General features: G+C 32.3%; 57 protein-coding genes, 2 tRNA genes and 1 pseudogene (1 of these 60 only partly in view). 18 read left to right on the forward strand and 42 right to left on the reverse strand.

What is annotated here, in order from left to right:
* Positions 1 to 53: 53 nt before the first annotated feature.
* The 18 genes and pseudogenes from rpsQ to ACY3IT_RS07040 all read right to left on the reverse strand — a co-directional run.
* Positions 54 to 302 (reverse strand): annotated as a pseudogene (rpsQ, locus tag ACY3IT_RS06955) (30S ribosomal protein S17); the annotation flags it as partial.
* An 18-nt stretch (positions 303 to 320) separates the two neighbouring features.
* On the reverse strand, positions 321 to 524 hold the full coding sequence (gene rpmC, locus ACY3IT_RS06960; RefSeq protein WP_463082234.1) for a 50S ribosomal protein L29: 204 nt from the start codon (positions 522 to 524) through the stop codon (positions 321 to 323).
* A gap of 3 nt (positions 525 to 527) precedes the next feature.
* Entirely contained in the window at positions 528 to 947 is a 420-nt protein-coding gene (rplP, locus tag ACY3IT_RS06965) for a 50S ribosomal protein L16 (RefSeq protein WP_463082235.1), read from the reverse strand.
* Positions 934 to 1,671, reverse strand: coding sequence for a 30S ribosomal protein S3 (gene rpsC, locus ACY3IT_RS06970; RefSeq protein ID WP_463082236.1), 738 nt, complete (start codon positions 1,669 to 1,671; stop codon positions 934 to 936). Before rpsC ends, rplP begins: the two co-directional genes overlap by 14 nt.
* Before the next feature lies 1 nt (position 1,672).
* Positions 1,673 to 2,017: a 50S ribosomal protein L22 gene (gene rplV / locus ACY3IT_RS06975; protein ID WP_463082237.1), complete on the reverse strand. Its 345-nt coding sequence runs from the start codon at positions 2,015 to 2,017 to the stop codon at positions 1,673 to 1,675.
* A gap of 15 nt (positions 2,018 to 2,032) precedes the next feature.
* On the reverse strand, positions 2,033 to 2,317 hold the full coding sequence (gene rpsS / locus ACY3IT_RS06980; protein ID WP_012547998.1) for a 30S ribosomal protein S19: 285 nt from the start codon (positions 2,315 to 2,317) through the stop codon (positions 2,033 to 2,035).
* Positions 2,318 to 2,330: 13 nt separating this feature from the next.
* Positions 2,331 to 3,176, reverse strand: coding sequence for a 50S ribosomal protein L2 (gene rplB, locus ACY3IT_RS06985; protein ID WP_463082238.1), 846 nt, complete (start codon positions 3,174 to 3,176; stop codon positions 2,331 to 2,333).
* Between the two features lie 13 nt (positions 3,177 to 3,189).
* Positions 3,190 to 3,477: a 50S ribosomal protein L23 gene (rplW, locus tag ACY3IT_RS06990; protein ID WP_463082239.1), complete on the reverse strand. Its 288-nt coding sequence runs from the start codon at positions 3,475 to 3,477 to the stop codon at positions 3,190 to 3,192.
* Positions 3,474 to 4,103 (reverse strand): 50S ribosomal protein L4, encoded by a 630-nt coding sequence (rplD, locus tag ACY3IT_RS06995; protein ID WP_463082240.1) that lies wholly within the window; start codon positions 4,101 to 4,103, stop codon positions 3,474 to 3,476. Before rplD ends, rplW begins: the two co-directional genes overlap by 4 nt.
* Before the next feature lie 18 nt (positions 4,104 to 4,121).
* The gene (rplC, locus tag ACY3IT_RS07000; protein ID WP_463082241.1) at positions 4,122 to 4,766 is read right to left on the reverse strand and encodes a 50S ribosomal protein L3; all 645 of its coding nucleotides are present in this window, start codon (positions 4,764 to 4,766) and stop codon (positions 4,122 to 4,124) included.
* 15 nt (positions 4,767 to 4,781) lie between these two features.
* Positions 4,782 to 5,102, reverse strand: coding sequence for a 30S ribosomal protein S10 (gene rpsJ, locus ACY3IT_RS07005; RefSeq protein WP_148805460.1), 321 nt, complete (start codon positions 5,100 to 5,102; stop codon positions 4,782 to 4,784).
* An 18-nt stretch (positions 5,103 to 5,120) separates the two neighbouring features.
* Positions 5,121 to 6,338, reverse strand: a complete 1,218-nt coding sequence (gene tuf, locus ACY3IT_RS07010; RefSeq protein ID WP_463081859.1) for an elongation factor Tu — start codon at positions 6,336 to 6,338, stop codon at positions 5,121 to 5,123.
* Between the two features lie 20 nt (positions 6,339 to 6,358).
* Positions 6,359 to 8,434, reverse strand: coding sequence for an elongation factor G (gene fusA, locus ACY3IT_RS07015; protein ID WP_463082242.1), 2,076 nt, complete (start codon positions 8,432 to 8,434; stop codon positions 6,359 to 6,361).
* A gap of 21 nt (positions 8,435 to 8,455) precedes the next feature.
* Positions 8,456 to 8,926 carry a 30S ribosomal protein S7 gene (gene rpsG / locus ACY3IT_RS07020; protein ID WP_463082243.1) on the reverse strand — a complete coding sequence of 157 codons (471 nt, stop codon included), beginning with the start codon at positions 8,924 to 8,926 and terminating at the stop codon, positions 8,456 to 8,458.
* Positions 8,926 to 9,312: a 30S ribosomal protein S12 gene (rpsL, locus tag ACY3IT_RS07025; protein ID WP_148805443.1), complete on the reverse strand. Its 387-nt coding sequence runs from the start codon at positions 9,310 to 9,312 to the stop codon at positions 8,926 to 8,928. Before rpsL ends, rpsG begins: the two co-directional genes overlap by 1 nt.
* A 104-nt stretch (positions 9,313 to 9,416) precedes the next feature.
* The gene (gene rpoC / locus ACY3IT_RS07030) at positions 9,417 to 13,697 is read right to left on the reverse strand and encodes a DNA-directed RNA polymerase subunit beta' (protein WP_463082244.1); all 4,281 of its coding nucleotides are present in this window, start codon (positions 13,695 to 13,697) and stop codon (positions 9,417 to 9,419) included.
* 19 nt (positions 13,698 to 13,716) lie between these two features.
* Positions 13,717 to 16,929: a DNA-directed RNA polymerase subunit beta gene (gene rpoB / locus ACY3IT_RS07035; protein WP_463082245.1), complete on the reverse strand. Its 3,213-nt coding sequence runs from the start codon at positions 16,927 to 16,929 to the stop codon at positions 13,717 to 13,719.
* Between the two features lie 165 nt (positions 16,930 to 17,094).
* Positions 17,095 to 17,376, reverse strand: coding sequence for a TMEM165/GDT1 family protein (locus ACY3IT_RS07040; RefSeq protein ID WP_463082246.1), 282 nt, complete (start codon positions 17,374 to 17,376; stop codon positions 17,095 to 17,097).
* Between the two features lie 96 nt (positions 17,377 to 17,472).
* Here ACY3IT_RS07040 and ACY3IT_RS07045 point away from each other — a divergent pair, with 96 nt between their 5' ends.
* The 17 genes from ACY3IT_RS07045 (at position 17,473) to ACY3IT_RS07125 (ending at position 36,058) form a co-directional block, all read left to right on the forward strand.
* The gene (locus ACY3IT_RS07045; RefSeq protein WP_463082247.1) at positions 17,473 to 18,636 is read left to right on the forward strand and encodes an MFS transporter; all 1,164 of its coding nucleotides are present in this window, start codon (positions 17,473 to 17,475) and stop codon (positions 18,634 to 18,636) included.
* Positions 18,637 to 18,663: 27 nt separating this feature from the next.
* The gene (locus ACY3IT_RS07050) at positions 18,664 to 20,844 is read left to right on the forward strand and encodes a RelA/SpoT family protein (protein WP_463082248.1); all 2,181 of its coding nucleotides are present in this window, start codon (positions 18,664 to 18,666) and stop codon (positions 20,842 to 20,844) included.
* Positions 20,845 to 21,315 (forward strand): D-aminoacyl-tRNA deacylase, encoded by a 471-nt coding sequence (gene dtd, locus ACY3IT_RS07055; RefSeq protein ID WP_463082249.1) that lies wholly within the window; start codon positions 20,845 to 20,847, stop codon positions 21,313 to 21,315.
* Positions 21,312 to 22,565, forward strand: coding sequence for a histidine--tRNA ligase (hisS, locus tag ACY3IT_RS07060; RefSeq protein ID WP_463082250.1), 1,254 nt, complete (start codon positions 21,312 to 21,314; stop codon positions 22,563 to 22,565). The genes dtd and hisS overlap by 4 nt, the downstream gene beginning before the upstream one ends.
* Before the next feature lie 39 nt (positions 22,566 to 22,604).
* On the forward strand, positions 22,605 to 24,374 hold the full coding sequence (aspS, locus tag ACY3IT_RS07065; RefSeq protein WP_463082251.1) for an aspartate--tRNA ligase: 1,770 nt from the start codon (positions 22,605 to 22,607) through the stop codon (positions 24,372 to 24,374).
* On the forward strand, positions 24,375 to 25,607 hold the full coding sequence (locus ACY3IT_RS07070) for an NAD(P)-dependent malic enzyme (RefSeq protein ID WP_463082252.1): 1,233 nt from the start codon (positions 24,375 to 24,377) through the stop codon (positions 25,605 to 25,607).
* On the forward strand, positions 25,600 to 26,904 hold the full coding sequence (locus ACY3IT_RS07075; RefSeq protein ID WP_463082253.1) for an adenylosuccinate synthase: 1,305 nt from the start codon (positions 25,600 to 25,602) through the stop codon (positions 26,902 to 26,904). Before ACY3IT_RS07070 ends, ACY3IT_RS07075 begins: the two co-directional genes overlap by 8 nt.
* The gene (gene tsaE / locus ACY3IT_RS07080; protein ID WP_463082254.1) at positions 26,905 to 27,369 is read left to right on the forward strand and encodes a tRNA (adenosine(37)-N6)-threonylcarbamoyltransferase complex ATPase subunit type 1 TsaE; all 465 of its coding nucleotides are present in this window, start codon (positions 26,905 to 26,907) and stop codon (positions 27,367 to 27,369) included.
* Positions 27,357 to 28,055 (forward strand): tRNA (adenosine(37)-N6)-threonylcarbamoyltransferase complex dimerization subunit type 1 TsaB, encoded by a 699-nt coding sequence (gene tsaB / locus ACY3IT_RS07085; RefSeq protein WP_463082255.1) that lies wholly within the window; start codon positions 27,357 to 27,359, stop codon positions 28,053 to 28,055. Before tsaE ends, tsaB begins: the two co-directional genes overlap by 13 nt.
* Entirely contained in the window at positions 28,030 to 28,503 is a 474-nt protein-coding gene (rimI, locus tag ACY3IT_RS07090) for a ribosomal protein S18-alanine N-acetyltransferase (RefSeq protein WP_463082256.1), read from the forward strand. Before tsaB ends, rimI begins: the two co-directional genes overlap by 26 nt.
* A gap of 10 nt (positions 28,504 to 28,513) precedes the next feature.
* Entirely contained in the window at positions 28,514 to 29,518 is a 1,005-nt protein-coding gene (gene tsaD / locus ACY3IT_RS07095; protein WP_463082257.1) for a tRNA (adenosine(37)-N6)-threonylcarbamoyltransferase complex transferase subunit TsaD, read from the forward strand.
* The gene (locus tag ACY3IT_RS07100) at positions 29,518 to 30,537 is read left to right on the forward strand and encodes a lysylphosphatidylglycerol synthase transmembrane domain-containing protein (RefSeq protein WP_463082258.1); all 1,020 of its coding nucleotides are present in this window, start codon (positions 29,518 to 29,520) and stop codon (positions 30,535 to 30,537) included. Before tsaD ends, ACY3IT_RS07100 begins: the two co-directional genes overlap by 1 nt.
* Before the next feature lie 36 nt (positions 30,538 to 30,573).
* Complete coding sequence (locus ACY3IT_RS07105; protein ID WP_463082259.1) at positions 30,574 to 31,614, forward strand: glycosyltransferase family 4 protein; 1,041 nt, start codon at positions 30,574 to 30,576, stop codon at positions 31,612 to 31,614.
* On the forward strand, positions 31,611 to 32,795 hold the full coding sequence (locus ACY3IT_RS07110; protein WP_463082260.1) for a glycosyltransferase family 4 protein: 1,185 nt from the start codon (positions 31,611 to 31,613) through the stop codon (positions 32,793 to 32,795). The genes ACY3IT_RS07105 and ACY3IT_RS07110 overlap by 4 nt, the downstream gene beginning before the upstream one ends.
* Before the next feature lie 137 nt (positions 32,796 to 32,932).
* Complete coding sequence (groES, locus tag ACY3IT_RS07115) at positions 32,933 to 33,223, forward strand: co-chaperone GroES (RefSeq protein WP_148805409.1); 291 nt, start codon at positions 32,933 to 32,935, stop codon at positions 33,221 to 33,223.
* Positions 33,224 to 33,250: 27 nt separating this feature from the next.
* A complete protein-coding gene (gene groL / locus ACY3IT_RS07120; RefSeq protein WP_463082261.1) occupies positions 33,251 to 34,867 on the forward strand; it encodes a chaperonin GroEL in 1,617 nt (538 codons plus the stop codon).
* A 45-nt stretch (positions 34,868 to 34,912) separates the two neighbouring features.
* Positions 34,913 to 36,058, forward strand: a complete 1,146-nt coding sequence (locus tag ACY3IT_RS07125; protein ID WP_463082262.1) for a glycosyltransferase family 4 protein — start codon at positions 34,913 to 34,915, stop codon at positions 36,056 to 36,058.
* 2 nt (positions 36,059 to 36,060) lie between these two features.
* Here the strand turns inward: ACY3IT_RS07125 and ACY3IT_RS07130 are convergent, their stop codons facing one another.
* From ACY3IT_RS07130 to ACY3IT_RS07170, 9 genes are all read right to left on the reverse strand, one after another.
* Positions 36,061 to 37,089 carry a response regulator gene (locus tag ACY3IT_RS07130; protein ID WP_463082263.1) on the reverse strand — a complete coding sequence of 343 codons (1,029 nt, stop codon included), beginning with the start codon at positions 37,087 to 37,089 and terminating at the stop codon, positions 36,061 to 36,063.
* Positions 37,086 to 39,419: an ATP-binding protein gene (locus tag ACY3IT_RS07135; protein WP_463082264.1), complete on the reverse strand. Its 2,334-nt coding sequence runs from the start codon at positions 39,417 to 39,419 to the stop codon at positions 37,086 to 37,088. The genes ACY3IT_RS07130 and ACY3IT_RS07135 overlap by 4 nt, the downstream gene beginning before the upstream one ends.
* Before the next feature lie 115 nt (positions 39,420 to 39,534).
* A tRNA-Glu gene (locus tag ACY3IT_RS07140) sits at positions 39,535 to 39,610 on the reverse strand.
* A 13-nt stretch (positions 39,611 to 39,623) separates the two neighbouring features.
* Positions 39,624 to 39,698: transfer RNA gene (locus tag ACY3IT_RS07145), tRNA-Gln, on the reverse strand.
* Between the two features lie 360 nt (positions 39,699 to 40,058).
* The gene (locus ACY3IT_RS07150; RefSeq protein ID WP_463082265.1) at positions 40,059 to 40,355 is read right to left on the reverse strand and encodes a hypothetical protein; all 297 of its coding nucleotides are present in this window, start codon (positions 40,353 to 40,355) and stop codon (positions 40,059 to 40,061) included.
* Complete coding sequence (locus tag ACY3IT_RS07155) at positions 40,356 to 40,631, reverse strand: hypothetical protein (RefSeq protein ID WP_463082266.1); 276 nt, start codon at positions 40,629 to 40,631, stop codon at positions 40,356 to 40,358.
* Between the two features lie 162 nt (positions 40,632 to 40,793).
* Entirely contained in the window at positions 40,794 to 40,952 is a 159-nt protein-coding gene (locus ACY3IT_RS07160) for a hypothetical protein (RefSeq protein ID WP_463082267.1), read from the reverse strand.
* Positions 40,953 to 41,729: 777 nt separating this feature from the next.
* Positions 41,730 to 42,443 carry a hypothetical protein gene (locus ACY3IT_RS07165; protein WP_463082268.1) on the reverse strand — a complete coding sequence of 238 codons (714 nt, stop codon included), beginning with the start codon at positions 42,441 to 42,443 and terminating at the stop codon, positions 41,730 to 41,732.
* A 24-nt stretch (positions 42,444 to 42,467) separates the two neighbouring features.
* Positions 42,468 to 43,250: a S4 domain-containing protein gene (locus ACY3IT_RS07170; protein WP_463082269.1), complete on the reverse strand. Its 783-nt coding sequence runs from the start codon at positions 43,248 to 43,250 to the stop codon at positions 42,468 to 42,470.
* Between the two features lie 90 nt (positions 43,251 to 43,340).
* Between ACY3IT_RS07170 and ACY3IT_RS07175 the strand changes: the two genes are divergently transcribed.
* Complete coding sequence (locus ACY3IT_RS07175; protein WP_463082270.1) at positions 43,341 to 44,276, forward strand: D-alanine--D-alanine ligase family protein; 936 nt, start codon at positions 43,341 to 43,343, stop codon at positions 44,274 to 44,276.
* On the opposite strand, the gene lgt is transcribed toward ACY3IT_RS07175, so the two are convergent.
* The 15 genes from lgt to ACY3IT_RS07250 all read right to left on the reverse strand — a co-directional run.
* Positions 44,277 to 45,110 (reverse strand): prolipoprotein diacylglyceryl transferase, encoded by an 834-nt coding sequence (gene lgt / locus ACY3IT_RS07180; protein WP_463082271.1) that lies wholly within the window; start codon positions 45,108 to 45,110, stop codon positions 44,277 to 44,279.
* Positions 45,111 to 45,132: 22 nt separating this feature from the next.
* A complete protein-coding gene (locus ACY3IT_RS07185; protein ID WP_463082272.1) occupies positions 45,133 to 45,525 on the reverse strand; it encodes a signal peptidase II in 393 nt (130 codons plus the stop codon).
* A complete protein-coding gene (locus ACY3IT_RS07190; protein ID WP_463082273.1) occupies positions 45,522 to 45,971 on the reverse strand; it encodes an N-acetyltransferase in 450 nt (149 codons plus the stop codon). The genes ACY3IT_RS07185 and ACY3IT_RS07190 overlap by 4 nt, the downstream gene beginning before the upstream one ends.
* A complete protein-coding gene (gene ftsY / locus ACY3IT_RS07195) occupies positions 45,968 to 46,861 on the reverse strand; it encodes a signal recognition particle-docking protein FtsY (protein ID WP_463082274.1) in 894 nt (297 codons plus the stop codon). The genes ACY3IT_RS07190 and ftsY overlap by 4 nt, the downstream gene beginning before the upstream one ends.
* The gene (locus ACY3IT_RS07200; protein ID WP_463082275.1) at positions 46,858 to 50,118 is read right to left on the reverse strand and encodes an AAA family ATPase; all 3,261 of its coding nucleotides are present in this window, start codon (positions 50,116 to 50,118) and stop codon (positions 46,858 to 46,860) included. Before ACY3IT_RS07200 ends, ftsY begins: the two co-directional genes overlap by 4 nt.
* Positions 50,105 to 50,812, reverse strand: a complete 708-nt coding sequence (gene rnc, locus ACY3IT_RS07205) for a ribonuclease III (protein WP_463082276.1) — start codon at positions 50,810 to 50,812, stop codon at positions 50,105 to 50,107. Before rnc ends, ACY3IT_RS07200 begins: the two co-directional genes overlap by 14 nt.
* Positions 50,809 to 52,050: a beta-ketoacyl-ACP synthase II gene (gene fabF / locus ACY3IT_RS07210; RefSeq protein WP_463082277.1), complete on the reverse strand. Its 1,242-nt coding sequence runs from the start codon at positions 52,048 to 52,050 to the stop codon at positions 50,809 to 50,811. The genes rnc and fabF overlap by 4 nt, the downstream gene beginning before the upstream one ends.
* Before the next feature lie 62 nt (positions 52,051 to 52,112).
* Positions 52,113 to 52,352 (reverse strand): acyl carrier protein, encoded by a 240-nt coding sequence (gene acpP, locus ACY3IT_RS07215; RefSeq protein WP_148805450.1) that lies wholly within the window; start codon positions 52,350 to 52,352, stop codon positions 52,113 to 52,115.
* Between the two features lie 45 nt (positions 52,353 to 52,397).
* A complete protein-coding gene (fabG, locus tag ACY3IT_RS07220; RefSeq protein WP_463082278.1) occupies positions 52,398 to 53,138 on the reverse strand; it encodes a 3-oxoacyl-[acyl-carrier-protein] reductase in 741 nt (246 codons plus the stop codon).
* Complete coding sequence (gene fabD, locus ACY3IT_RS07225) at positions 53,132 to 54,055, reverse strand: ACP S-malonyltransferase (protein ID WP_463082279.1); 924 nt, start codon at positions 54,053 to 54,055, stop codon at positions 53,132 to 53,134. The genes fabG and fabD overlap by 7 nt, the downstream gene beginning before the upstream one ends.
* Before the next feature lie 24 nt (positions 54,056 to 54,079).
* The gene (locus ACY3IT_RS07230; protein WP_463082280.1) at positions 54,080 to 55,072 is read right to left on the reverse strand and encodes a beta-ketoacyl-ACP synthase III; all 993 of its coding nucleotides are present in this window, start codon (positions 55,070 to 55,072) and stop codon (positions 54,080 to 54,082) included.
* A gap of 16 nt (positions 55,073 to 55,088) precedes the next feature.
* Positions 55,089 to 55,280, reverse strand: coding sequence for a 50S ribosomal protein L32 (gene rpmF / locus ACY3IT_RS07235; RefSeq protein ID WP_463082281.1), 192 nt, complete (start codon positions 55,278 to 55,280; stop codon positions 55,089 to 55,091).
* 2 nt (positions 55,281 to 55,282) lie between these two features.
* On the reverse strand, positions 55,283 to 55,819 hold the full coding sequence (locus ACY3IT_RS07240) for a YceD family protein (protein WP_463082282.1): 537 nt from the start codon (positions 55,817 to 55,819) through the stop codon (positions 55,283 to 55,285).
* A 15-nt stretch (positions 55,820 to 55,834) separates the two neighbouring features.
* Complete coding sequence (locus tag ACY3IT_RS07245) at positions 55,835 to 57,034, reverse strand: acetate/propionate family kinase (protein ID WP_463082283.1); 1,200 nt, start codon at positions 57,032 to 57,034, stop codon at positions 55,835 to 55,837.
* A gap of 92 nt (positions 57,035 to 57,126) precedes the next feature.
* On the reverse strand, positions 57,127 to 57,671 hold the 3' portion of the coding sequence (locus tag ACY3IT_RS07250; RefSeq protein ID WP_463082284.1) for a CBS and ACT domain-containing protein. Its footprint extends 97 nt past the window's final position; the window shows 545 of its 642 coding nt (coding positions 98–642); its start codon lies beyond the right edge, outside the window; it ends in the stop codon at positions 57,127 to 57,129.

The following is a 57,671-nucleotide window of genomic DNA, read 5'->3' on the forward strand; positions in this document are numbered from 1 at the left end:
CTGTCATTAGTAATATTCTCTTCCACGTTTTCCCCAGATAAGGTAGGTATTAATTCTGCTTTTTTCAAGATCTTTACTAATCTCCATCTTTTTTCTTTTGATAGTGGTCTTGTTTCCCTTATTAATACAATATCACCTTCACGAGCTTCTTGAAGCTCATCATGAGCCTTATACTTTTTCCTTCTTGTTACTGTTTTCTTATATAATGGATGAGTATAAGTCTGTTCTACTAAAACAACAATAGTTTTTTGCATTTTTGCACTTACAACTTTTCCTATCATTTCTTTTCTCTTGCCACTCATTTAATCTCTCTCCTTAAATTAAGATTTTTTAAGTTCACGCTCTCTCAGAATAGTAAGAATTCGAGCAATATCTTTTCTTATTTCCTTCAATCTATGAGGATTAGTTAACCCACCTGTTGATTGTTGTACTCGGAGATTAAAAAGCTCTGATCTCAATTTCTTTAATTCTTCCATTAACTCTTCATTGGTTTTTTCTCTTAACTCCATAGCTCTTCTCCCCATATATTAATCACCACCCAATTCTCTTGTTACAAATCTTGTCTTAATAGGTAATTTACTTCCAGCTATTCTTACTGCTTCCATGGCTTCTTCCTTAGGGATTCCTCCAATTTCAAAAAGTATTGTACCTGGCTTTACTACTGCTACCCATCCTTTAACATCACCTTTGCCTCCACCCATTCTACTTTCTGCAGGCCTTGCTGTTACAGATTTGTCTGGAAAAATCCTAATCCATATTCTTCCATTTTTCCCAGCATGTCTTGTAAGAGTTCTTCTTACAGCCTCTATTTGTTCACTCGTTATCCATGCTGGAGCTAAAGCTTGTATACCATAATCACCAAATACTACCCTATTACCACGCGTAGCTACTCCCTTTAATCTTCCACGATGTTGTTTTCTATGTTTAACTCTTTTAGGCATCAACATCGTAATTCACCTCATCTTTCTCATACATATCTTCATCTATAACCTTTTGAGGTGTAGCCTTTTCCGGTAACTCTCGAATAGGTTCTTTATGAAGTTCAGGAATATCTCCTTTATATATCCAAACTTTTACTCCTATTACTCCTGATATAGTGAAAGCCTCCGCAAAACCATAATCAATATCAGCAGTTAAAGTCTGCAAAGGAATACGGCCTTCTCTAAACCACTCTGATCTTGCAATTTCTGCACCATTAAGTCTTCCACTACACATTACTTTTATACCCTTTGCTCCAGCCCTTAAAGCTCTATTTATTGCTTGTTTCATTGCTCTCTTATAACTTATTCTTTTTTCTATTTGCATTGCTATATTCTCAGCTACAAGTTGGGCATCAAGTTCTGGATTTTTTACTTCTATCACATTAACAAAAACATTTTTATTAGTTAATTTAACAAGATTTTTCCTTATATTTTCAATTTCACTTCCACCTCTTCCAATGAGTACACCAGGCCTTGCAGTATGAATTGTTATATCAACTCTATTTATAGCTTTTCTCTCAATCTCAACACGTGATATTCCTGCTTGGTAGTAGTTCTTTTTAATATAATTTCTTATAGCCCAATCTTCATGTATTAAGGAGGAATAATCAGATTTTTCAGCATACCAATGACTTTTCCAATCTTTTGTTATACCTAATCTAAAACCATAAGGGTGTGTCTTCTGCCCCATATTATTCTTCCTCCTTCTCTTTTAAATAGATTACTATATGACTATTTCTAATTTGTACAATATCTGCCCTTCCTCTTGCACGTGGATTTAACCTCTTCCAACGTGGACCCTCATTTACAAAAGCCTTTGATACATATAATCTTTCAGCCCTAAGTCCATAATTGTGTTCAGCATTTGCTTTAGCAGATCTCAAACATTTTAGTATAAAATGTGCAGCTTTATGAGGAAGGTTTTCTAAAATAGCCTCAGCCTCACTAACCATTTTACCCCTTACAAGATCAATAACCCTTCTTGCCTTGTAAGGAGATATTCTAATATATTTGCTTTCAGCCTTTACTTCAATCATCTAAATTCAACCTCCCTACTTAATCGCTGTAATACGAGCAGTAGGTATTCTGTGACCTGTAAATGTTCTTGTAGGAGCAAATTCTCCCAATCTGTGCCCTATCATATTCTCTGTAATATACACTGGAATATGCTTTCTTCCATTATATACAGCAATAGTATGTCCTACCATTTCTGGAACAATAACAGATCTCCTAGACCAAGTCTTAATAATTCTTTTTTCGCCTTTCTCATTTAACTCTCTTATCTTTTTAAGAAGTTTTGGATCTACATATGGACCCTTTTTTAATGAACGACCCATGAGCTCCTCCCCTTTACTTCATTTCTTTTTTGTCGTTTGCTCTTTGAATTATGAAACGATCAGAAGGCTTTCTCTTTTTCCTTGTCTTGTACCCAAGAGTTGGTTTACCCCAAGGAGTAAGAGGTCCTGGATGACCTATAGGTGCCTTACCCTCACCACCTCCGTGAGGATGATCTACAGCATTCATAGCAGAACCTCTTACATGAGGTCTTCTACCAAGCCATCTGCTTCTCCCTGCTTTTCCTAAGGATATGTTCTGATTATCCACATTACTTACCTGACCGATAGTTGCTCTACAATTTAAATCAAACAACCTTATTTCGCCCGATGGGAGCCTTACGTATGCCCATTTTCCTTCTTTACCTAAGATTTGAGCAGCTGTTCCAGCAGCCCTTACAAGTTGACCGCCTCTTCCAGGATATAACTCCAAATTATGAATCAATGTTCCATCAGGAATATTCTTTAAAGGAAGATTATTCCCTACTTTAATATCAACATTTTCGCCAGACATAATAATATCTCCAACTTTTAAACCTTCTGGTGCTATAATGTATCTTTTCTCTCCATCAGCATAATATAATAACGCTATCCTGGCAGTTCTATTTGGATCATACTCTATACTTGCTACTTTAGCTGGTATTCCATCTTTATCTCTCCTGAAATCAATTATTCTATAAAGTCTCTTATGACCACCACCTCTAAATCTTGTAGTAACATGGCCAAAATTATTCCTTCCACCACTTTTCTTAAGTGGTTTTAGCAGAGATTTTTCAGGTTCTTCTTTAGTAATCTCTGAAAAATCAGGCAATATTAAATGTCTTAATCCAGGTGTAATAGGTTTAAACTTTTTAAGTCCCATTCTTTTCTACCTCCTATACTCCACTAATAAGCTCTATTTTATAACCTGGTTCTAAAGTTACTATGGCTTTCTTTCTTGTTGAAGTAAATCCCTGAGAAAGACCCAATCTACGTCTTTTTGGTTTTTCATTTATTATAGCCACCTTTTTAACCTTTACCTTAAAAATTTCCTCAACTGCTTTTCCAACTTCTATTTTATTTGTATCCTTAGCCACTTCAAAAACATACTTACCTTCTTTAGCCAAATTTAAACTTTTTTCAGTAAGAACAGGCTTTATAATAACAGTGTATGGATCTCTCATTTCAAAAATGCCTCCTCTATTACAGGTATAGCATCAACAGTCAATACCAAATAATCATATTTTAATAAATCATATACATTAAGACAAGATGCTACCATCGTTTTTACATTCTCTAAATTCATAGCAGCTCTTTTTAATGTTTCATCTTTTTGAGGTATACCTATAAGTACTTTTGCTTCTTTTAATCCAAAATTATTTAATATATTTACCAACTCTTTTGTTTTGGGTTGTGATAATTCAATTTTATCCAAAATATAAAGGTTATTTTCCTTAAGCTTAGTAGATAATGCAGATCTTATTGCAAGTCTTCTCACCTTCTTAGGAATCTTATAAGAATAATCACGAGGTTTTGGACCAAAAGGTCTACCTCCACCTACCCAATGAGTAGCTTTTCTATCACCCTGTCTTGCGTGACCTGTACCTTTTTGAGGCCAAACCTTTCTACCACTTCTATTTACCTCTCCTCTCCTCTTGGTAGAATGAGTACCCTGTCTACCATTAGCTAAATGCATGACCACACATGTGTAGAAAAGGTCAGGTCTTTTCTCTATTCCAAATAATTCATCTTTTAACTCAATCTCTCCAATCTTTTCTGCTTTTTGGTTATATACAGGTACTTGAATCATTTTTCTATCCCCTTCCTATTACTTTATATCCTTAACAGCCTTTCTGATAATTAATAAATTACCTACAGGACCAGGAACAGCACCTTTAACCAAAATTAAATCTTTTTCTTTATCTACCTTTACAATCTTTAGATTTTGAACAGTGATAGTTTCATTGCCCCATCTTCCTGCCATTTTCTGACCTTTCATTACATGCTGAACTCCACCAGCACCAATTGATGCTCTTCTTCTATGAAATTTAGAACCATGAGACATTCTACCACGTGCAAAATTCCACAATTTGATATGTCCAGTATATCCATGCCCTTTACTCTTACCAGTTACGTCAACCAATTCTCCTTCTTGAAATATTTCTACTTTTATCTCTTGACCAGGAACAAAATCTGAAGTATTAACTACTCTTACCTCCTTTATAACTTTAAAGGGTGGAAATCCCAATTTTTTAAATATACCTAACAATGGCTTATTTAGTTTACTCTCCTTACACCTTTCAAACCCTAATTGAATAGCATTATATCCATCTTTTTCTTTAGTTCTCACATTTAATATAAGGCAAGGTCCACTCTTTATTACTGTTACTGGTATAATCTCGCCATTTTCACCAAAAATCTGGGTCATTCCAACTTTTCTACCTAATATAGCTTTTGTTGTAGGAGCAGCCATAGTCTTTACCCCTCTCTATGTTTTAATTTCAACTTCAACACCAGCTGGAAGCTCTAAATTCATAAGAGCTTCCACTGTTTTTGCTGTTGGATTTTCTATATCAATTAGTCTTTTATGAATCCTTATTTCAAAATGTTCTCCAGAGTTTTTATTCACGTGTGGAGAACGTAATACCCAATATCTTGTAACCTTTGTAGGAAGAGGAATAGGGCCAGAAATCTTAGCCCCAGTTCCTCTTACTGTTTCTATAATCTTTTTAGTTGATTGATCAAGAACTCTGTGATCAAATGCTTTTAATTTAATTCTTATTTTTTGTCTATCTGAATAACTACTCATGTCTACTGATCGCCCCCATTATTCAATAATTTTAGTTACGACACCTGCACCAACAGTCTTTCCACCTTCTCTGATTGCAAATCTTAAACCTTCCTCTAATGCTACAGGCTTTATTAACTTTATCTCCATCTCTATATTGTCCCCTGGCATCACCATCTGTACTCCCTCTGGTAATCTTATCTCACCTGTTACATCTGTAGTTCTGAAATAAAATTGTGGCTTATATCCACTGAAAAATGGCGTGTGCCTTCCCCCTTCTTCCTTCTTTAATACGTATACTTGCGCCTTGAAATGCGTATGTGGCTTTATACTCCCTGGCGCCGCTACTACTTGTCCCCTCTCTACTTCATCTTTGTCTATCCCTCTTAATAATATCCCTATGTTGTCTCCAGCTATCGCTTCATCTAATTGCTTCCTGAACATCTCTACCCCTGTTACTACACTCTTCTTTATCTCATCTGTTAACCCTACTATCTCTACTTCATCCCCTACCTTCACTCTTCCTCTCTCTACTCTCCCCGTAACTACTGTCCCTCTACCAGTTATGCTAAATATGTCCTCTATTGGCATTAAAAATGGCTTGTCTACATCTCTCTCAGGTAATGGTATGTAACTGTCTACCGCATCCATTAATTCCCATATCGCATCTACCCACTTGTCCTCCCCTCTCTTCGTGTTCGGATTCTGACCCATTACCTCTACGGCTTTTAATGCTGACCCCCTTATTACTGGTACTTCATCCCCTGGATATCCATACTTCGTTAATAAGTCCCTTACTTCCATCTCAACTAAGTCCACAATCTCTGGATCATCTACCATGTCTATCTTGTTTAAAAATACTACTATGTATGGCACGTTTACTTGCCTCGCTAATAGTATGTGCTCCCTCGTCTGCGGCATTGGCCCATCCGCCGCTGATACTACTAAGATCGCTCCATCCATCTGTGCAGCCCCTGTTATCATGTTCTTTATATAGTCAGCATGCCCCGGCGCATCTATGTGCGCATAATGCCTGTTTGGTGTCTCATATTCCGCATGATATAAGTTTATCGTCACTCCTCTCGCCCTCTCCTCAGGCGCTTTATCTATGTCTTCATACTTCAATGGCTTCGCTAACCCTTCCGCCGCTAATACCATCGTTATGGCCGACGTTAATGTCGTCTTACCATGGTCTACGTGACCTATCGTACCTATGTTTACATGTGGCTTCGTCCTTACAAATTTCTCCTTCGCCATCCTTTATCTCCTCCTATTCATTATTTTTTAAAATTTGAAGATAAGATTTTTTCCTGAATATTTAATGGCATTTCTTCATAATGAGAGAATTCCATTGAGAATATTCCTCTTCCCTGAGTTAACGAACGGAGAGTTGTAGCGTAGCCAAAGATCTCAGCAAGAGGAACAAGGGCTTTTATAACTCTTGAATTATTTATAAATTCAATTTTTTCTATTCTTCCTCTTCTGCTATTAAGATCTCCTATAACATCACCCATATATTCTTCAGGAACAATTATTTCTAACTTCATTATTGGTTCAAGAAGAACTGGATCACCCTTTAAAACACCATCTTTAAAGGCCTGTGAGGCTGCTATCTTAAATGCCATATCTGAAGAATCTACTTCATGATAAGACCCATCAAAAAGAGTAACTCTTATATCAGTAACGGGATACCCTGCTAATACACCTCTATCTGCAGCCTCTCTCACGCCTGCTTCAACAGCAGGAATGAATTGCTGTGGTATAACACCCCCCACTATCTTATTAACAAATTCAAGTCCGCTTCCTCTTGGTAAAGGCTCCAAATCAAACCATACATGCCCATATTGACCTCTACCACCAGTCTGCCTAATGTATTTTCCTTCTATCTTTACTGGTTTTCTTATAGTTTCTCTATAGGAGACCTGAGGTTTACCCACATTAGCATTAACCTTAAATTCTCTCTTCAAACGATCAACAATAATCTCCAAATGTAACTCTCCCATACCATGAATAAGAGTTTGACCTGTTTCTTCATCATAAGTTACCCTAAAAGTAGGATCCTCTTCTGCAAGTCTTTGTAAAGCAAGACTAAGTTTATCTTGTTCCTCAGTACTCTTAGGTTCAATTGCAACAGAAATAACAGGTTCTGGAAATGACATTCCTTCCAGAATTATAGGTCTATTCTCATCACATAAAGTATCTCCAGTGGTTGTATATTTTAAGCCTACTACAGCAGCTATATCTCCCACATATACTACATCAATATCTTCTCTATGATTTGCATGCATTTGAAGGAGCCTTCCAATTCTTTCTTTTTTACCTTTCGTAGAATTATAAACGTAGCTTCCTTTCTCTAATTTACCTGAGTATACTCTAAAATAAGTTAACCTCCCTACATAAGGATCAGTCATAACCTTAAAAGCAAGAGCAACAAAAGATTCATCTTCGCTCACTATTCTTATCTCTTCTTCTCCAGTTATAGGATTTATACCTTTAACAGGTGGCAAATCCAATGGAGAAGGTAAGTAGTCAATAACAGCATCAAGCAAGGGCTGAACCCCCTTATTTTTAAAAGCAGATCCACACAATGCTGGATATAATATTCCCTCAATAGTTGCTCTTCTTAACACCCTTTTTAGTTCTGATACAGGAATATCCTCTCCCTCTAAATATTTTTCTAAGAGCTCGTCATCGAGCTCTACAATTTTTTCAACAAGTTTATGTCTGTATTCTTCTGCTTGTTCCTTTAACTCTTCAGGTATTTCTGTAATTTCCCACTTAATACCAAGATCATCATAATAAACAATTGCTTTTCTCTCTAAAAGATCTATAACACCCTTAAAATTGTCCTCGCTACCAATAGGTATTTGAACAGGCACCACATTGACTCCTAATCTATCTTCAATCATTTCTACAACCCTGAAAAAGTTAGCACCCACCCTATCCATCTTATTTACAAATATGATTCTTGGCACATTATATTTAGTAGCCTGTCTCCATACAGTTTCAGATTGAGGTTGTACACCAGCAACCCCACAGAAAACAGCAATAAGGCCATCCAAAACCCTCATTGATCTTTCAACTTCAACAGTAAAGTCTACGTGTCCTGGTGTATCAATTATATTGATAACATGATCCTTCCAGCGACAAGTTGTAGTAGCAGCTGTTATGGTTATTCCTCTTTCCCTTTCTTGCTCCATCCAGTCCATAGTAGCAGTTCCTTCATGTACTTCGCCTAATTTATGAGTTCTTCCTGTATAAAACAGTATTCTCTCAGTAAGTGTAGTCTTACCTGCATCTATATGAGCTGCTATTCCTATATTTCTTAATTTATCCAGTGGACATCTAGGCACTTTTATCTTCCTCCTTTTTAATTACCATCTATAATGAGCAAAAGCTTTATTAGCTTCTGCCATTCTATGCATTTCTTCTCTCTTCTTAATAGCCCCTCCTGTATTATTGAGAGCATCTAAAATCTCAGCTGCGAGCCTCTCTCTCATAGGCATACCCTTTCTTTCTCTTGCAGCTCTTACAAGCCACCTTAAAGCAAGAGAAAGGCCTCTTCGTGGAGGAACTTCTATAGGTACTTGATAAGTAGCTCCTCCTACTCTCCTTGGTCTTACTTCAAGAAGTGGAGTCAAATTTTGTACTGCTTTTTCTAAAACAGTTAAAGGATCTTGCTTTGTTTTATCTCTAATTATTTCCATTGCTCCATATACAATTTTTTCAGCAGTACTTTTTTTACCATCCAACATAACCTTATTTATCAACTTTTGTACAAGTACACTATTATAAACAGGATCAGGCGGAATATCTCTTGGAGTAGCAGGTCCTCTACGAGGCATTATTTCTTACCTCCCTCTTTTGGACGCTTAGTTCCATATTTTGATCTTCCTTGTTTTCTGCCTTCAACGCCAGCAGCATCTAAGGCACCACGTATAATGTGATATCGTACACCTGGGAGATCCTTAACACGTCCTCCTCTTACAAGAACTACAGAGTGTTCTTGAAGATTATGGCCAATACCAGGAATGTATGCCCACACTTCAACTCCATTAGTAAGCCTTACTCTTGCTACCTTTCTTAAAGCAGAGTTAGGCTTTTTGGGAGTCATTGTAGTAACACGAATACATACTCCCCTTTTCTGGGGATTACCCATAAGGGCTGGAGATTTACTTTTTCTCTCTTTTGGCTTCCTTCCTTTTTTTACTAATTGATTTATGGTAGGCAAAATTACACCTCCTACTCTATATCTTTTTGAAATTTTTATTAACAACTATAAAAGTATGCCCCTAAAAGCAAGCGAAAAAGTTTATCATTATATACTTAATTTTGTCAAGAGATTTCTTCTGGTTCACCTCCATTTTCTAAGACTTCAGCTTTTTGAGCTTGAGATTTTGCAGGAATAATTCTCTTAAATAGTCCTGTACCTGCTGGAATTAATCTACCTATAATAACATTTTCTTTTAATCCCTCCAAAGGATCCTCTTTACCTTTTACTGCTGCTTCTGCAAGAACTCTTGTTGTTTCTTGGAAAGATGCTGCAGAAATAACACTATCAGTTGTAAGAGCTGCTTTTGTTATACCTAGTACAACATCTTTTGCGATAGGTGGTACTTTTCCTTCTTCTTCAAGTTTCTGCCTGATCTTTTCAAAAGTAACTCTATTAACTAACTGACCAACCAAAAAGTTACTATCTCCTGGATCTTCTATTCTCACCCTATTAGTCATTTGTCTCACAATTACTTCTATATGTTTATCATTTATTTCTGCTCCTTGTTTTGTGTATACCTTTTGTACCTCATCCACAATATATCTTTGTAAGGCAGCAAGTCCTTCATTAGCTAAAATATCTGCTGGGTTTCTATAACCCTTAGTTAATTCTTGTCCAACTGTTACATAATCACCCTCTTTTACTAATAATTGAGCATTAGGTGGTAAAATGTGTTCATCCCTTCCATCTTCTCCTTCTATAACAATTTTTTCTCCTGATTTCGTTCTTACAATCTTTACAAGACCACTCTTACCAGCTATAATTGATCTTCCTTTTGGTTTTCGTGCCTCAAAAAGTTCTTCAACACGAGGAAGACCTTGAACAATATCTTCAGTTTTTGCAGTTCTCTGCTGATAGGATGGGAAGTAAGCAAGGATTGTGCCAAATTCAACTTTTGAACCAACTTTTACATGTATCTTCAACCCTCGTGGAATCCTATAAATTTCTTCACCATCTGATGTTTTTATAATAATATAAGCCTCTCCTGTTGCAACAATATTATCTATAATCTCTCCATTACCTTCATTAATCTCTACCACTTCACCATCTTTACATGCTTGTATTTTGACAGTTTCTCTACTATATTCAGCTATAGTTTCTCCAGCCTCAATTCTCTCACCTATCCTAAATAGAAAACCAGCACCTTCTGGCAAAGGTACATTATATTCTTTTCCATCATCGCCTCTAATTATTAAAGTATAGATCCAATAATGAGATTCTTCGTTATATATATAATCAATTTTTCCTCTATCCCGATCATATTTAATCCCTACAAATGTAAATCTTCTATTTTCCCCATTTTCTTTCCTTACACTTAATACCTTACCATTATATGGTGACATGATATATCTTAAGTTAGGTTCTATATATCCCAAACTCATCCCCTTGGTTACAACTTCCCCTTCGTATGCAGACAAAACAGTACCAGGCGGTAATAAAATTTCTTCTTTTTCATTTACACCTTCAATTATTATTTTTGCCTTAGGACTTACCACTACTTTTTCTTTCTTTCCAAGCACTTCAAATCTTTCTCTAAATTTAATATTTTCAAATTTTACATTTCCAGTTACTCTAACTTGAATATTTTGATGGCTTATAGAGGTTAATGCTACTCCACCAGTATGGAAAGTTCTCATAGTAAGCTGTGTACCAGGTTCTCCAATAGACTGAGCAGCAATAACACCTACAGACTCACCTATATTAACTATTCTATGCATAGCTAAATCTTCACCGTAGCATTTTTGACAGATACCTTTTTCACTTTTACATGTCATAGGAGATCTTATTTTAATTCTTTTTATACCTGCAGCCTCTATTTTTTTAGCCTTTTCTACATCTATATATTCATTTCTTCTTACAATTAGCTCACCTGTATCTGTATAGACATCCTCCGCTACAAATCTTCCTATAATTCTATCCTTGAGCGTTAATACAATCTTTCCTTCATCTTCTAATGGTTCCACATATATTCCATCATTTGTTCCACAATCTTCTTCTTTTATTACAAGACTTTGAGCAACATCCACTAATCTTCTTGTTAAATATCCAGAATCTGACGTTCTCAAAGCTGTATCTACTACTCCCTTACGAGCACCATAAGATGATATAAAATGCTCTGACATAGTAAGTCCTTCATAGAAATTTGACTTAATTGGTATATCCATAATTCTACCTGAAGGATCAGACATTAATCCGCGCATTGCTGCAAGTTGTCTTACTTGATCCACATTACCTCTTGCACCCGAAAAGGCCATCATAAATACTGAATTAAGCATATCAAAATTAGCAAGCATTATATCTTTTACTTCTTCGGTTGCTTTAGTCCATATTTCAATAGCCCTATGATATCTTTCTTCTTCAGAATAAAGACCACTTTCTACTGCTTTTTGTAAGTTTAAAGCCTCCTCTTCAGCCTTTTTAATAACCTTTTCCTTTGCTTCTTTTGGTATTTCTATATCCACAATTGAGAAGCTAACTCCAGCTTTTGTAGCATACATAAAGCCTAATTTCTTGAGTTCATCCAAAAATTCTGCAGTCCTTCCCCAACCATACTCACTAAAGCACTTTTCAACAATTTTCCTGATTTCTTTTCTTGTTAAAACCCCATTATAATATCTTAATTTATCAGGTAAAACCTCATTTAAAATCAATCTACCTGGGGTAGTCTCAATATAAACTTTTTCAACAGGAAATTCCACTCCATACACTTCTTCCATGCTTTTTCTATAAACATACACTTTAGAATGTAAATCAACTTTTCTTTCATCTAAAGCAAGTAATACTTCTTCAGGACTTGAGAATCTTATATTTTCAACTTCTCTTCCTGGTACCATTAAGGTAAGATAATAAAGTCCAATAACTATATCCTGAGTTGGTAATGTTAATGGTTTTCCATGAGCTGGAGAAATAAGGTTATTAGAAGAAAGCATAAGGAGACGAGCTTCAGCTTGAGCCTCTAAGGAAAGAGGCACATGAACAGCCATTTGATCTCCATCAAAATCTGCGTTATATGGTGGACATACCAAAGGATGGAGCTGAATAGCATTTCCATCTATTAATTTAGGCTCAAATGCTTGAATACTTACCCTATGTAAAGTAGGTGCTCTGTTTAAAAGAACAAGTTTTTCTTTGATTATTTCATCTAGTACATCCCATACTTCAGAAGTTTCTCTTTCAATTTTTTTCCTTGCATTCTTAACATTTGTAGCAAAACCATGTTCTATTAATTTATTTATTACAAATGGTTTGAAAAGCTCCAAAGCCATTTTTTTAGGCAATCCGCATTGATGTAACTTCAATTCTGGTCCTACCACAATAACAGCTCTTCCCGAAAAATCAACTCTCTTACCCAATAAATTTTGCCTAAATCTACCTTGTTTACCCTCTAAAATATCAGATAAGGATCTAAGAGGTCTTCCACTAGCATTAGTAACAGGTTTTCCTCTTCTTCCATTATCTATAAGCGCATCTACCGCTTCTTGTAACATTCTTTTTTCATTTCTTACAATTATTTCGGGAGCATTTATTTCTAAAAGCTTTGCAAGTCTGTTATTTCTATTTATCACTCTTCTATAAAGATCATTTAAATCTGAAGTAGCAAATTTTCCTCCCTCAAGTTGAACCATAGGTCTTAAATCTGGTGGTATGACTGGTAATACCTCTAATATCATCCACTCAGGTTTATTTCCAGATAATCTAAAACTTTCCACAATCTCTAATCTTTTAATAAGTTTTGCTTTCTTTTGTCCTTGTAATTCATTTATCTGTTTTCTTAAATCATAAGAAAGTTCCTCAAGATCTATTTCTTTAAGAAGTTTTTTGATGGCTTCAGCACCCATTCCTACTTTAAAGCTATTACCAAATTCGCTCAGAGCTTTTTCATATTCTTCCTCTGTAAGAATCTGCATCTTTTGTAATGGTGTATCTCCTGGAGATAAAACTATATATGAATGGTAATAAATAACCTCTTCCAATTGCTTACTGCTTATATTTAAAAGTAATCCTATATAGTTAGGTACATTTTTAAAATACCATATATGAACTACAGGTACCGCCAATTTTATATGCCCCATTCTCTCTCTTCTAACATCACTTTTTGTAACCGTAACTCCACATCTATCACAAGTTATACCTTCATATCTTTGCCCTTTATATTTACCACAATGGCACTCATAATCCTTGACTGGCCCAAATATTTTCTCACAAAAAAGGCCATCCCTTTCAGGCTTAAAAGTTCTATAATTTATTGTTTCAGGCTTTTTAACTTCTCCATAAGACCAATTCAATATATCTTCTGGAGAAGCTAATCCAAAAACTAATTTATCAAAATCTTTAATTCTCAAGGTTTAATCCTCCCCTTCCTTAAGATTCATTCTCAAGCTTATAAAGATTTACTAATTTATTACCAATATAGGCTGAGACTTTTATGCCTAATCCTTGTAATTCCCTTACAAGAACCTTAAAGGATTCAGGAATACCTGGTTCTTTTATAAGATTTCCAGATACAATAGCAGAATAAGCTTCAGTTCTTCCAGTCACATCATCAGATTTATAGGTTAACATTTCCTCTAAAGTATGGGCAGCTCCATAAGCCTCTAATGCCCAAACTTCCATTTCTCCAAATCTTTGACCTCCAAATTGAGCTCTACCACCTAATGGTTGTTGAGTTACAAGAGAATAAGGCCCAACAGATCTTGCATGAATCTTATCATCAGCAAGATGTATGAGCTTCATTATATACATATAACCCACGGTAATTTTTTGATCAAAAGGTTCTCCTGTTCTTCCATCATAAAGAGTTACACGTCCATCCTCTGGAAGACCTGCTTTTCTTAACATCTCCTTAACAAGATTTGCAGATCTATTTTCTCCTAATACCTCATCAAAGGGTGGTACTATAGCATAAATACCGAGTTCATTAGCAGCCCATCCTAAATGAGTTTCAAGAATCTGTCCTACATTCATTCTAGAAGGTACTCCTAAAGGATTTAATATTATATCTACAGGAGTACCATCCTCTAAGAAAGGCATATCCTCTTCTGGTAATATAGTAGCAATTACACCTTTATTACCATGTCTTCCAGCCAATTTGTCCCCTACAGAAATCTTTCTAATTTGAGCAACTCTTACTTTAACTATCTTATTTACTCCTGGAGGTAATTCATCATCATTTTCTCTTGTAAGAACCTTAACATCTATTACTTTACCCCATTCACCATGAGGCATTCTCAAAGAAGTATCTTTTATCTCCCTTGATTTTTCTCCAAAAATTGCTCTGAGTAACCTTTCTTCTGGAGTTAGCTCGGTCTCTCCCTTTGGAGTAACTTTTCCAACTAATATATCATTAGGACCAACTTCTGCACCTATCATTATTATTCCATCCTTATCTAAGTACCTTATAGCATCTTCACTTATATTAGGAATATCTCTTGTAATTTCCTCAGGGCCCAATTTTGTGTCTCTTGCCTTTATCTCGTATTCCTCAATATGGATAGATGTAAAGATATCTTCTTTTACTAATCTTTCGCTAATAATAATAGCGTCCTCATAGTTATAACCACCCCAAGGCATAAAGGCCACAAGGACATTTCTTCCAAGAGAAAGTCTACCTTTGGATGTAGATGGACCATCTGCAAGAATATCTCCCTTTCTAATTCTTTGGCCAACTTCAACAATTGGTTTTTGATTCCAACAAGTTCCCTGATTTGTTCTTCTATACTTTATTAAGTTATATTTTTTCTCCTTTTTATCATCTGTCTCTATAACTATTTCCGATGAAGTTACTCTTTTTACCACTCCATCCACATCTGAGATCACCATTACTCCAGTATTTCTTGCTACTGTCTCTTCTATACCAGTACCAACAAGTGGTGGCTCTGTATTTATTAAGGGGACAGCTTGCCTTTGCATGTTAGCCCCCATAAGAGCACGGTTAGCATCATCGTGTTCAAGGAAAGGTATTAAAGCCGTAGAAATACTCACTGTTTGATATGGAGAAATCCCAATAAAATCCACTTCCTTAGGAGAACAGAGAATAAATTTACCCTTTCTTCTTGCGTGTACTAATTCATCAACTATTTCTTTATCCTCATTGAGATGAACATCAAAAGAAGCAATGGTATATTTCTCCTCGTCAGTAGCAGAAAGATATACTATTTCGTTAGTTATTTTTCCATCTTTTACCTTATAATATGGTGTTCTAATAAAACCATAATCATCTACTATCGCTAACGTAGAAAGATAGTTTATCAAACCTGCATTTGGACCTTCTGGGGTTTCAATAGGGCATACTCTACCATAATGAGATGGATGTATATCTCTTACTTCAAAGGTAGCTCTTTCACGAGTTAATCCTCCAGGTCCTAATGCACTTATCCTTCTCTTATGGGCTAGTTCTGAAAGTGGATTTGTTTGATCCATAAATTGGGATAATGGATTTCTATTGAAGAATTCCCTCACTGCCGCCATCAATGGCCTCGTACTTACTAAGTTTATTGGACTTGCTTGTTCTGGATCAGTTAAAGCCATTTTTTCCCTTATTAATTTCTCTACTCTTGCGAGTCCAGCCCTAAATTGAACTTGTAAAAGCTCTCCTACAGATCTTATCCTCCTATTTCCTAAGTGATCAATATCATCCACATCGTCTTTTCCTGTTTTAACCATAGTGATTCTTTTGATAATTTCTACAAAGTCTTCTTCAGTTAAAGCATAATTATCTAAAGGGATATTTAGACCTAACCTCTGATTAAGTTTATATCTTCCAACTTTTCCTAAATTATATTTTCTTACATCAAAAAATTGTTGCTTAATTACTCTTAAGGCTTCGTCCTCTTTGCTTGGAACATCTCCTGGTCTCAATCTACTACATGCTTCGAATATTGCCTGAGTTCTATCACTTACGTTATCTCTTGAAAAAGTAGTTTCAAGATAACTTAATTCATCTTTTCCTAAATATTGTGAAAAGAAATCAAGCTCATATCCCAAAGCCCTAAGGATAAGAGATACTGGAAATTTTTTAATACCATTGGGATGAATAAAAATCATTCCATTGCCATCAAGTTCGAATTCTATCCATCCACCTCTCGTAGGAATAAGGGTTGCTATAATACTGTGTCCTTCTTCTTGGAAGAATACACCTGGAGATCTTGTTATTTGGTTTACTATGACTTTTTCTGTCCCATTTACAATAAAAGTAGCTCTTTCTGTCATTTGGGGAATATTTCCCAAAAATACCATTTGTTCTTTAATATCTTTTATGTTTTTGTTCTCATCCTTAAAGTAAAGCCTTGCTCTAACATATATGGAAGATTCATAAGTAAGACCCTTCTCTAAACATTCATCAGGAGATTTTTGGGGTGGATCGATTTTGATGCCATCTTCTGTTGTAACAAATACCAAAGAAAGTCCCTGTCTTGTTGATTCAATAGGACTAATTTCGTTTAAAACCTCTCTTAAACCATCTTTTAAAAACCAATTAAATGAGTCATATTGAATTTTAAGAAGATCAGGAATATTTTGAAAAATAGGTCTATCATCATCCCAAAAAACAGTAATATTATAATCCTTTTTCCTCATACCTCATCTCCTTTTCCCTATTTTGTAATTAGACAAAACTATATTATACTATAGAGAGGTTATATTTTAAATATAAAAAGAAAAAGAAATTCCTAAAAAATTTAGGAAATATGTTTCACTTTTGGGTTTATTTTACTTTCTTTTTCTTATTTCTGATTTTTTTCTTTAATTTTTTATCACTATAAAAATTCCTATTAAAATAAATAATATACCAACAACTTTTTCAAATATACTCTTAGGAATATATCTTGTCAATAAACCACCAAGATAAGCCCCTAAAAAAGAAATTAAAGACAAAGCTAAAGCTGCACCTAAAAAAACCCAAAAAGGCTGTTTTGTTTTTACAGAAAGACTCAAAACAGCAAGTTGAGTTTTATCACCAAGCTCTGCTAAAAATATAGCTCCAAAAGTCAATAAGAGTATTTCTATTTTACTCTTTAAATCCAATTTATAGCACCTCCATATTATACACTAAATAAATATACACTGTAAAAAAGTAGTATAATATATGTCTAAACTATTTACAAGGAGGTGAAAAAATAAATGTGGAATGTGATAATTACTGGTATAGCAAGCTTTCTTACGGATATAAGCACAGAAATGTTCTATCCTTTAATATCTTTCTATCTTCTTGCCTTAGGTGCTGGACCTGCCATATTAGGAATAGTAGAAGGTTTTGCAGAAAGTATAGCATCTCTTTTAAAAGTTTATTCAGGTTATATTTCAGATAAAATTAGAAAAAGAAAACCCATTGCAATAGCAGGATACGCTCTTTCAGCCTTTGGTAAAATCTTTTTATATCTTGCAGGTTCATGGATTGGAGTTTTTATTGGTAGACTCCTTGACAGATTTGGCAAAGGAATAAGGACCGCTCCTCGAGACGCACTTATTGCGGAATCTTCTATAGAAAATCGAGGAAAAGCATTTGGACTTCATAGAGCAATGGATACTCTTGGGGCTTTTTTTGGGGTTCTAATATCCATATGGATAATAAGTTCTTTGGGAATCAAAGAAACATCTTCTAATTTATCTCTTTACATACCTACCTTTAAAAAGATAATACTAATAAGCATAATCCCAGCCTTTCTTGGTGTCTTAATATTATTCCTTGCAAAAGAAACCATGAAACATAATTCAACATCTAAATTAACTTTAAAAATAAAATGGAAGGATCTGGATAAAAGATTGAAAGCTTTTCTAATATTTACTTTTATATTTACGCTCGGAAATTCCTCTAACCAGTTTCTATTTTTAAGATCAAAGAATTTAGGTGCATCAATGCTTGATGCACTTTATCTTTATCTTTTATACAACTTAGTTTATACATTATTTTCATTTCCTGCGGGCGCTTTATCAGATAAAATAGGACGCAAAAAAATCTTGATCATAGGATATTTATTCTATGGTTTAGTATATTTAGGCTTTGGATTTGTATCTAAATTTTCCTATTTATGGCTACTTTTTGGACTTTATGGACTTTATATATCCTTTACAGAAGGAGTTGAAAAAGCCCTTATTGCAGATCTCGCACCACCAGATTTAAGGGCTACGGTAATTGGTCTTCACGCCACCTTAGTGGGTATAGGATTATTCCCAGCCTCCTTTTTAGCAGGTCTTTTATGGAGTTATTTTGGTCCATCTGCCCCTTTTCTTTTTGGAGGATTTTTAGGAATACTTTCAGCTATAGGATTAATCTTTATTCTTTAACATTTTCATAGTATAATTAATAAAATTATGAAAGATGAGGAAGGCTTACTTCAGGAATTATTACAAGCATCAAATAATAAATATTCTTCAGAAAACCTGAAGAAAGCCTTCCTCTTTGCACAAAAGGCTCATAAAGATCAATTTAGAAAATCTGGAGAACCATACATAACTCATCCTGTTGAGGTTGCCAAAATACTCATGAATCTTGGAATGGATGAAACTGTAGTAATAGCAGGTTTGCTTCACGATGTTTTAGAAGACACAAATATCACCCCTTTAGAATTGGAAAAAGAATTTGGAAAAGATGTTCTTTCCTTGGTAGATGCTATTACAAAATTAGAAAGATTAAGTTTTTACCCCACAGAAGCTTATAAAGCTCAAAATTTGAGAAAAATGTTTATAGCTATGGCGAAAGACATAAGAGTAATAATAGTCAAGCTTGCAGATAGATTACATAATATGCAAACTCTTCAATATCATGATGAAGAAAAAAGAAAAAGAATAGCAAAAGAAACCTTAGAAATCTATGCACCCCTTGCTCATAGATTAGGTGTTTGGGACATAAAGTGGAGATTAGAAGATTTAGCTTTTAGATATTTAGAACCAGATAAATATCATTACGTAGCCAATAAAGTAGCTGAAACTAGAAAAAAGAGAGAAGAATTTATTGAGAAAGCCATTGAAATAATTAAAGAAGAACTTAAAAAAGCTAACATAGAGGCAGAAGTCACTGGAAGAGCAAAACACCTTTATAGCATTTATCAAAAAATGATTCGTAGAGGAATTGAAATAGAAGAAATGTATGATTTATTAGGAGTAAGAATTATAGTAAATAATGAGATAGAATGTTATGAAGTATTAGGAATTACCCATAATTTATGGAGACCAGTTCCTGGAAGATTCAAAGATTATATTGCCAATAAAAAATCTAATAACTACCAATCACTTCATACTACAGTGATTGCTATGGATGGAAAACCCCTTGAAGTACAGATTAGAACATGGGAAATGCATAGAATAGCAGAATACGGAGTTGCTGCACATTGGCTTTATAAAGAAGAGATAAAGAAGCCCGATTCTTTTGAAGAAAAATTATCATGGTTAAGACAACTACTTGAATGGCAAAAAGAATTGATGGATGATCAAGAATTCTTAGATTCTATAAGAAGTGATCTTTTTGAAAGAGAGATCTATGTTTTTACTCCTAAAGGAGATATTATTGCTCTACCTCAAGGATCAACTCCTTTAGATTTTGCCTATGCTATACATACTGAAGTGGGCCATAGATGTAAAGGAGCTAAAGTAAACGGTAAAATAGTTCCTTTAAATTATGTTCTTCAAAATGGAGATATTGTCGAAATCATAACAAGTAAAGAAGAGGGAAAACCAAGTAGGGACTGGCTTAATATTGTAAGAACAAGTCAAGCTAAAAATAAGATAAAGCAATACTTTAAAAAATTAGCAAGAGAAGAAACACTTCAAAAAGCCAAAGAAACTATCGAGAATGAAATAAAGAAAAATGAAGATTGGCTAAAAGAAGTGTTAAATAAAGATGAGATTTCTATAAATGATTTGTTAGAATCTTCCATTGGTAAGAATTTCTTGAATGAACATGGTTTCAAAGAAATAGAGTCTTTCTTACTTAGCATAGGTACTGGAGAAATAACCCCTCAACAATTTATTGAGAGGTTTAAGAAGGAGCTTAAAAAAGAAATTATTGTGACTTTGGGGGAAACTGAAAAAAACAAATTAGTAGAAGGTCTCGAAATATCTGGATTAGATAATATTATGATCAGAATTGCAGAATGTTGTAACCCTATACCAGGAGACCAAGTTATTGGTTATGTATCAAAAGGAAGGGGCATAGTGGTACATAGAAAAGATTGTCCTAATCTTTTACACCTTAAAAATAGATACCCAGAAAGAGTTATTACTATTGAATGGCAAAAACTCAAAGGTGGAGGAAAATATAAAACAGGTATCGAGATAGATGCTATAGATAGAGTAGGCTTATTGAAAGATCTAATAGAGAGAATCTCACAGGCAAGAATAAATATATTGGACTTAGGAACAAAGGTTGGAAAAGATGGCATAGCAAGAATAAAAGTAGTTGTAGAGATTGACAATCCTTTAACCTTCAATTATCTTATGGAAGAGATAAAAAAATTATCTGATGTCATTTCAGTTAGAAGAGCTGTGAGAATATAAATGAGAACAGTCATACAAAGAGTAAAGAGAGCAGAGGTAAGAGTAAAAGGAGAAGTAATAGGTAAAATTTCTCAAGGACTTCTAATTCTCTTGGGAATAGCTCAAGAAGATACAGAAGAAGATATTATAATGTTAGCAGACAAAATCATTAACTTAAGAATTTTCTCAGATAAAGAGGGAAAAATGAACTTAAGCATTAAAGAAATAAATGGAGAAATCCTTGTAGTTTCTCAATTTACCTTATATGCTGATTGTAGAAGAGGAAGAAGACCCGATTTTACAAGGGCTGCAGAAAAAGAAAAAGCCTATTTTCTCTACAAAAAATTTATAGAATATATAAAAACACATATAGATAAAGTACAAGAAGGAGAATTTCAAGCTTACATGGAAGTTGAATTAATAAATGATGGTCCAGTAACTATTATAATTGATACCGAAGATCTTAAAAAACCAAGGAGGGCTAAAGAATGAACATGGAACTTCCCCGTGGAGTACAAGATATACTTCCTGAAGATATCCCATATTGGCAACTTGTAGAAAACACAGCCAGAAAACTTTTTGAATCTTATAACTATGAAGAAATAAGGACTCCCATATTTGAATACACAGAACTTTTTAGAAAAGGCACTGGCGAAACTACAGATATTGTAATGAAAGAAATGTATACCTTTACAGATAAAAAGGGGCGTTCTCTCACACTAAGGCCAGAAGGTACTCCAGGAGTTATAAGAGCCTTTCTCACAAACAAAATATATAATCAGAAACCTGTATGGAAAGTATATTACATTGGTCCTATGTTTAGATACGAAAGACCTCAAGCAGGAAGATATAGACAATTTCATCAATTAGGAATAGAGGTTTTAGGAAGAAAAGATCCATATATAGATTTTGAGGTAATAAAATTAGCAGTAGATCTTTTGAAAAACCTTAAGTTAGAAAATTTAGAAGTGGAAATAAATTCGTTAGGTTGCATAAAATGTAGACCAAATTATAGAGAAGCTCTTATAAGCTATTTCAGAAAATACGAAGACCAACTTTCCCCCATAGATAAAGAAAGATTAGAAAGAAATCCATTAAGATTACTTGACTCAAAAGATGAAAAACTTATTGCTTTAAAAGATCAGGCTCCACAACCCATTGATTATCTTTGCGATGAATGTAAAATTCACTTTGAAAAAGTACAGAAATATTTAAGTTTAGATAATATCAAATATAAATTAAACCCAAAGCTGGTAAGAGGACTTGATTATTATACAAGAACCGTATTTGAGATTACCACCACAACTCTTGGATCTCAGAATGCAGTAGTCGGGGGAGGAAGGTATGATAATTTAGTAGAAACTTACGGTGGTCCATCCATCCCTGGCCTTGGTTTTGCTCTTGGTATAGAAAGACTTATTATTCTTTTAAAACAGCAAAACCATATATCTCTACCTTATATCCCTCTTATATTTATTACCCTTTCTGAAGATTATGTGGAGACAGGCATAAAACTTGCGAACATATTAAGAACAAAATATAGAGTTGATATAGGTTCTCCCCAAGAAAATTTAAGAACTCAATTAAAATGGGCAGATAAATTAGGGAGTTTTATTGTAATATTCTTAACTGAAGTAATCGAAAAAAATAAACTTAAGATAAAGAATTTTAAAACAGGAGAAGAAAAATATACAGATTTAAACTTCAATACTATCTTAGAAGACATTGAGACTATGCTATAATTACAAAGAATTTCACACAAGGGAAAGGTGGGAAAGATTTTGAAAAGGAACTATTATTGTGGAGAAATAAACTCAAAAAATATAGGTGAAACAGTAATTTTAAGTGGATGGGTACATAGAATTAGGCATCATGGTGGACTTATCTTTGTAGATCTTAGAGATAGAGGTGGAATTATTCAATTAGTATTTGATCCATCTATTTCTCAGGAAAGCTATGACATTGCAGATAATTTAGGTAATGAATGGGTAATAACAGTAGAGGGCAAAGTTAGAAAAAGACCTGAAGGAATGGAAAATCTTAAAATACCAACAGGAGAAATTGAAATCGAAGTAAGAAAAATAAAAGTAGAAAATACAGCTAAACCCCTTCCCTTTAACCTATGGAGCAATAAGGAGATTGATGAAACAGTTAGATTAAAATATAGGTATTTAGATCTAAGAAGAGAAAAAATGCAATATAATATAACCTTTAGGCATAAATTTATTCTTTCCATAAGAAATTTCTTATCTAAAAAAGGTTTTATAGAAATCGAAACCCCATATTTAATTGTAAGTACTCCCGAAGGAGCACGTGATTTTTTAATACCAAGTCGACTTCAGCCTGGAAAATTCTATGCTCTCCCCCAATCCCCTCAATTATTTAAACAAATTCTTATGGTATCAGGATTTGATAAATATTTTCAAATAGCGAGATGCTTTAGAGATGAGGATTTAAGAGCTGATAGACAACCTGAGTTTACCCAGCTCGATATGGAAATGTCTTTTATAGATCAAGAAGATGTATTTAATATTATAGAAGAGTTATTTAAAATAACTCTTAGAGAGACTTTAGATATGGAAATCCAAATCCCCTTTATCAGATTAACTTATGATGAAGCTATGAACACATATGGAAGTGATAAACCCGACTTAAGATACGATCTAAAAATAACTGACGTAACAGATCTTTTTTCAAATTTCTCCTTAGAGTTTATAAAAAATACTATCGCAAACAATGGTGTGGTAAAAGGAATAATGTTGAGAGGAATAATACCAACAAGGAGAGATTGGAGCATCATAGAGAACAAAGTAAAAGAATTAAAAGGTAAAGGAATAATGTGGTTCTCTTATGCGGATGGTGAATTAAAATCTTCCATTAACAAATATCTAAGTGACGAAGATAAGGCTAAAATCATTGAAACATTAAATTTAAAACCTGGAGATTCCTTTTTTAGTATTGCAGGTGAGTGGAAAGAGGTAGTAAAAATCCTTGGAATCGTGAGATTAGAGCTTACCCAAATATTTAATATTCCTAAAAAAGAAGGACTTTTTTTCCTTTGGGTTACAGACTTCCCTCTTTTCGAATATGATGAAGAAGAAAAAAGAATTGTAGCTGAACATCATCCATTTACTTCTCCCAAAGAGGAAGATCTTCCCTTATTAGACACCAATCCATTGAAGGTTAGAGCTCAGTGTTATGATTTAGTATTAAATGGTACTGAATTAGGGAGTGGAAGTATAAGAATTCATCAAAGAGAAATTCAAGAAAAAATATTTAATATATTAAATATTTCTCCTGAAGATGCAAAGAAAAAATTTGGATTTCTTTTAGAAGCCTTTGAATATGGAGCTCCACCCCATGGAGGTATAGCGTTAGGGATAGATAGAATAGTTGCTATTCTTACTAATTCCCCATCTTTAAGAGATGTGATTGCTTTTCCAAAGACTCAAAGTGGGACTTGTCTTTTAACAGGAGCTCCCTCAGAAGTTGATCCAAAACAATTAGAAGAAGTACATATTAAAGTAGTCCTACCTGAAGGAGAGAATTAAATGAATTTCTATGAAAAAGCTATTGAGCTTCATAAAGAGAAAAAAGGTAAATTGGAGATAAAGCCTAAAGTACCATTAGAGAATAAAACCGATCTTTCTTTGGCTTATACGCCTGGGGTTGCAGGAGTATCTCAAGCTATCCATAAAAAATCTGATTTAGTTTATGACTTCACTATAAAAGCAAATACCGTAGCAGTTGTTAGCGATGGTTCTGCAGTTTTAGGTCTTGGAAACATCGGTCCTTTAGGAGCTATACCCGTAATGGAAGGGAAGGCAATATTATTTAAGAAGTTTGCCAATATAGATGCTTTTCCTATATGCTTAAATACACAAGACCCAGAAAAAATAATAGAAATTGTTTATAATATATCTCCTATATTTGGAGGGATTAACCTTGAAGATATATCAGCACCAAACTGTTTTTATATTGAAGAAAAACTCATTGAACTATTAGATATACCTGTATTTCATGATGACCAACATGGTACTGCAATAGTAACTTACGCAGCTCTCATAAATGCCTTAAAACTAAAGAATTTAAAACTGAATGAAATAAAAATAGTGATATTAGGGGCGGGAGCTGCAGGAATAGCTATAGCAAAATTTCTTATTTCTGAAGGTGCAAAAAATATTAGATTAGTTGATCGTCATGGTATCATATATCCAGGAAGAAAAGATGGTATGAATCCTGAAAAAGAAAAAATAGCATCAATAATTAATCCTGAAAAAGAAAAGGGAGAATTAAAAGATGCCCTAAAAGATGCTCACGTGTTCATTGGTGTTTCTCAGGCAAATCTTTTATCTCCAGAGTATATAAAATTGATGAAAAAAGACCCTATTATTTTTGCCATGGCCAATCCTGTTCCAGAAATAATGCCTGAAGTTGCCCAAAAAGTGGGTGTAAGGATAATAGGTACTGGAAGATCTGATTATCCTAACCAAATAAATAATCTCCTCGCTTTTCCAGGTGTATTTAGAGGAGCCTTACTTGTCAGAGCAAGAGAAATAAATCAAGAAATGAAACTCTCTGCTTCTTTTGCCATTGCATCCTTAATCGAGGAACCAAGAGAAGACTACTTAATACCCTCCCCGCTTGACAAAAGAGTAGTTCCAAAAGTAGCGGAAGAGGTTGCTAAAGCGGCCATACGTACTAATGTAGCGAGAACGTTTAAAACAGAAGAAGAGATAAGGAAGGAATTGAAAATTATGTTAGGAGGAGAAGAAGATGAATAAAGAATTTAATACCATTGTTGTAATAGGATCTCAATGGGGAGATGAGGGAAAAGGAAAAATTATAGATATTATTTCACAAAATGCTGATGCAGTTGTAAGATTCAATGGAGGAAATAACGCTGGCCATACAGTGATAGTTAAAAATAAAACCTTTAAATTTAGACTTCTCCCATCCGGTATAGTTTCCGAAAAGGTAATTAATATAATTGCCACAGGAGTAATTGTCAATCTACCGGCTTTAGTAGAAGAGATTGAAGAATTAGAGAAAAACGGTATAAAGATAAAAAATCTTTACATTAGTGATAGATCTCCTTTAGTTTTGCCATACCATCCTATATTGGATAAATTTTTTGAAGAAAAAAGAGAAAAATCCAAAATAGGTACAACCGCAAGAGGTATAGGACCAGCTTACAGTGATTACATTGCAAGAGATAGTCTAAGAATAGGAGATCTACTCGATAAAGAATACTTTAGAGAAAGAATAACTCAAATATATGACTTTAAATCGAAAATATTATCTGAAGAATCTCTTGGATATAAAATAGAGGAAATTTATAATTCCCAAATAGAAGCTATAGAAAAATTATCACAAAAAGGTGTAATAATTACAGATACCTCTAAGCTTATAAATGATCTGATTGATTCAGGAAAAAAGGTATTATTTGAAGCTGCACAAGGCACTCTTCTTGATATTTATTATGGTACATATCCTTATGTTACCTCTTCATTTACCATAGCAGGAGGAGTATGCGTAGGAGCTGGAATAGGTCCTCAAAAAATTAAAAAAATAATAGGTGTAATAAAGGGATATACATCACGAGTTGGAGAAGGACCATTTCCAAGTGAAATTCACGACTCTATAGCAGAATATATAAGAGAGAAAGGACAAGAATATGGTACAGTAACTAGAAGACCTCGCCGTGTAGGTTGGTTGGATCTTGTAGCATTACGATATGCAAAAAGAATAAATAACTTTACAAGCATTGCTATTACTAAATTAGACGTATTGAGCGGTCTTGAGAAATTGAAGATTGTAGTAGGATATAGATATAAAGGAAAATTAATTGATGAATTTCCTTCTTCTTTAAATGTATTAAAAGATTGTGAACCTATTTTTGAAGAGATACCAGGATGGAAAGAAAATCTATTGGGAATATTAGATATCTCAAAATTACCTCAAAATACTATTAAATATTTAGAAATGATTGAAAAGGAATTAGATACAAAAATCGAAATAATAGGAACAGGACCCGAAAGAAACGACATAATTATAGTAAAAGATCCTTGGGAATTATAGATGGAAATAGTAAGTAAATCTTCAGAACATACATATAAAATCGGAAAAACTATTGGAGAAAAGTTAAAACCAAGAGATATTTTAGCATTAATAGGAGATTTAGGAAGTGGAAAAACCACCTTTGTTAAAGGATTAGCTGAAGGCCTTGATATTAAAAATCCAATAAATTCTCCTTCTTTTCTGATAATAAAGGAATATAAAGGTAAATATCCATTCCTTCATATAGATGTATATCGTCTAAACAATCCTGAAATAGAACTTTTTAATATTGGTTTTGAAGAGTATCTTAAGGATGACTACATTATTGCCATAGAATGGGCTGATAGAATTTTGAATTACTTACCTGATAAAAGACTTGAAATTGAATTTCTTCATATGAGTAATAACGAAAGAAAAATAATATTTAAACCTAAAGGAGAAAGATATAAAAATCTCATAGAGGAGCTTAAAGAATGTTTATTTTAAGCATAAATACAGCATCCAATAAGAGCAATATTGTTTTGTGGAAAGACGGAGAAATTTATGAGCTTTTTTATTCTACTAATTCCAGAACATATGGTGAGACATTAACGAGTAATTTACAAGAGCTTCTAAAAAAATCAAAATGGAATTTAAAAGATGTGGATATTTTTAGCGTAATCACAGGACCAGGATCATTTACAGGTCTAAGAATAGGAGTAGTTACTATAAAAACTTTAGCCCAAATCTATAAGAAACCAACTGTTGGAATATCATATTTAGAAGCCTTAGCCTCTCAGATTGCTTTTAAAGGATTAAAAGTACCAATTTTGTCTGCAAGAAAGGGAGAGATACATGCAGGTTTTTATGTGGATGAAGATCCTATCTATCCTGAAGATGTTTATCCATACGATACATTTCTAAGCCTGCTAAATAGATTTAGTAAAGACAATCATACAATAGTAACTGGAGATACACCTGAAGATCTAAAATTATTACTTCCTAAAAATATAATATTAACCCCAGAATTTATAAACTCAATCAGAGGAGAAACCCTCATATACATTACATTGAAAAAATATCAAAATGGGTATGTTAAAGACTATTCAACTCTACTTCCTGATTATAGACAAAAATCAAGTGCAGAAATTAACTGGGAGAGAAGACATGAAAGAACAGAATCAAAAAACTGAAATAAATATAGAAATAAGACCAATGAAATTTGAAGACATAGATTCTGTTGATGAAATAAATAAGTTATCTTTCTCTAATCCTTGGAGTAGAGAGAGCTTTGAAAAAGAATTAACATCTAATAAAATTGCAAGATATTTTGTGGCTGTACACAACGAAAAAGTTGTCGGCTTTGTAGGGCTTTGGCTTATATTTCAAGAAGCCCAAATAACCACAATAGCAGTACATCCTGATTATAGAGGAAGAAAAATCGGAGATAGATTAATGGATTTTGTTATAGATTATTGTCTTAAAAATCAAGTTAGAAATATAATCTTAGAAGTTAGAGTATCCAATACTATTGCCCAAAATCTATATTATAAAAAGGGCTTTCAAAAAATAGGTGTTAGAAAATGGTATTATAAAGATGGAGAAGATGCCTTAGTAATGGTAAAAAAGTTCTTTCTTTAAGGGGAAACTAATGATAACAATTGGTATTGAAACTTCTTGTGATGAGACAAGTATAGCATTAGTAGAGGACGGAACTAAGATTTTAAGCAACATAGTTTCATCACAAATAGACATTCATAAAATATACGGGGGTGTAGTCCCAGAAGTTGCATCAAGGCTCCATGTAGAGGTTATAAATAAACTTATTGATGTGGCCTTAGAAAAAGCAAATTTAAGTTTTAAAGACATAGATTTAATAGCAGTTACCCATGGTCCTGGTCTAATTGGATCATTATGGGTAGGAATAATGGTAGGAAAAACCTTATCCTTAGCATTGGAAAAACCAATTGTTGGAGTAAATCATCTTGAGGGACATATTTTTGCCAACTTCTTAAGAGAAGATCCCCCTACATTTCCCTTTATATCTCTTATAATATCAGGAGGACACACAGAATATCTTTTAGTGGAAGGAATAAGAAAGTATAAATTATTAGGACAAACTTTGGATGATGCTGCTGGAGAAGCTTTTGATAAAGTGGCAAGAATATTAGGATTAAGTTATCCTGGTGGTCCAGAAATAGAAAAAGTAGCAAAGAATGGAAACCCAGTTTTCAATCTCCCTAAGGTAAAATGCGATAGAGATTTAGATATAAGCTTTAGCGGATTAAAAACAGCTATATTGTATCTTGTAAGGGATTTAAAAAATGAAGGGAAAGAAATTCCAGTAGCAGATATAGCTGCCTCTTTTCAGAAAAGAGTAGTGGAAGAATTAATAGAAAGAGCACTAATTGCTGTAAAAAAATTTAAAATTAATACATTAGTACTTTCTGGTGGTGTGATAGCAAATAGTTATTTACAAGAAAGGTTCAAAAAAATCTCTGTGGAGGAAAAGATAAAACTCTATTTACCCCCTAAAGAATTGTGTACCGATAATGCAGCCATGGTTGCTTCCGCAGGGTACCACCTATATAAAAATGGATATGTAAATGATCTTTCTTTATCAGCTATTCCAGATCTACCCTTAGGAGGTAGTTAATGAATAATTTGAACCGTACCCTCAAATCAGGGTTAAAATTTTCCATAGTAATAAGTGCAATTATTTTTGTAATTATCTTATTTTTTACTACAGATTCAAGAACTTGGAATGCTCTACTTACTCTTAAATGGAATTATGTCTTATATATTCTTCTCCTTAATTTTTTAAGCTGGATATTTGCAGCAATTAGATACAAAATTCTTATAAAAGGTTTGGAAGGGGTAAATATAAAATTAATAGAGGCCTTACAAATACACCTTGCTTATTATTTTGCATCAAGCATAACCCCTACATCAGCAGGTGGCGAACCCTTAGAAATATACCTTCTTTCAAAGAAAAATATTAAAGTTGGACAAGCAACAGCATTAAGTCTTTTCAGATATGTTATTAATTCTCTAACTTTTGCTATTTCTTCACCTATTGTAATATATTTTTATTCTTATCTTTTTCCTCAACAAATAATTAAAAGATTAGTTCAATATAGCGCCTTACTCTTTTTCTTAATTGTTTTAGGTTTTATATTTGCACTGTACAAACCAAGACCTATTATAAGATTTATTGCTTATATTCTTCTCAAGTTAAGGAAACTGCCCTTCCTATCGAAAATACATCCTTATAAAATATTAAGAGTTGTCAATAATACTGTAAAAGATTTTCATAGCACTCTTTGGCTCTTCATAAAAGATAAAAAACTTACTATGTTCGGCTTTTTCTTCTTCAATCTTCTTTCTTGGTTTACCTATTTTTTAATAGCACCAGTTCTTATGATGAGTTTCCATTTGAAAGTTAATATAATCTCCGTAGTTTTAGTACAAATTCCAATCTTCTTCTTAATGTTCTATGTTCCCACACCAGGAGGAAGTGGAGTCATTGAAATTCTTCTTTCCCTCGCCTTTGCCCCCTTTGTACCCAAGTATATCTTGGGAATTTATATAATATTATGGCGAACATTTACCCATTATGTCACGTTATTAGCAGGTGCATTTGACTTCATATATGTCCTTGGGATCAAAAATTGAGAATAGGAAAAAATATAAAAAAGAGGTGATTATTCAATGATGAATACAAAAATAAAGGTAAACATAATATTTAAGCCAGGTATACCTTCTGCAAGAACAAAAGGTGGTGGAGATCAAACTGCTTGTAAGATGTTATATGAAGCTCTTAAAAAAAGAAATGATATAGAAGTCTATTATAATGGTCTTGTCAAAGATGGACCTTACGATATCCTTCATTTCCATTCCTTTGGAGATGTCTTCTTCAAATACGTAAAGAAAGAAAACAAAAGTAAAATTGTATTTACAGCTCATGTAATAGCAGATACCATGTTAGGTAGTGCTTTATTAGCTGAAAAATGGAAAGGTCTTTTTTCTCAATATCTTCTTCTCTTTTATAATCAGGCAGATGTAGTTATTGCTGTCTCCCCGTTAGAAGTAGAAAAATTAAAGGAAATGGGAGTAAAAACTAAGATTGTTTTTATACCAAATGGTGTGGATTTAAGTTTATTTAAGAAAGATGAAAATTTAAGAAGAAAGACAAGAGAAGAATTTAATATAAAAGACGATGACATTGTACTTTTAAGTGTAGGTCACATGATAAAAAGAAAAGGTTTTGATACTTTTGCAAAAATGGCTGAAAGATTGCCTCAATACAAATTTGTTTGGGTTGGCGGTATTCCTTTCTCATTCTTAAGTGGAGGATATTCTGAAATAAAGAAAATTATTAAAAATCCTCCAGAAAATCTAATCTTATCAGGTCCATGTCCTCACGATGAACTCAACAAATTTTATAACATGGCTGATATTTTCTTTTTCCCATCAAGACAAGAAAACTTTAGTATTGCTGTCCTTGAAGCATCAGCTGTAGGCTTACCTCTACTTTTAAGAGATTTAAAAGAATACAAAGAACCTTTATCCCCCAATTATGTATCAGGTACAGAAGAAACATTTGAAGAAAATATAAAACTTCTTGCCGAAAACAAAAACTTAAGAGAAGAATACTCTAAAAAAGCCTTGAAAATTGCTGAGAAATACAATATAGAAAGAGTTGCCGATGAAACTGTAAAAGTATATAAAGAAATATTAAATCTGTCATGAAAATAGCATTCTTTACAAATAACTATTTACCAAATACAGGAGGAGCTGCCATAGCTGTAGAAAGCTATAGAGAAGCTTTGGAGAAGCTTGGTCATGAAGTTCATGTATTTGCTCCCAAATATCCACCATGGTTCCCTAAATACAAAGAAGACAATGAAAAACATATAATAAGATTTCCGTCTATTGCATTAAGATTTATAACTCCTCAACCGTTACCCCTATATTTCTCTTTCTTAGTAGAAGATTACTTTAGAAAACAAGATTTTGATATTGTCCATTCACATCATCCGTTTGTAATAGGAAAAACTGCTCTTAAACTTGCTAAAAAGTATAATAAACCAATTGTTTTTACCCATCATACTCAATACCATAAATATGTGCATTATATTCCCTTAATACCCCAAACCATAACCTCCAAAATTGCCATAAAAGAAAGCGTAAAATACTCTAATCAAGTAGATCTTGTAATTGCTCCCACAAAAGAAATTAAAGATATGATAATCAATTTTGGTGTAAAAACAAGAATAGAAGTCATACCTACAGGTATAGATTTTTCTTTATGGGAAAAACCTATTTCTAAAGATTTTTTAGACAAATTTCCATGGAAAGACAAAAAGATATTACTTTATGCTGGAAGACTTGCTAAAGAGAAAAATCTTGAATTTTTAATTCAAGCTCTTTCAAAATTATTAAAAGAAAGAGATGATATTGTGTTTTTAATTGTTGGTGATGGAGAAGAAAGAAAAAATCTGGAAAATCTTACAGAAAAATTAGATATAAAAGACAAGGTTATTTTCTTAGGATGGCATCCAAGAGAAGAGCTAATTTATTATTATAAAATAGCCCATATATTTGTTTTTGCATCCACCACAGAAACCCAAGGTTTAGTTACCTTAGAAGCTATGGCAGGAGGATGTGCTGTAGTAGCAGTAGAAGCCCCAGGCACAATAAGCTTAGTAGAAAATGGTAAAGAGGGTTTATTAGCGCAAGAAGATTACAATGATTTCTATCAAAAAGTTCTATATCTACTTAATAACGAATCACTTCTACATAATATGAAAAACAATGCAATTAAGAAGGCTACTCAGTTTTCGATAATGGAAAGCGCAAAGAAATTGGAAGAATTATATAAAGAAATCATAAAAAACAAAGAAAAAAATAAAAAAATTATAGAAAAATAAGAATTTTTGACATATATTTGCCATTTTTTTGCGTATTTTTCTGTTGAATAGATATTTAAAGTTAATATATATTTATTTTGGTTTTAGCACTCATCTACTTAGATTGCTAATAAAATTATGAAAGGAGGTCGAGACTTGTGAAATTGCGTCCTATTGGTGATCGTGTAGTGGTCAAGGTTATTGAGCAAGAAGAAAAAACAAAAGGAGGTATTGTTCTTCCTGACACTGCAAAAGAAAAACCCCAGCAAGGAAAAGTAATAGCAGTAGGTACTGGCAGAATCCTTGATAATGGGCAAAAAGTCCCATTAGAAATCAAAGAGGGAGATAGAGTTATTTTTGCAAAATATGCTGGTACTGAAGTAAAAATTGAAGGTGAAGAATATCTCATCCTTAGTGAGAGAGATATCTTAGCTGTAATTGAAGAGTAAAAAAATTTAAAAAAGGAGGGAGAGAATATGGCAGCCAAATTAGTTAGCCTTGACATGCAAGCAAGAACAGCACTTATAAGAGGACTTGATATCGTAGCAGATACTGTAAAAATTACTTTAGGACCTAAAGGAAGAAACGTAGTACTTGAAAAGAAATTTGGAGCACCTGTTATCACTAACGATGGTGTAACCATTGCTAAAGAAATAGACCTTGAGGATCCATTTGAAAACATGGGTGCTCAACTTGTAAAAGAAGTAGCTTCCAAAACTAATGATGTAGCAGGTGACGGTACAACCACAGCTACAGTACTTGCTCAAGCATTAGTACATGAAGGAATGAAGCATGTAGTAGCTGGAGCTAACCCCATGTATGTAAGAAGAGGAATAGAAAAGGCAGTAGAGGCAGTAGTAGAAGAACTTAAAAAGATTGCAAAACCTGTAGAAACAAAAGATGATATAGCCCATGTTGCAGCCATTTCTGCTAATAACGATGAAGAAATTGGAAAATTAATTGCTGAAGCAATGGATAAAGTTGGAAAAGACGGAGTAATAACTGTAGAAGAATCTCAAGGTATTACAACTACCTTAGAACTTGTTGAGGGAATGCAATTTGATAGAGGTTACCTTTCTGCATATATGATTACAGATCCTGAAAGAATGGAAGCAGTATTAGAAGAACCATACATACTCATAACTGATAGAAAAATAAGTGCAGTAAGTGATATTCTTCCAATACTTGAGAAAGTTGTTCAAACTGGAAAGCCATTAGTAATAATTGCAGAGGATGTAGAAGGTGAAGCATTAGCTACTCTTGTAGTCAATAAATTACGTGGCGTTCTCCAATCCTTAGCTGTAAAAGCTCCTGGATTTGGAGATAGAAGAAAAGCAATGTTACAAGATATCGCTATCTTAACTGGTGGAGAGTTCATCTCTGAAGAAACAGGAATAAAACTTGAGAATGTAACATTGAATATGCTTGGAAGAGCAGAAAAAGTAAGAGCCAATAAAGACAAGACTACCATTATTGGAGGAAAAGGAAATAGAAAAGATATTGAGGCAAGAATAGCTCAAATTAAGAAACAATTAGAAGAGACTGATTCTGAATTTGATAGAGAAAAATTACAAGAAAGACTTGCAAAACTTGCTGGTGGAGTTGCTGTAATTAAAGTAGGAGCAGCTACTGAGGTAGAGCTTAAAGAGAAAAAACATAGAATTGAAGATGCTTTATCTGCTACAAGAGCTGCAGTAGAAGAAGGAATCGTACCTGGCGGTGGTGTGGCTCTTGTAAGAACTATTAAAGTTCTTGATAATGTAAAAGTAGAAAATGAAGATGAAAGGATTGGATTAGAAATTGTAAGAAGATCCCTTGATGTACCATTAAAGCTCATTGCTACCAATGCTGGTAAAGAAGGATCTATTATTGCAGAAAAAGTCAAAGAGATGGATGGGCCAATGGGATATGATGCTGCAAAAGATAGATTTGTAAATATGTTTGAAGCTGGAATTGTAGATCCTTGCAAAGTAACAAGATCTGCATTACAAAATGCTGCAAGTATAGCTGCATTAGTACTCACTACAGAAGGTCTTGTGGCTGAGAAACCAGAAAAAGAAAAGCAAACTCCACCTCCACCACCTGAGTACTAATTGAAAACAAAAGCCCCCAAGATTCTCTTGGGGGCTTTATTTATTATGAGAATAGCATTCTTCACAAATAACTATTTGCCTAATACTGGAGGAGCTGCTATTTCTGTTGAAACATATAGATTTGCATTAGAAAAATTGGGACATGAAGTATATGTTTTTGCACCAAAATATCCAAAATGGTTTCCTTCCCATAATAATGGAGATAGAATTTTTCGTTATCCTGCATTATTTATAAAACAAATTACAATTCATCCCATTCCTATACCTTTTTCTTTCTTCATTGAGAACTATTTTAGAGATAAAAATTTTGATATTATTCATTCTCATCATCCATATATTATTGGTAAAACTGCATTAAAATTTTCCCAAAAATATAATATACCTATAGTTTTCACATATCATACTCTTTATCATAAATATGTTCATTATATTCCTCTTATACCTCAAAAAATTAAAGAATGGTTTGCAATCAAAAGTAGTGTTGATTATGCCAATAAAACAAACTTAGTTATTGCTCCCTCCACCGAAGTTAAGGAAATGATTAAAAATTTTGGTGTAAAAACTAAAATAGAAGTATTACCTACAGGCATTGATTTTTCATTGTGGGAAAAGGATATTCCAGATAAATTTAAATATGACCCAAGATGGTTTGGGAAAAAAATTTTATTATATGCTGGTAGACTTGCGAAAGAAAAAAATGTAGATTTTCTTCTAAGGTCTCTAACTCCTTTATTAAAAGAAAGAGAAGATGTAATTTTATTAATTGTAGGAGGAGGAGATGAAAGGTATAATTTAATTAATCTTGCAAAAAAAGTAGAAATTTTGGATAAAGCTCTATTTTTAGGATGGTATCCACGAGAAAAATTAGTATATTTCTATAAAATTGCTGATATTTTTGTGTTTTCGTCAACTACAGAGACTCAGGGACTTGTAACCTTAGAAGCAATGGCAGGAGGATGTGCTGTGGTTGCAGTTAGAGCTACAGGGAGTGAAAGTCTTATTACTCATGGGATAGAAGGATTTTTAGTGAATGAGGAGGAAGAAGAATTTAGAGAATATGTAAAAATTTTATTATCAAATAATGATCTCTCAGAGAAAATGAAAAAAAATGCTCAAATAAAATCAAAAGAATTTTCTATTGATAAAAATGCTAAGAAATTGGAAGAATTATATTATTCCCTTCTTAAATGAAGTTAATATTTTTTTACAACCTCTTCTCTTATCTCAAAAAGTGCATTTACAACATCAGGATTATAAAATTTCCCAGACAAAGCTTTTATTTCTTCCAAAACCTCTTCTATAGGTCTTTCTGGCTTATAAGGTCTCTTACTTGCCATAGCATCAATACTATCAGCAACTGCTACAATAGCACCACTTATAGGAATTTCCTTACCAGAAAGTCCTTTTGGATATCCTGATCCATTCCATCTTTCATGATGTGTTAATGCAATTTCTGCACCCTTTTTTAGAATTGATGACGAACTCTTATTTAAAATCTCATATCCTATCAAAGTATGTTTTTTCATTATTTCATACTCATATGGAAAAAGTTTTGCAGGCTTTAAAAGAATACTATCAGGAATTCCAATTTTCCCTATATCATGGAGAGGAGAAGAAAGCCTAATTTCACTTACCTCTAACTCATCAAGCCCTAATTTTTCTGCTAATTTTCCAGAAAGCCATCCTACTCTTAAGGTATGTTCATAGGTTTCATCATCTCTATATTCAGAAACCTTATACATAATATTCAAAATTTCCATGGTAAAATCTTTGTTTTTATTTATTAATTCTTCAATAGTCTTCTGAGATAACTCTTTCTCGGAAAAAAGAGAAACTATTAAAGAATGTCTGAATTTATGAAAAGGAAGATATTTCTCTGCCAAAAGGATTTTTGCATATAGTTCAGAAAGATCAATAGGTTTTGTGATATAATCATCTGCACCTGCAAAGGCTGATTTTTTCATCATATCTAAATCTTTATATGCTGTAAGCATAATTACCACGACAGGATAACCTAAATCTCTTATTCTCTTTGTAGTTTCTAAACCATTCATTATAGGCATAGATATATCCATTAAAACTATATCCACTTCATTACTCTTCAAAATTTCCAATGCCTTTTTCCCATTTTCTGCCTCTATTACTTCGTATCTTTTACTTTGTAGAAATTTTACTAAGAAATTTCTTGATTCTATGTCATCTTCTACTATCATTATTTTCATAATTTATTATTCCTCCTTATTACATAAAAGATAATATTCCTTTTACCAGATAGTTTATCAATGTTTCCCAGAATAATTTCTGAGGATAAAAATTCTTCTTCAGTTAAAAGAATCAAAAATGTGTCATAAAAAGAAAGATCGTTTATTGTCAGATTATAAAATTCTCTTAAGACATATTCTTTATTTAATTTTCCCAAAATCCTCTCTGCTAAAGAAATATATTCCTTAGTATTTTCGGAATAAATTAAAAGAATTTTATTACCTACAATTATTTTTATTTTCTCAACAACTTCTCTGATATCTGTCCCCTTTTCAATAAAATACTCTTCTAAATCTCTTCTCCTTGCTCCTGTGTAAAAAACAAATTTTGTATTTTTTAATATTGGCTCTTCTTTTAATCTTTTGACAAGCTCTTCACCACTTATATCTGGAAGACCTAAGGTTGTAATTACCACATCAGGGGTATGCTCCAATGCCTTGATATAACCTTCTTCTCCATTTTCTGCTTCAATAATGCTGAAATCTTTCAATGTTTTTTTAAGAAGATTTCTTGTTTCTTTATCTTGATCTATAATAAGCACCTGAACATGCTCTTTCTGCTCAAAAGATGTTGGGCGAATTAATCGTGGCATCTCAACCCTAAAAATAGACCCCTTATCTACCTCACTTTCTACATGTATACTTCCTTTAAGAAGCTCAACAAACTTTTTAACAATAGTAAGTCCTAAACCAGAGCTTTCTAAGGTTCTCTCTCCAAAGAAAGGCTCAAATATACGAGGAATATTTTCTGAGGGGATACCTTTCCCTGTATCTTTTACTTCTATTATTATCTTATTCTTTATTACCTCTAACCTTCCTTTTATTTCTCCTTTCTCTGTATATTTCACAGCATTAGAAAGAAGATTTGAGATTATAGTAATTAAAATCTGATAATCAGATGAAAAGGGAGAGTCACCAATAAAATCAAAACTAAACTCCAATCCTTTCTCTTTTGCAAGATTTCTATAATTATCAATTATTTGATATAAGTTTTCAAAATATATAAGCTCTGATTTAACTGATATCCTTCCAGTTTCAACACGTGAAAGATCAATAAGATTATCAATAAGTTCTTTACTTCTTGATACTCCTGTTTTTATTGCTTCAATTGGCTTTTCTAAGTGAGAGATATCACCATATATTCCTGATTCCATAAGTTGAAGATTTCCATAAATTACATTAAGAGGTGTTTTTAACTCATGAGATATAGCCCTCATAAAGTTTACTCTATACTCATCTAATTGTTTTATCTTTTCTAAGGAATAATTAAGTTCTTTTTTTAAAATTAATTCCTGAAGTCTACTTTTAAGATTAAATAATATATTTCTTAATGTTTCTATGTTTGTCTCCTCAAGTCCATTATAAAAGATGGATGTATCTAAAATACCAATATTATTCCAATTCTTATAAAAATTAATATCCTCAGGAAGTTCTTCCTTTGTTTTATATATAAGTTTATTCTTATTAAATATTACAAAATCTTCTTGGGAACTTAGATCAAGAATCTTAGGCATTTCTCTTAATTTTTTCAACAATTCATCAATAGAATTAGACTCTATCAATAACTGCTGAATTTTATTTATTTTTTGAAATAAACTCTCATTATTAATGATCTTTTTATATAAATCTTCTATCTCCCCACCATATTTACATACTAAATTCTCCATCTCTCTAAAAGGTATAAAAACTTTTTCTATCATTGCTCCTAAAACAAGAATTACTGCACTTGAAACAAGAAAGGCATGTCCAACTACAAATTGATTTGTAAAGACATTTTCCCCATAAGATGTAAAAGTAAGATTTGAGAGTCCTGCAAAAAAGAGCCCTAAGGGTAAAGGTTTCACATGTCTTGAAAGATAGGATGAGATAAAAAGAATACACGCATATAATATTTCCAAAAAAGATTTTAGAAAAGTAGTTTTTCCTTCAACATAAAAAATTTTGTCAGGAATATATAAAGAAAGAATAATAAGCAAAATAGATAAAATAAGAGGGCTATATAAAGCTTTCTTAAAAAACCAAGGAGTTTCTTTCTTATTTAGAAGATAAACAGTAATAAAACTTCCAATTGCAAAAAGTCCCCTTGCATATATCCAATATTCTACTGCAAGTCCAAGAGATAATTGATAAAATCCAGGGTAAAGCATAGCATGAATTCCTTCTAATATAGCAGTCCCCAAAACTAAAAAACCAAAAAATATGATAGAAGAATCTTTTATTTTTTTAGGAAGAATAGAAAAAAGAATAAAAATCACATAATAAGAGAAAATAACAGTATTTTCCCAAACCATATGGGTAATATAATCATATCCTAAAAAAGTCCCCCAAAGTAAGATTACAATAAAAGAGATTATACCTGCAAGGATGTAAAAAAGAAAACTTTTATTTATATTTTCACCTTCTTTTTGGTGGCCCTACGGGGATTCGAACCCCGGTTTTTGGGTTGAGAACCCAACGTCCTGGTCCACTAGACGATAGGGCCACTTTATATTTTATGGCTGGGGAGGATGGATTCGAACCATCCCTACCTGATCCAGAGTCAGGCGTCCTACCAGCTAGACGACTCCCCAATTTTTACTTTTAAATATAATATATTAATAAGTGAGAATTTGTCAAGAATTGGGAGATATCCTCTAAAACCCGTTTCTATTTTAGAGAGTCAAATTCACCTCCTTTTTTTATTTTAGTTCGCCTGACTTATCATTTTTGTATTAAAAAAATTTTTTACCCCTCCTTAACAAAGTTTAAATTAAAAATTATTTTTTAACATCTTTTAAACTTATGTAATGTTCCTTCTTATTTATTATTCGTATACTCTACTAATAAGAGATCTTTACCATCTTTTGTTAAAGCTAAAAATGTATCTTTTTCTTTTGTATAATAAAGATGATAAACTTGATCATAAGGTTTACTCTTTTTCCCATCAACAACTACAAACCATTTCTCACCTTTTTTGCAACATATGCAAATCTTTTTCCATCATCTGTAAAAGTTACATTATATACTTTATCAAACCAACCTTCTCTTTTTCCATTTATTATTAGAGACTGTTCATCTTCTTTTTCAGTAATCAAATACCATGAACCATTTTCATAAACATGTCCTTTAATTACTTTTTCTTCATCTTCCAATGTAAATAATTTTGTTTCTTTAAATCCCAAGCTTTGGGCAAGGGTTAATTGAAGAATAAAGAGTATTAGGATAAGGAAAATTAATTTTTTATTCATTTAATATCCCTCCTTTAATAATTCTCTCACCCTTGGAAGTTTTATATAAGACCTTATCACTTCTTCATCTACATCAAAGTATTCTGCAAGTTCCCAAATTTCTGTTATTCCCCTTCTTACTGCCTCTAAAAATTTTTCTTCAGGAATAAGATAAAATACTTGCCATTTTTTTTGCTCTGTATTCTTTTCTTGAAATCTCAATCTTTTCTCTATAATTTTCTGGGTTTTTGCTTTTGTATGTTGAACCTGTGAAGTAGTGTCCAAGTTCTTCAGCAAGAACACATTTTAGTTTTCTATTACTTTTATCAATATATTTTTGCAAATGTTTTTAAAATTCCTATATAAATAAAAAAACTTGTAATAAGCTGCGTCAAAAAGCCAAATTAAAAGAAACCTGAATGTCTTTTTAACTTCTATAACTGGCTTAATTCCTATTTTCTATATCTCCTTTGTTAATCCTATAAAATCATATAGTTTTTCTCCTATAAAATATTTTCCTTTTAGCTCTATACTTCCCTCTATAATCTCTTTCACTATCTTTACTTCACCCTCATAGGCTTTCTCTGCCTTAACCCCATATATACTTATTATCTTCAAATTTGTATTCCTCAGATTTGTAACTACCTTTCTCTATTCCATATAAATTGAAATTTTCTTCAGATTCTTTATTCTTAATTTTGCAATGTTTAAAACAGTAATAGTCTCAATAAGGAAAAAAGATGTCTTTTAAAAAAGAGAAAAAATAATAGTTAACACTATAACTTTGATTATTAAAGGAATAATCCTATGTGAGTATTCTTCTCTATATTTTTCTTACATTCCAAGTAACTCTTTCAGAAGGGTTTTGTCTTTAATACCGCTTTTGAGACCAAATAAAAGTAATAGCAAGCATTGTATATAATTATTTCAGGATCTTTTGTATGGCTTAATCATGATTTATTGCTTCTTCTGGTATTTTTAAACTTAAAATCATATCTTCTCTTTCATCATAGTATTCTCTCGAAGCCATACGTCTATTTTGTATATATAATGCAAGGCAAGTCCTAAATTCACCAAAGAATATTCATACTTTGAATACGTAACTTATCATCTTCTCAGGATCCACTCTAAGGTGGTTTTCGTAAAATATATAAAAGTTCCCCTTTTATAATTTATATCTATTAATAACTATTTTTGTTTTAATAAAAGCTGCATTAACCAATATCTTTTCCAAGGCACTTAGGAAGATTATAAGATTTAAAAATTTTATAAATAATTTTTATGTGAGTCTTTATCCTTATTATTATTTCTTATGGCTTCAGTAATTTTCTTCAAAAATATCATTTCCTCTAATAAATCTTTTCTTAGCCACATTATTTGTTAGGTCTAAAACAATTATGCTGTAACTTTTTCTTGAATATACATTTTAAAAATATCATGTATCATTAGATTAATTTTTTCGCTTCTTTTTATTTCTATTAGATTAAAATCAGGTTCACCACAGACATCAACACCTAATACCTTGTATTGAGAAAGGATATTCAAAATATCAAAAAATGAATCTAAATCTATCATTCCTTGTTCCCAATTTGTAAAGATATATTTTTTATCAAGTATATCTTTATCAATACTTATATAGACAGGAAAATTTATGTATTTTTTTAAGATATCAAAATCATTTTTAATTATTTTCAATTTTCTGAATAAATTATCTTTAAAAGAAATGTTTTCATTATCAGTCACCACTACCACTTTTTCAATAAAGGGTAATCTTACTGCGTCTCTTATCCAGGATCCACAACTTATATATCCCTCAAAGGTTTCCATAAAATCCAAATGATGATCAATAACTACTAACTCAAAAGGTAATTTTATATTCCTTATAAAAAGATAGGTTAAATAGTGAAAATCACTTTTTCCTAAAAATTTAATTCCTTTATAATCAAAAGGAATTAATTTTTTAAATTCTTCTAATTTCTCATAGGAACACAGATATTTGACCTGGGAAATATTATTAAAAGAAATTAACTTTCCTATAGAAAGAAGCTGATTCTGATTTGTATAAACATGGTCAAAATTTAATATTAAGGTAGGAAAATTGGTTGACATAATTTTCCTACTATATTCTTATTTTCACTTTTTAATCATTCTCTCAATTTCAATGTGAAATTTACCCCTTGACGTTTCCTTTATATCAAGAACTCTAAAACTACCAAGATTATGAACAGTTACTATATCTCCTATATTTAATTCATAAAAAGAATCCTGAATCTTCCTTCCATTGACCTCTACCCCACCACCTTTAATATAAGTTTGCATTTTACTTCTTGATATTCCAAGTGCAAAGCTCCCTATAGCATCCACCCGCTTAGACGCTTCTGTAGTACGTAATATTTTAGATGGCTCTGTATAACTTTGTAATTCATAAAAGCTTAATATTTTAAATTCAAAATTAGTGTCATTAAAAACTTCTTCTATATCATCTCTAATTTCATTAGCGAAGATAATTTTCCAACCATCATGGGTTAGCCATATATCCCCAATTTTATCTAATGAAATGCCCTTTTCTTTTAAAAATTCCAATATAAAATTAGAATTTATTTTTTCATAAGAAATCAGATTTATTCCTGCAAAATATTTATTTAAATCCAAATATTCTATCAATTCTATTTTATCAGAGATAAAACCTCTTTTCCTTTCAGCTCCACTTATACCACCTTCAAGCCTTGTATATAACGTATTTTGAAAAAGAAAACTGATTTTTTGAAATAAATATTGTTCTGTAAGAGACAAAAAACCTGTTGGATTTATACCTCCTTTTTGCCCCACTCTTTGGAACACCTTATAAATTTCTCTTACCTTTTCTTTATCTTCCTCTCTCTTTAAATCTTGAATAATATCTTCTAAATTTCTCATAATAATTAATAATATCACGAGACTCTCTTTTAAAAAAAGCTTCTTAAGGGTAAAATCTATAAATATATAATACTTTTAAGAGGTGGAAAAATGAAGATAGGAGTTTTAATAGGTGTTAAATCTACAGAAAAAGAAATTGCCATGAAAACTGCCCAAAATATTATTTCTGCCTTGAAGATTAAGGGTTATGAATATTGTGAAATACCTATTGATGAAAATATTGTTGAAAATATAAAAAGGGAAAAAATTGATGTGGCTATAATTTCTGCTCATGGTTTATATGGTGAAGACGGAACTATTCAAGGACTCTTAGAGCTTCTTGGTATACCTTATGTAGGCTCTGGTGTCCTTGCCAGTGCATTAGCTTTAAATAAAGTTATGGCTAAAAAAATATTTCTATATCATAAAATACCTACTCCTAAATGGATTGAAATTTCAAAAAAAGATATGGAAACAAAAGATTTAGAAAAAATTCTTGAAAACATAAAGAAACTAAAGAAACCCTGGATAGTTAAGCCCTCAAACCAAGGTTCCACAATAGGATTATCTATAGCAAATGATAAAGATGAATTAATAAAAGCCCTTGAATATGCCTTTAGATTTGATCAATATATTCTAATAGAAGAGTTTATAAGAGGAAAAGAAATAACAGCAAGTATTTATGACATAGATAATACAATTTGCCTTCCTTTAATAGAAATTATTCCCAAAACAGGTTTTTACGATTACCAAACTAAATATACCCCAGGATTAAGTGAACATATAATTCCCGCAAGACTTTCTGAAGAAACTTACAAAAAAGCCCAAGAGCTTGGTGTTTTAGCTCACCAAGCTCTTGGTTGTAGACATCTTTCAAGAGTTGACATGATTGTAGAAGAAGATACACAAAATATATACGTTTTAGAAGTAAATACTATTCCAGGTATGACAGAAACAAGCTTATATCCCGAATCTGCCAAAGCTTTTGGAATAGAATTTCCAGACCTTATTGACAGCTTCATAAAATCTGCCTTAAGAAGTATTTAATTACCTCTTATTCTTTTTTACTTTGGGTTCAGCTGAAATTTTTCTATATAATGGGCAACTTTGAGGTAAAAGTGGTAATCCTGCCTTTCTCCTACTATAAGCATAAATACCAAAAGCAATAAGCAATAAAGATACTGTCTGGGATCCTGTTAAGTATAAAAAGTTTCTTGGATTGTCTCTAAATATTTCTACAATGAAGAAAGCTAATGAATAATATACAAAGAAATTAGTAGCTACCTCCCCATCAAAAGTCTTTCTATTCTTAACTCTTAGTAAATATACAAAAACAATTAGGAAAGCAATTGTATAATAAAGTTCGGTAGCATGTCTATATCCATATATATTTGGGAATTTTACTCCCCAAAGTAATGGGGTTTCATATCCATAACAACAACCATTTAAAAAACAGCCAATTCTTCCAATTGCACTACCTATAGCAATACTTGGAGTAATAACATCTAAAAACTTCCAATAAGAGATTTTGTGTCTCCAAAGATAAATCAATACCACAATTGTTGCTGCAAAAAATCCACCAAAGAATATTAATCCACCATCCCAAAGTTGCAATATTGAAATGAGATTACCTTTATATGCATTCCAATATTTTATTACATAAACAATTCTCGCTCCTAAGATTCCTGAAATAATACTCCATACTGATACATTCAATACATGGTCTGGATCAATATCCTCTCTTTTTGCCCATCTCATTGCTAATAGAATTCCTATAAGGAAGCCTAAAGCTACTAAAGTGCCCCATGAATAAATTACAATAGGTCCAATTTTATACTTAAAAAATTGGAATTGGGGGATTGTAAACAATTTAGGGTACATTTTATCTCTCTACCTCCTTCTTTTATTTTATTAGTTTTAGAAATAGAAAAAATCCTCCCAAAGTAATAAAAACATCAGCCAAATTGAAAACAAAAAAATTTTTCATATGAATAAAGTCTATCACATAACCATAAAAAACTCTATCATACAAATTTCCTAAAAGTCCTCCTAATATAAATGCTATACCCAAAAAACTAAATTTCTTATATAGTATCAAGAGCACTATAAGGGCTAAAAAACTAAAAAATATAAGAAAGAATCTCGGAATATATATTCCTAAAGCAGCACCATAATTATGCACAAGATTAAAGCTAATTACAAAATCCAATTTTACTCCATCAAAAAAATGCCTATTGGCCATTTCTTTAGTTATTCTATCTATTAAAAAAAGAATAAGTATAATCCAGTATTTCATAAATAATATATTAAGGCAAATTCACCACAGTCTGGAAATTTCGGACATCTAACACAATCACTCCAAACCTTAAAGGGTAATGTTCTTTTATCAACCTCTACAAAACCCAACTTTTTAAAATACTCTGGAATATATGTAAGGGCAAGTACTCTCTTTAAACCAAGAAATTTTGCTTCATTTAGACAAGTAAATACAAGTTTTCTTCCATAACCCCTTCCTTCGTATTCTTTTTTAACAATAACTGACCTCACTTCTCCAAGGTCTTCCCAAATAATATGTAAAGCACAAGTACCTATAATTTTTTTTTCTATCTCTAATATGTAAAAATCCCTAATATTTTCATAAAGATCACTTAAAGATCTCGGAAGAAGAAGACCTTTTTCAGCATATTCATTAATTAGTTTATGAATTTCAGGTACGTCTTGTATTTTTGCTTTTCTTATCATACTTCTACCCTCGGTAAGAAAGATTCTACAAATTCTTTAGGATCAAAGGGTTCAAAATCATCTTTATCCTCACCTATACTTACAAACTTTACAGGTATTCTAAAGGTCTTTACAATATTAAAAATTACACCTCCTTTTGCAGTACCATCTAATTTAGTTAATATTACTCCGGTAAGATCAACAGCATTTCTAAAAGTCTCTACCTGTTTTATAACATTTTGACCTAAGGTAGCGTCTACTACAATAAGATTTTCAGAAGCTTTATATCCTAAAGTTTTTTCAACAACTCTTTCGATCTTCTTCAACTCTTCTAAGAGATTACTCTTTGTGTGCATTCTTCCAGCAGTATCTACCAATAAAACATTTTTATTTCTTGCTTTAGCAGCTTCTATAGCATTATAAACAACCGATGCTGGGTCAGCTCCTTCTTTTTGAGCTATAACATCTACTCCTACCCTCTCTCCCCAAAGCTTAATTTGATCAATAGCTGCTGCCCTAAAAGTATCTCCTGCAGCTATTATTGGAGAATAGCCCATATTTTTTAGGTAATAGGCCATCTTACCAACTGCACTTGTTTTTCCTGTACCATTTACACCTAAATATATAAAAACATTTATCTTTTCTGGAATAATATTAAGCTGAGAATTTATCCCACTAAAAATACTCAAAAAGAAATTAAACATAAATTCTATAAGTTCAGAAGTGGATGTGATTTTTTGCTTTTTAATTTCATTAATTAACTGATTTGTTAATTCTAAACCTAAATCACTTTGAATAAGTTCCATTTCCAATTCATCCAAAAGATCATCATCAATCTTAGAAAAGCTAAAAATGTTCTGTAATTTCTCTGCAAATTTTTGTAATTTAGGTAGCCTATTCCAAAAGCTCAATTTGCAACCTCCTCTTCTAATTTCCAAAAAAATACTTGCGAAGAACCCTTATCATTTAAAGTCACACCATATATTATATCAGCATATTGCATCAAAACAGGATTATGAGATATAAGAATAAATTGATTCTCTTTACTTAATTCCTTTATTTTCCTACCTAAAATCATGGCATTTTGATTATCCAGAGCAGAATCAATTTCATCCCAAAAGCAAAAATTAATATGAGCAAGTTCTACCGCAGAAAGCAAAATAGATATACCCACCAAACTTTTTTCTCCTCCAGAAAGCATAATAATATTTCTCCAACTTTTCTTCTGAGATGAAATTCTAAGTTTTATATCAGAGGTCAATGGATCACTTTCATTATCTAAGAAAATTTCAAGATTTGAATTAGGAAAAAAAAGTTGCCAATTTTTATTTACTAAATCCTTAAATTGTAAGAAACAACCCACAAATCTTTTTTCGGCCTCTTCCCGCGTTTCCCTAATTATCTTTCTCAAAGAATTAATAGATCCATACACATCATCTATCTGTATAATAAGTTCTTTATATTTTTTCTCTTCTTCCTCCAATTTTGTTTTTGCCAAAAAGTTTACAGGGCCTAACTTTTCCAACTCTTTAACAAGATCTTTCTCCAAAATCCTTAGTTTTTCCTCGGGAAGATCTATTTTTAATTCCCAATCCTCCTGGTAATTATTCTCTATGTCTACTTCTAACTCTCTTATACGATTTAATAAATCTTTCTTTTTTTCCAAAAGAACAATCTCTTCTTCTCTGTTTTCTTGCCATTTCTTCTCTAATTCTTTAATACGAGTCGTAAGAAGACTCTGTTTTTCAAAAAACTCATTATTTTCTTCAAGTAATCTTCTCTTTTCTTCTAATAGCTCCTTTATTCTATTTTCTAAATATTTAATGTTTTTACTTAAATTGGATAAATCATCGTCAATTTTCATTATTTCTTGGTCTATGTTTTTCATCCTTTTTTCAAGATAACTATATCTTTCCTGTAAAAGATTAAGCTCTTTTTCTAAAGCTATTTTTTGGATCTTACAATTTTCATACTTATCTCTCCATATTTTTATATCCCTTTGTAAACTATTGATTTCATCTATGATAGCTTTTAATCTATCCTCTAAAAAAAGTCCTTCTCTTTCGTATATTTCTAACTTTCTTCTTCTTTCCAATAGATTTTGTTTTTCTTCTCTTTTCTTCTTAATTAGATTTTCAAGTTTAATAATTATTGGCTCTAATTTTACTCTTATATCTTTCATTTTATCAATTTCATTTCTCAATATCTCTAAATCCCTTTTTAAAAATTGGTTGCTTTCAATAAGATCTCTTATCTTTTCCTCATTTTCTACAATAGACTTTTCTGATAAAAGTGTAGCCTCAATATTGAATCTTATTCCACCACTTATGGTTCCTGATGGTAAGAATACTTCCCCTTGAAGGGTAACAATTCTCCATCCATCATTAAGAATGTCTTTATTCTCAACAGCAGAATCAAAATTATTAAAAATAATAACATTACCTAAAATATTTTTAACTAAATTATCATATTGACAATCATATTTCACAATATCAATTGCTCTAACCGCCACATTTTTCAGCTTTTCAGGAAGATCTTTAATTTTTTCATATCTATTTAAGGTTAATGGTCTAAAAGTAGCCCATCCAACTCTTTTTTCTTTTAAAAAGTTAATTAATTCTTTTGCTGTTTTTTCATCATTCACAATTATGTCATATATAGTATTTCCTAAAAGATTATATAAAGCCTCTAAATACTCAAAGGGTATCTCTATAATGTTCTTAAAAATGTCATGTATTTTCTCTCTTTTGTAATGGATAATTTCTCTTACACCACGGGGATAATTTTCTACTAAACTTTCCTTTAATTCACCTATAAGATTTTTTAATTTGTTTATCTCCACAATATTTTTCTCAAAAGTTTCTTCTTTTTTTCTAAATATCTTATTTTTTTCAATATAATCTTTTTCCAAGCTCTCTCTATAATTTTTAAGATTAAATAATCTTTTTTCCCAATTTCTAATAACTATATCAATTTTCTCAATTTTATTATCTATAATCTCTACATCTTCATGGGAAAAAGAAAATTCAGAAAATTCCTTAATTTTTTGTTCCAACCTACTTTTTTCTATAATTTTCTCTTGTAAAGCAATTTCTCTATCTTTCAAAATATCAAAAATTTCATCATAATTTTCACTATTAATACTTTCTAATTTTTTCTCAATATCATTCCTTTGTGTTCCTACAAGATAAAGCTCTTTTTCTAAATCAGTCCTTTCTTCCCTTATACTTTTCAACCTTTCAGTTAGAAGATTTCTCTTTTCTTCATTTCTACTTTTTTCGATACTCAATTTTTGAAGTTCATTATCTAAACTCTCCAAATATGCTTTTTTATCTTTCAAAATCTTATCTATATTTTCTTTTTCTCTTTGAAGCTCTTCCTTATTCAATATGATAGAATCTATAACATTCTCAAGCTCTTTTAACCTTAAATCTATATTCTCAAATTCCTTCTTATATTTTTCAAGATTTTTTAAGGCTTTTTGCCGTAAACAATATTTAAGAGACTCCCGAACGTCAGCAATTTTTTTATTTATCTCTTCATATTTTTGGGCCACCCTAGCTTCTTCTTTTAAAATATCTAAATTGGCTTCCATCTCTTTTCTTTTCTCTTCAAGTCTATTCCATTCATTTTCAACTACTTCCAACTTTAACAAAATATCCTTTACCTTCTCATGATAACCGGATATTCCAGCTATACTTTCAATGATTTCTCTTAACCTTTCATTTTCTTTTACTACTAAATTATCTATCTCCCCCTGATTCAAAAAAGCAAAGCTATATCTACCAAGACCAAGATTTAAAAAAAACATCTGAATATCTTTTAGTCTGACCAGTTTATTATTAATATAGTAATTGCTTTCTTCCTCCCTATATATTTTTCTTGAAATTTCTATTTCCTCATCATCTAACTGCAAACACAAATCAACCTCTGCAAAATTTGAGGGAGGATGAAATTTATTTCCCCCAAAAATTACCTCGTCTACTTTTTCTGCCCTCAAGGTTTTAACTCTCTGCTCTCCTAAGACCCACCTTATAGCATCTAAAATATTACTCTTACCACTACCATTAGGGCCAGTAATAACAGTAAAATTTTGAGAAAATGGTATTTTGGTTGATCCTATAAAAGATTTAAAATTGTGAAGTTCTAATCTTTTAAGATATATCATTTCTAATTTTCTTCAACCCCTCTTTTGCAGCCATAATTTCTGCTTCCCTTTTACTCTTACCTATACCTTCAGACCACTTTTCTCTATCTACCCAAAGTTCTACATAAAAAGTTTTATTATGTTCTGGACCTTCCTCTTTTACTACTCTATATTGAGGCTCTTTTCCTTCTTTAAGAAGTATTGATCTTAATAGGTTTTTCCAATCTACTTCTAAATTTATATTTTTTATATCTTCCTCAAAAATTCTCCAAATAAAATCTTTTACAAAATCATATCCTTTATCCAAATATATTGCTCCAATGAAGGCCTCAAAAAGATCACACAATACTGATGGCTTATTTCTTCCTCCCTGTTTTTCTTCTCCTGTACCTAAAAATATTAATCTATCTAATTCTAAAGCTTTTGCTTTTTTATATAACATCTCTTCTTTTACAAGAAAGATTCTCATCTGAGTTAATACACCCTCTGTTGCATGCTTATAATAATCAAAAAGAAGATCAGTGATAACCATATTTAATACTGCATCACCCAAAAATTCTAATCTTTGATTATCTATTTTAAATTCGGGATTTTCATGCTTAAAAGATGGATGAATAAGAGCTTCTATAAGTAGCTTTTTATTATCGAATGAAACTCCAATATTTTTACCTATCTCTTGACTGATTTTATCTATATCTATTTTAACTTTTTTCATTCTTCAAATTTTTTAAAAATTAATGATGCATTTTGTCCGCCAAAACCGAAAGAATTCTTTAAGGCATATTTTACTTTCCATTTTCTACTTATGTTAGGTACATAATCCAAATCACATTCTGGATCTTTTTCCTCATAATTTATAGTGGGATGTAATATACCGTTGTATATAGACAACACTGTAGCCACAGATTCTACAGCACCAGCAGCACCAAGTAAATGTCCAATCATAGATTTTGTGGAACTTACTGGAATATTGTAAGCATAATCCCCAAAGACTTTTTTAATCGCTAATGTTTCTATTTTATCATTCAATTTAGTTGAAGTACCATGAGCATTTATATAATTTATTTCCCTTGGATCTATTTGAGCATCTTTTATTGCACGTTTCATAGAAAGAACAGCCCCATATCCTTCTGGATCTGGTGCTGTTATATGATACGCGTCATCGGATGCCCCAAAACCCACTATTTCTGCATAAATTCTTGCTCCTCTTTTTAAAGCATGCTCCATTTCTTCAAGTATTAATATTCCTGCACCTTCTCCCATCACAAAACCATCCCTTTTAGCGTCAAAAGGTCTACTTGCTTTCTCAGGAGGATCATTCTGAGTAGAAAGAGCTTGTAAAGCACAAAAACCAGCTATTCCCATAGGAGTTATCGATGCTTCTGATCCCCCAACAATAGCAAAATCTGCCTCACCAAAGGATACTAAGCGGTATCCTATACCAATTGCATGGGCTGAAGATGCACAAGCTGAAACAGGAGAATAATTAGGACCTCTGAAACCAAAAAAAATAGAAACGTTACCTGAAGCTATATTTATAATTACCATAGGTATTAAAAAAGGACTTACCCTATTTACACCCTTTTCAAATAAAACTCTAAATTGATTTTCTAAAGTTTCAAAACCACCTATTCCAGATGTAACAATCACAGCAGTATTTTCTTTTTCTTCTTCTGTAGGATTCCAATTAGCATCCTCTATAGCAAGTTTTGTAGCAGCAACAGCAAATTGAGAAAATCTATCTAATCTTCTAGCTTCCTTTCTATCTATAAAATCTTCTGGGTTAAAATCTTTAACTTCTCCTGCAATTTTTGTTGGAAAATCATCTACAGGAAATTTAGTTATGTAGGATATTCCAGATTTCCCATTTATAATTCCTTCCCAAAACTTATCTTTACCAACCCCAAGAGGTGAGATTACACCTATTCCAGTTACTACAACCCTTCGTCTCATCCACAAAACCCCCTTAATAAAAATGAGGGTACTGGATTTTTCCAGTACCCTTTCTACCATACTTATAATCTTTTCTCAATATACCTTACCACATCTCCTACAGTTTTAAATTTTTCTGCCTCCTCATCTTGAACATCAATACCAAACTCTTCTTCTAATGCCATGATTAGTTCTACAGCATCCAAAGAATCCGCACCTAAGTCCTCTTGAATATTTGAATCCATAGTAACAAGATTCTCATCTACTCTAAGTTGATCTACAATTATTTTTTTGACTTTTTCAAAGATGGTAGCCTCATCCATTTTACAGTTCACCTCCTTCCTCTTGAGAAATTATATATCATCTTTTTAGATTGCTAATCCTCCGTCTACATTAAGAACTATTCCTGTAATATAGGAAGCCTCGTCTGAAACCAAAAATTTTACAGCATTTGCCACATCTTCAGGATCTCCAAATCTGCCTAAGGGAATTTCATCTAAAACTTTCTTTTTCATTTCTTCAGAAAGAACATCTGTCATTTCAGTTTTTATAAAGCCAGGAGCAATTGCATTTACTGTAATACCCCTTGAGGCTACTTCTCTTGCTACAGCCTTTGTAAAGCCTATAATACCAGCCTTAGCTGAGGCATAATTAGCTTGTCCAATATTACCCTTCAGTCCTACCACTGATGAAATATTAATAATTCTACCACTTCTTTGTTTCAACATAATCTTTAATGCAGATTTTGTACAAAGAAATACACCTCTTAAATTCGTATTTATTACTTGATCCCATTCTTCACTTTTCATTCTTATTAGAAGATTATCTTTAGTAATTCCTGCATTATTGACTAATATATCCAATTTTCCCCATTTTTCAATAACAAAATTGAACATCTTTTCAACTTCTTCCTCTACACTTACGTCAGCCTGATAAATTTCTCCCTCCCCACCTAACTTTTTCAATTCCTCTAAGGTTTCCAATGCTGATTCTTTTTTACCTCTATAATTGATGAGGACTTTAACTCCCTCTCTTCCAAGAGCAAGAACTATAGCTCTACCAATCCCTCTACCCCCACCAGTTACAACTGCAACTTTATCCTTTAACATCCCAGTTCCCCCCTTAAAGTTTCTAAATCTTCTGATTTTTCTATTCCTATAACTTTGACCTCTGGAATTATTTTTTTTATCAATCCTTGAAGCACCTTTCCCGGACCAACCTCTACAAAACAATCTATTCCTAAGTTATATATATTATTTATTGCTTCAACCCATCTTACTGACCCTGTAAATTGTTTTATAAGTATATCCTTAACATTATTTTCTACAAAATCACATGTAGTACTACTAAGCACATTATATTTGGGTTTTTTAAAATTAAAATTACTTAAATAATCCTTAAAAATCTCTTCAGCTTCTTTCATTAAAGGAGAATGAAAAGGACCACTAACAGATAAAGGTACGACCCTTTTTATCTTATCTTTCATCTTTTGATACCATAAATCAAAAGCTTCTTTTTCTCCAGAAAGAACAATTTGTCCAGGAGAATTATAGTTAGCAATAAAGATATTCAAACCCTCTTTTTGAGATTCTTTTACGCTATTTTCTATCTCCTCCAAATCTCCACCAAGAATAGCCCACATTCCACCTTTAACCTTTTCTGCCACTTCACTCATTACTTCAGATCTCTTTTTAATTAGATTCAGACCATCCTCAAAATTATAAACCTCTGCATAATAAAAAGCAGAATATTCTCCCAAGCTATGCCCTATTCCATATTCTGCCCAAAAACCTTCTTTTTTCAAAAAATCTGATAACATAGCACTTACAGAAAAAATAGCTGGTTGAGATATTCTCGTATCCTTTAAAACCTCTTCTGGACCATTTTGAACCTTATCAATAAAATCCTTACCTAAAATCTCTTCCATAACTTGAAAGTAATACTCATATTCAGACTTCTCTAAAAATGGGCTAAACATACCCACATACTGAGATCCCTGTCCTGGAAAGACAAAACATATCTTCATAGGTTAAACCCCTCACACTTCATTTTAACTTTCAATATTCTTCCATCTTAATACAGCAGAGCCCCAAGAAAGTCCAGCTCCAAAACCAACTAAAGCCAAAATATCTCCGTCTTTTATCTTACCTTCTAAAACAAGCTCTTCAAGAGCAAGTGGTATGGAAGCTGTAGAAGTATTACCATATTTATGTATGTTAATAGCGACTTTGTCAATAGGAATACCCAATCTCTCTGCTCCTGTTTCAATAATCCTGATATTTGCTTGGTGCGGAATAAGCCAATCTAAATCAGCAGGGGTTAGTCCTGCCTTTTTTAGAGATTCTTCTGTTGTTTCACCTAAAACTTTTACTGAAAATTTAAAAACTTCTCTTCCATTCATTTTAATATAATGAAGCTTATTCTTTAATACCTCTTCAGAACATGGATTCTTTGCACATCCTCCAGGAATTGCTAACAAATCAGCTCCCGATCCATCTAATTTAAGATCCCAAGAGAGTAAACCATAACCATCACCTACTTCTCTTAATACAACAGCTCCTGCACCATCTCCAAAAAGAACGCAAGTATTTCTATCTTCCCAATCAACAAATCTTGAAAGAACTTCTGTTCCTATAACTAAAACTGTTTTAACATCTCCTGATCTAATAAATTGGGCGCCTGTAATTAAAGAAGATACAAAACCAGTACAAGCACTAAGTAAATCAAAACCACCTGCATTTTTTGCCCCAATTTTATTTTGTATAACTGCAGCCATAGACGGAAAAATCATTTCTAAAGAAGCAGATGTAACAATAATAAGATCTATTTCCTCAGGTTCTACTTTAGCCATTTTCAAGGCTTTTAGTGCAGCTTCTGCTCCAAGATCTGATGGATTTACATTACTATCAGCTATATGTCTCTCTTTTATTCCTGTACGTGTAGTAATCCATTCATCAGAAGTATCTACCATTTTCTCCAAATCATAATTCGTTAAAACTTTTGGGGGAACTACCGTCCCAATCCCTATTATCCCTACACCCATTTTAAATCTCCTTATATTATTCTTCTTTCTCTTCCTTTACCTTTAATACTTCCCTACCCTTATAATAACCGCAAAATGGACATATTCTATGAGGTCTTATCATTTTATGACAGTGAGAACATTCTACTAACGCAACACCACTTAGTTTATACCTCACCCATCTACGATCTCTTCTTGTAGTAGATAGTTTTTTCTTCGGAAGACCCATTGCTATTTCCCTCCCTTTTTATCTAAAAACTTTTTAAGTGGCTCCCATCTTGGATCAATCTTACTTTCTTTTGAACATTCACACTCACCTAAATTAAGGTCCTTCCCACATACAGGACATAATCCTTTACAATCGGGACGGCAGAGTGGTTTTACAGGTATATTTAATCTTATACTATCCTCAAGAAGAGGATCTAGAAAGAGACTCTCTTTTTCAAGTACAAATTTAAAATCTTCATCTTTTAACTCAATAATATCTCCAGGGCTTATGTTTCTTTGTATAGGAATATCCCATAAATATATTTCCTGAATCTTAGCTTCTAAATTATAAGGAAAATCTTTCAAACATCTACTGCATACAAGACTTAATTTTGTCTTAATATTACCTTTTACTAATACTTCTTTACCTAAATTTATAAGCTTTAATCTTATATGAACAGGTTCTAAAAAAAGCAAATCTTCGTAATGAGGAATAAAATCTTCCTCGTAAATAAACTCCTTTCCTACCTCAGAATGTAAATCAGCAAGATAAATTTCCACAATATCACCTTCTTTTTATTTATTCCCTACAATTTTAACTGTTTCTCTTGCAATCATTAACTCTTCATTAGTTGGTATTACCCATACCTCAACCTTTGAATCAGGAGTACTTATCTTTAATTCTTCACCTTTTACTTTATTTTTCTCTGGATCAATCTTTACACCAAGATGTTCTAAACCCTCACATATTAAACTTCTCTCTAATGGTCCTCTTTCACCAACACCAGCAGTGAATATCAAAACATCGAGTCCACCTAATATAGCGTAATAGGCACCAATATATTTTTTAATTCTATAAGCAAAAACCTTTAAAGCCAACAAGGCTCTTTCATTACCTTTTTCAGCAGCTTCTCCTACATCTCTAAAATCACTACTTACTCCGGAAATACCTAAAATACCACTTTTCTTATTAAGAATGTTATCCATTTCTTTTGGAGATAAATTTTCCTTTTCCATCATAATAAGTGGGATCGCAGGATCAATATCACCACATCTTGTCCCCATAACCAGTCCTTCTAACGGTGTATATCCCATACTAGTATCTATTGATTTACCATTTTTAATGGCTGTAATACTTGCTCCATTTCCAAGATGGCAAGAAATAATTTTTAATTCTTCCAATGGTTTTCCAGTTAATTGAGCAACTCTTCTTGAGACATAATAATGGGAAGTACCATGAAAACCATATCTTCTAATCTTGTATTTCTCATACCATTCATAAGGAAGGGCATAAATGTATGCTTCTTTTGGCATGGTTTGATGAAAGGCAGTATCAAATACTAAAACTTGTGGGGCTTCTGGTATTAAAGACATACAGGCTTCAACACCTTGTATATTATAGGGATTATGAAGAGGAGCCAAATTTTCACATTCCTTTAATTTCTTATAAGTTTCTGGGGTCACTAAGGTAGCCTCAAAAAAGCTTTCTCCACCATGTACAACCCTATGTCCTACAGCATCAATATCATTAAGAGAACTCAATATTCCATCGTTTTTATCTACCAACAACTTAAATATCTCTTCTATTGCTTTCTTATGAGTGGGTAAAGGTACCTCATAAATTTTTTTAGATTCTAAGCCTCTTTGATATACAATCCTTGAACCATCAAGGCCTATCCTTTCAGCAAGCCCCTTTGCTAATACACTCTCATCCTTCATATCAAAAATCTGATACTTCACTGATGAACTTCCACAGTTCAAAACAAGTACTTTCATAGCTACCTCCTTTTCTACCTTGAAATTTATCCACGTAATTATACTATAGCAAGGAATGTTTCACAAGATTTACAAAAGATGTTAATATTTTTTTAAATTTTTCTTATATGTTCGACAGGAATATTATTCTTTCTAAATATCTCATTCACCAAAGCAAGATCTTCTGTCTCTAGTCTGAGCACTAAAAAACCATAATCCTCAGAATCACTTGGAAAGGTAGCCATACTCATAATATTTATTCCCTTTTCAGCAATAAGATTTACAATTTTTGCTATTTCTCCAGGAGTATTTTTTATTCTTAATGTATATCTCAAACCTTTTTTACCATCTCCAAGCATCTCTATAAAAGCCTTAAAAATATCACTTTCTGTTATTATTCCAATAACTTCTCCATTTTCTATAACAGGTAAAGCACTTATCTTATTATCTCTCATGATTAAAGCAGCCTCCTCAATAGGAGCATCTGCATCTACTGTTATAGGATTGGAAGTCATTGCATCTTTTACTTTTAATTTTTCTAAAAGATAATTGATTTCAAAAATACTTAAAGATGTAGCTTGAGATGGTGATACAGACCTTAAATCTCTTTCCGTTACAATACCTACAAGCTTTCCTTTTTCCATAACAAGTAATCTTC

The organism is Dictyoglomus sp. GBS (assembly GCF_055179815.1).

What these genes read in the sequence shown, in the direction of transcription:
- rpmC (WP_463082234.1), bottom strand. Translation starts at nt 524, where the DNA reads ATGGGGAGAAGAGCTATGGAGTTAAGAGAAAAAACCAATGAAGAGTTA.
- rplP (WP_463082235.1), bottom strand. Translation starts at nt 947, where the DNA reads ATGTTGATGCCTAAAAGAGTTAAACATAGAAAACAACATCGTGGAAGA.
- rpsC (WP_463082236.1), bottom strand. Translation starts at nt 1,671, where the DNA reads ATGGGGCAGAAGACACACCCTTATGGTTTTAGATTAGGTATAACAAAA.
- rplV (WP_463082237.1), bottom strand. Translation starts at nt 2,017, where the DNA reads ATGATTGAAGTAAAGGCTGAAAGCAAATATATTAGAATATCTCCTTAC.
- rpsS (WP_012547998.1), bottom strand. Translation starts at nt 2,317, where the DNA reads ATGGGTCGTTCATTAAAAAAGGGTCCATATGTAGATCCAAAACTTCTT.
- rplB (WP_463082238.1), bottom strand. Translation starts at nt 3,176, where the DNA reads ATGGGACTTAAAAAGTTTAAACCTATTACACCTGGATTAAGACATTTA.
- rplW (WP_463082239.1), bottom strand. Translation starts at nt 3,477, where the DNA reads ATGAGAGATCCATACACTGTTATTATAAAGCCTGTTCTTACTGAAAAA.
- rplD (WP_463082240.1), bottom strand. Translation starts at nt 4,103, where the DNA reads ATGATTCAAGTACCTGTATATAACCAAAAAGCAGAAAAGATTGGAGAG.
- rplC (WP_463082241.1), bottom strand. Translation starts at nt 4,766, where the DNA reads ATGGCTGCTCCTACAACAAAAGCTATATTAGGTAGAAAAGTTGGAATG.
- rpsJ (WP_148805460.1), bottom strand. Translation starts at nt 5,102, where the DNA reads ATGAGTAGTTATTCAGATAGACAAAAAATAAGAATTAAATTAAAAGCA.
- tuf (WP_463081859.1), bottom strand. Translation starts at nt 6,338, where the DNA reads ATGGCGAAGGAGAAATTTGTAAGGACGAAGCCACATGTAAACATAGGT.
- rpsG (WP_463082243.1), bottom strand. Translation starts at nt 8,926, where the DNA reads ATGCCTCGTAGAGGACCTGCTACTCCAAGAGATATTCCGCCTGATCCT.
- rpoB (WP_463082245.1), bottom strand. Translation starts at nt 16,929, where the DNA reads ATGAGGAAAAAGGATTATAATATTACTGTTTTTTGGGATGATGATAGA.
- ACY3IT_RS07045 (WP_463082247.1), top strand. Translation starts at nt 17,473, where the DNA reads ATGTGGAATGTGATAATTACTGGTATAGCAAGCTTTCTTACGGATATA.
- ACY3IT_RS07050 (WP_463082248.1), top strand. Translation starts at nt 18,664, where the DNA reads ATGAAAGATGAGGAAGGCTTACTTCAGGAATTATTACAAGCATCAAAT.
- dtd (WP_463082249.1), top strand. Translation starts at nt 20,845, where the DNA reads ATGAGAACAGTCATACAAAGAGTAAAGAGAGCAGAGGTAAGAGTAAAA.
- hisS (WP_463082250.1), top strand. Translation starts at nt 21,312, where the DNA reads ATGAACATGGAACTTCCCCGTGGAGTACAAGATATACTTCCTGAAGAT.
- ACY3IT_RS07070 (WP_463082252.1), top strand. Translation starts at nt 24,375, where the DNA reads ATGAATTTCTATGAAAAAGCTATTGAGCTTCATAAAGAGAAAAAAGGT.
- ACY3IT_RS07075 (WP_463082253.1), top strand. Translation starts at nt 25,600, where the DNA reads ATGAATAAAGAATTTAATACCATTGTTGTAATAGGATCTCAATGGGGA.
- tsaE (WP_463082254.1), top strand. Translation starts at nt 26,905, where the DNA reads ATGGAAATAGTAAGTAAATCTTCAGAACATACATATAAAATCGGAAAA.
- tsaB (WP_463082255.1), top strand. Translation starts at nt 27,357, where the DNA reads ATGTTTATTTTAAGCATAAATACAGCATCCAATAAGAGCAATATTGTT.
- rimI (WP_463082256.1), top strand. Translation starts at nt 28,030, where the DNA reads ATGAAAGAACAGAATCAAAAAACTGAAATAAATATAGAAATAAGACCA.
- tsaD (WP_463082257.1), top strand. Translation starts at nt 28,514, where the DNA reads ATGATAACAATTGGTATTGAAACTTCTTGTGATGAGACAAGTATAGCA.
- ACY3IT_RS07100 (WP_463082258.1), top strand. Translation starts at nt 29,518, where the DNA reads ATGAATAATTTGAACCGTACCCTCAAATCAGGGTTAAAATTTTCCATA.
- ACY3IT_RS07105 (WP_463082259.1), top strand. Translation starts at nt 30,574, where the DNA reads ATGATGAATACAAAAATAAAGGTAAACATAATATTTAAGCCAGGTATA.
- ACY3IT_RS07110 (WP_463082260.1), top strand. Translation starts at nt 31,611, where the DNA reads ATGAAAATAGCATTCTTTACAAATAACTATTTACCAAATACAGGAGGA.
- groL (WP_463082261.1), top strand. Translation starts at nt 33,251, where the DNA reads ATGGCAGCCAAATTAGTTAGCCTTGACATGCAAGCAAGAACAGCACTT.
- ACY3IT_RS07125 (WP_463082262.1), top strand. Translation starts at nt 34,913, where the DNA reads ATGAGAATAGCATTCTTCACAAATAACTATTTGCCTAATACTGGAGGA.
- ACY3IT_RS07130 (WP_463082263.1), bottom strand. Translation starts at nt 37,089, where the DNA reads ATGAAAATAATGATAGTAGAAGATGACATAGAATCAAGAAATTTCTTA.
- ACY3IT_RS07135 (WP_463082264.1), bottom strand. Translation starts at nt 39,419, where the DNA reads ATGGTTTGGGAAAATACTGTTATTTTCTCTTATTATGTGATTTTTATT.
- ACY3IT_RS07150 (WP_463082265.1), bottom strand. Translation starts at nt 40,355, where the DNA reads ATGAATAAAAAATTAATTTTCCTTATCCTAATACTCTTTATTCTTCAA.
- ACY3IT_RS07165 (WP_463082268.1), bottom strand. Translation starts at nt 42,443, where the DNA reads ATGTCAACCAATTTTCCTACCTTAATATTAAATTTTGACCATGTTTAT.
- ACY3IT_RS07170 (WP_463082269.1), bottom strand. Translation starts at nt 43,250, where the DNA reads ATGAGAAATTTAGAAGATATTATTCAAGATTTAAAGAGAGAGGAAGAT.
- ACY3IT_RS07175 (WP_463082270.1), top strand. Translation starts at nt 43,341, where the DNA reads ATGAAGATAGGAGTTTTAATAGGTGTTAAATCTACAGAAAAAGAAATT.
- lgt (WP_463082271.1), bottom strand. Translation starts at nt 45,110, where the DNA reads ATGTACCCTAAATTGTTTACAATCCCCCAATTCCAATTTTTTAAGTAT.
- ACY3IT_RS07185 (WP_463082272.1), bottom strand. Translation starts at nt 45,525, where the DNA reads ATGAAATACTGGATTATACTTATTCTTTTTTTAATAGATAGAATAACT.
- ACY3IT_RS07190 (WP_463082273.1), bottom strand. Translation starts at nt 45,971, where the DNA reads ATGATAAGAAAAGCAAAAATACAAGACGTACCTGAAATTCATAAACTA.
- ACY3IT_RS07200 (WP_463082275.1), bottom strand. Translation starts at nt 50,118, where the DNA reads ATGATATATCTTAAAAGATTAGAACTTCACAATTTTAAATCTTTTATA.
- rnc (WP_463082276.1), bottom strand. Translation starts at nt 50,812, where the DNA reads ATGAAAAAAGTTAAAATAGATATAGATAAAATCAGTCAAGAGATAGGT.
- fabF (WP_463082277.1), bottom strand. Translation starts at nt 52,050, where the DNA reads ATGAGACGAAGGGTTGTAGTAACTGGAATAGGTGTAATCTCACCTCTT.
- acpP (WP_148805450.1), bottom strand. Translation starts at nt 52,352, where the DNA reads ATGGATGAGGCTACCATCTTTGAAAAAGTCAAAAAAATAATTGTAGAT.
- fabG (WP_463082278.1), bottom strand. Translation starts at nt 53,138, where the DNA reads ATGTTAAAGGATAAAGTTGCAGTTGTAACTGGTGGGGGTAGAGGGATT.
- fabD (WP_463082279.1), bottom strand. Translation starts at nt 54,055, where the DNA reads ATGAAGATATGTTTTGTCTTTCCAGGACAGGGATCTCAGTATGTGGGT.
- ACY3IT_RS07230 (WP_463082280.1), bottom strand. Translation starts at nt 55,072, where the DNA reads ATGGGTGTAGGGATAATAGGGATTGGGACGGTAGTTCCCCCAAAAGTT.
- rpmF (WP_463082281.1), bottom strand. Translation starts at nt 55,280, where the DNA reads ATGGGTCTTCCGAAGAAAAAACTATCTACTACAAGAAGAGATCGTAGA.
- ACY3IT_RS07245 (WP_463082283.1), bottom strand. Translation starts at nt 57,034, where the DNA reads ATGAAAGTACTTGTTTTGAACTGTGGAAGTTCATCAGTGAAGTATCAG.